The following is a 55,913-nucleotide window of genomic DNA, read 5'->3' on the forward strand; positions in this document are numbered from 1 at the left end:
GTGGGGCGGCGGCCGTTGAATTGGGCTTAAATATCGGTCGCCGCAGTCGACGGCATGGTCGGGCAGGGGACCGACAACCGCATTCGGGGCGCGACCGCCTTGCTCGTCGTGCTGGCGGTCGCGCTGCTGCTACCGCTCGCAGCGGCTGACGGCCCGACGTTCAAGTTCCTCCCGCGCGAGCGCGACTACCGCGGCATTGCCGTGGAAGAAGGCGTCTACCAGTATCACGCCCTGTCGGGCGGCGACGAGTACTGGGCCGAATTCACCTTCAGCATCAACGGCAGCGGCCGCGCCGACATCTTCCTGCTGCGTTACGACGTCTACTGGGGTGAACTGAGGGGTGACCTCGGCAACGCCAGCGAGGAATTCCAGCCCTACCGCGAATGGCTCGACGTCTCGACGCTCGCCATCAACATCACTTTCCCCAGCGATCAGGAAATGGTACTGGTCATCGACAACGCCGATGTACCGTGGAACGACACGGTCCCGAACGGCAGCCTCACCTACGACCTTTTCATCCTCGACTGGGAATTAGATTTGGCCGAACTGCTCTCCTGGATTGAGGATTTGGTGCAGCAGGGAATGCTCATCTGCGGCGGCATCTGCCTCGTGATAATCATCGCCATCGTCGCCATCGTCGTCGCCTCGCGACGCGGTCAGGGCGGCGGCGGCAGCGGGCCGCAGCTGGACATCGACGGCGACGACCGCGTCAGCGATACCGAATGGGCGGTCTACAAGTCGCGGCGCGACTCGGAAGAGCCGCGCTGACGAGTGCAATCCGCGACGTTCCTCCAGCGACTGCTCGCGTTCCTGGTCGATGCGACGCTGCTACTGCTGGCGCAAGCGCTGGTACTGTTCGTGGTGCTGCTGGTTTTCGGGCTGGATATTCCCGAAGCACACTTGCTGGCGATTGCCGAGGTGGCGGGGCTGGTGCTTGACTCGGGGCTGGCATGGCAGGAAGCCAGGAGTGGCGGTACGTTCGGCAAGCGGCTCCTGAAGATACGCGTCGTCCGGGCCGACGGCGGCAACGTGGGCTACCGTCAGGCGTTCATCCGAAACTTTGCCCGGCTGGGCTGGCAGGTCCCGACTTTCGGCCTGCTGTTCCTGCTCGCTGACACGCTCCTGCTGCTGGCCCAGCCGCGCCGGCAGCGCATCGGCGACCTGCTGGCCGAAACCAGAGTCGTGTGCGTTTAGTAGAAGACCGAGAGACAGGTGGGCGAGCCGTCGGCGGCGCGGATTTGCGACATCTCGAGCGGGTGCAGCTGGAAGCCGCGCTTCGCGAGCAGCGCATGCGTCGCCGGATAGCCATCCGGCAGCAGCAGCTTCTCGCCGAACGCGATGACGTTGCAGCCGTAGGCCTCGGCAGCGGGGACGCGCAGGACCTCGGCGCAGCGCTCGAGCTCCCCGTCGCGCAGCGCGTGGTCGGGCACCAGTAGCAATCCTTCCCCGGGCGACGTGCAGATAGATTTCAGGTGCAGCTGGTCGTCGGGAATCGCCACTTCGTGCACCGGTAGCGGCGCGACGAAATCGCGCAGCGCCTGCGCGCCGGCGCGGGTGGTGCGGGTCGAAATCCCGACAAGGTAGCAGTCGCCGACCCGCAGCACGTCGCCGCCGTCGAGCACGGCGGGTGGCTCCATCTCGACCAGTTCCAGCGCTGCACCCAGCGCCGCGGCGACCGGCGGCTGCTCGCCGCGGCGCGACGCCAGCCCGGAACGGGTCAGCAGCGCGCGGCCGTCATGGACCACCGCATGGTCCTCGACAAAGATGCAGTCTGGATATTCATCGTCGGCCGCCAGTTCGGTGACGGTAACGCCGAAGCCACGCAGCGCAGCGACGTACGCGGCGTGCTGCCGTCGCGCTTCCGCCACGTCGGTCGGGCCGCTGCCGAAATAGTGCGCAGTCGCCTGCTCGAAGGAGTCGGGAACCCCGCGGACGATAGCGCGCGCCATGCTTGGGGAGCGCGCCATGGCTTTAGTCTAGCGCCCCCGCCAGCAATGGCAGCAGCACTGTCGCGTCGCCCTCGACCGTGACGCGTCGCGCCTCTGGCTTCACCTTGCCCCACGAGACCGCTTCGCGGACGCGCGCGCCGGAGAGCGAGCCGTCCCACTCGGGGGCGGTGGTAATTTGCACGGCATAGTCGAGTCCGTCGCGGAACTGGTTCCACCAGATGACGTGGTGCTTCGAAATGCCGCCGCCAATCATCAGCGCGCCCGTGGCGGGCGCGTCGTGAACGATGTCTGAAAGCGCGTGCTCGTCCGCTAGCGTGTCGGGGGTGAAGTCGCGCTGCGACTGCCAGAACTGCCACAGTTGCGAACCGACCGCACCATCGCTGAAGCCGGGGACGAAGACCGGCACGCCGCGTGCCGCGCAGGCGGCCAGAAGCGACTCGCCCCCCCTCTCTTCCTGCGCCAGCCGCTCGCCCATTTCACGCCAGATTTCCCATGGTGTCCACCGTTTCTGTTTTTTATACAGGTCGTCGAGAAATGGTTGCATCCATTTCTCGATGGGAATTCCGTAAGAATCGTCAGGCACCAGCACGTTCCCGAGCCGGTTGACGCCGCGCTCACGGAGCGCGGCGTCGTCCAGCGCGAAATCGCCGTGGTAGTAGTCGGCGCGCGTGCGCGCGATGTCGTGGTCGAGCGTCCCGCAGGTGGTCACGACTACGTCTGCGAAGCCGTCGGCGACCAGCTGCCGCAGCACGCCGCGCGTCCCGGTCGCCATGATGTCGGCCGGGAAGCTCAGGAAGACGGTGCAATCGGCGTCGTGCATGCGGCGCATGATGCCGGCGGCAGTCGCCAGCTTGGCGGCGGTGAAGCCGCCTGTCGCGCCGAACCGCTCGAGCAGCTCCGCCAGCGTCGTTTCGGGGCTAGCGGTAAAGTCGCGGATCGGTTTTTCAGGCATCGATAATCAGCCCGCAGGTGCCGCAAATCAGCTTGTCGCCGTCCGGTTTCAGGCGGCCCGAGCGGCACTCGGGGCAGAGCCCGGACGGCACCTGCTCGTCCGCGGCGGCCGACTCCTCGTCGTCGCTCTCGACTTCGGTGTGCAGTGCCACCGCGACTACCTTTTCGCCCTTCTCGAGCGACATAACCTTGACGCCGCGGCCGATACGCTTGATTTCACGGATTGTCTCTATCTCGGTGCGGATGACCTTGCCGCTGCTGGTGGTTGCGAGCAGTTGTTGCGCGTCCCCTACTGGCAGGCAGGCGATGACATCCCCGCTCTTCGCGTCTGGCTTCAGGTTCAGGACGCCGCGTGCGCCGCGCTTCGTGAGCCGGTAGTTGGCGACGCTGGCGCGCTTGCCGTAGCCGAGTTCGGTAATTGTCAGGAGTGTTCCTTCATCGTCGACCAGCGCCATGCTGATGACCGAATCGCCCTCCTTGAGCCGGATGCCGATGACCCCCTGCCCTCCGCGGCCAACGACGCGGATTTCGCCTTCGCTGGCGCGGTTTGCCATCCCGTTGCGGGTGGCGAACATCACCTGGCTTGAGCCATCCGAGATGGCGACGTCAATCAGCTCGTCGCCCTCCTTGAGCGTGATGGCGCGGAAGCCCTGGTCGACCTTCCAGCCGCGCGCGATGCGCTGCGTGAATTCCTCGAGTCGCGTGCGCTTGACGATGCCGTTACGCGTCGCCAGCACCAGGTAGTGGCCTTCGGCCTCCAGATTGGCGACCGGCAGCATCCGCAGCACCTTCTCGTTCGATTCGTGCCGCTTCTCGTCCAGCTTCTCGAGCAGCTGTACCAGCGGAGTGCCCTTGGCGTAGCGCGAGACGTCGGGAACCTGCCACGCCTTCAGGAAGTACATCGAGCCGTCGCTGGTGAAGAACAGGACATGGTCGTGCGAGCCGAGCGAGTAGATTTCGACCGGCGTGTCACCCTCCTTGGCCTTGATGCCGATGCGCCCCTTGCCGCCACGCCGCTGCGCGCGGTACTCGTCCAGCTCGACGCGCTTGATGTAGCCCTCCTGCGTTCGCATTACGACTACCTGCGAGCGCGGTATCAAATCTTCAGTATCGATGTTGCCTTCCCAGTCGGAAATCTCGGTGCGCCGCTCGTCGCCGTATTTCTCCTTCAGCTCGAGCAGTTCGCCGCGGATGATTTCGCTCACCCGTTCGGTCCGCGCCAGCACGTCCTGCAGGTCGGTGATGGTCGCCTTGAGCTCCGCCAGTTCGTTGCGCCGGGCGTCGGCGTCCTGCCGCGAAAGCTGGTAGAGCCGCATCTCGGCAATCGCCTTCGCCTGCGGCTCGCTCAGGTTGAACTGCGTTTGCAGCCCCGCGACGACCGCGTCGCGCCCGTCAGCCTTGCGGATGAAATCGATAATCGCGTCGAGCTGCGAAATCGCGAGCAGCAGCCCCTCGACGATATGCGCCCGTTCCTGCGCTTTCCTGAGTCGGAAGCGGCTGCGCCGCTCGACCACTTCGCGCCGGTGCTCAAGGTAGACTGCGAGTAGCTGCGGCAGCGCCAGCCGCACCGGCTGCCCTTTCACCAGCGCTACGGCGTTTACGGCGAAGCTGCTCTCGAGCGCCGAGTGCTTGAAAAGCAGGTTCTCGACGATTTGCGGCGACGCATCCTGCTTCAGCTCGACCACGACGCGCATCCCGCGCCGGTCCGACTCGTCGCGCAGGTCGCGGATGCCGGCGACCTTCTTGTCGCGCACCAGCTTCGAGATTTCCTCGAGTAGCCGGTTCTTCTGTAGTCCGTAGGGAATTTCGCTGATAATCAGTCGCTGCTGCTTGCCCGCCTCTTCGTGGGCTACGCGACCGCGCAGCTTGATTTGCCCTTGCCCCTTCGAGAAAGCGTTGTAGATGCCCTGCCGCCCCATGATGGTTCCGCCGGTTGGGAAATCCGGTCCCGGTAGCACCTCCATGATGCGCGCCAGCGATACTCCGGGGTCGGCCAGTTGCAGTAGCAATGCCTCCACGACCTCCGCAAGGTTGTGCGGCGGCATGTTGGTCGCCATCCCGACCGCGATGCCGGCCGAGCCATTGACCAGCAGCCCCGGCAGGACTCCCGGCAGCACGGACGGCTCCTGTAGCGAACCGTCGTAGTTGTTGACAAAGTCGACCGTATCCTCGTCAATATCGCGCAATACGGTTTCCGCGATGGGCGCCAGCCGCGACTCGGTGTAGCGCATCGCTGCGGCGCGGTCGCCGTCGACCGAGCCGAAATTACCCTGCCCGTCAACCAGCGGGTAGCGCAACGAGAAATCCTGCGCCATGCGCACCATTGTGTCGTAGATGGCCTGGTCGCCGTGGGGATGGTATTTCCCCATCGTGTCGCCGACGATGCGCGCTGATTTCTTGTAGGGCGAGCGTGGCCCCGAGCCCATTTCGCGCATTGCGAAGAGCACCCGCCGGTGGACCGGCTTCAGCCCGTCCCGTGCATCGGGCAGGGCGCGGCCAACGATGACCGACATGGCGTATTCAAGGTACGACTTGCGCATCTCGGTCTCGATATTGCACTCCAGCACTGTACCGCTTTCAGTCTCTGCCAAAATAGCCTCTCCCGACGATGCCGGGGGGCCAGCGCAGGCCGGTTAAAAGGGGGACGGGCGGGCAGTGCTCCGCACTGCCCGCGCGCGTGCGAGCGAGGCCGTCCGGGATTTCGCCCTGAAAACGCTTCAGCCGGCGGCCGCAGCGCCTTCGTAGAGCACGGTGATGAACAGGTCGTAGCTGTTGGGTGCCGAGCCGAAGTTCGTCACCTCTGCCGTATAATCGCCGGTGCCGCAGGCGGCGAAGTCGCGGAAGGTCATGGTCACCTTCTCCTCGTCGCCCGGGTTGCCCGATGAGCCGCACTCCTGCCCTTCGGTGCCGTAAATCGCCAGGTCCAGGTCGCCCGTACCGTCGCCCTTAAGCTCGATGATTGCGCCGGTTGCGTACTGCTCGACGGGGAAGTCGTGGTTGTTGGTTGTCGCCGGCCCGCGATAAATGCCCCCGCCGGGAGCGTAGACGGTATCGGTGATGTGGTCCTCGAAGGGCGGCAGCACCGGCCAGCCGGCGAGTTCGCCGGCGTCGGGGACGTCGCCGGTCGGGCCGCCGTAGCTCAATTCGCCGTAGCCCATGCCGGTCAGCGTCAGCACCGCCACGCCCAGCGCTACGCGCTGCATCAGCCGGTCGAGCTCCGACGCCATCGGTGCGCGAATGCTCTCTGCATTATAAGTGTATCAGAAGAGTTGTAGCGCTTCTTCGAGTCGTCCCATCTCGATACCGGTGCTGGCGCGGCCGCAGACCGCCCCCGTCGCGGTGGCCACGACCCCGGCCCCGATGAGCGGCATCCCGAAGTTGGCGGTGCACTCCATGATTTCCACGCCGAGCCGCTGGCCGAGCGCCTGCCGCTCCTCGTCGGGGATTTCGGGATGGCAGACGCCGCCGTGCGGTGTAACACAGGCGAGCATCCCAACGTTCTCCATTTCGCCCAGCGTTTGCGGCCGCAGCTCGACCCCCAGCACCGCCCCGGCCGCTTCGCGTGCCGCCGGCGAGAGCCGCGGGCTGCAGACGCCGCCGGAGTTGCTGACAAGCAAGTTATTGCCGGCGGCGTTGGCGCGCTCCTCAAGCACACCGAATTTCAGTCCGTGCCTTTCAGCGGCGGCCGCGAGCGCATTGCGCTCGCGATCGGTCGCTAGGTTGGAGACCAGTAGCCCCTGCGAGTTCAGGGTTACGAGCGTCCCGAGCACGCGGCTACCGCCAACGGTCGCCTCGATGACCGGCGCGCCCAGCGCTTCCGAGATGGCTTCGCGGTCGTCGGCCGGGATGCCGGGCGGCAGTAGTGCCAGCGCATCAGAGACGGCGCAGAATACGCCGACGTAGGGGGAATTGAAAAGGTCCTGCCGTAGGAGCGTCATCTACTCGGCGAGATGCACGACGACGCTGCCGTCCTCGAACTTCAGCGCCCGTACCCGGATGCGTGACGGCGGCTTCTCGATACCGCGCGCCCAGATAGCCTCGTTGACCGGCGGGTCGATGAAGAGCGCCCGGTCCTCGGACTTGCCCTTGCGAGCTTCGGCGGCGGTGCGCACCGCGACGCCATCGCGCTCGGGCTTCATGTGCCGTACCAGAAAATCCTCGACTATACGCATCGCCACCGGCGCGCGGCGCGTGCGCGGCACGCGGTAGAGCTTGCGCAGCGGAATGGTGTAGATGCGCTCCAGCTGCAGCTCGTCGTCGGCCATTAGCGGTGGAGTCTCCCACGGCGCCAGAAGTGCCGCTTGGGATGCGAAGTGAAGCGGCGGTTGGTGCGCTGCATCACCCATGCGGGAACGCGTCGGTTGCGCTTCACCAGCTTGTTGAGCCGCAGCTTCTTTGCGTAGGGCTTGCGACTAGACATCGCGATACCCCCGGATTTCGACCGTCGTCTCGCGCTTGCGCGAAAACTGCGCCAGCATCTGCTGTAGTGTAGCGTCATCAATTGGTCCCGTCAGCTTCCCCTCGCTCGCCAGCTCCAGCAGCTGCTGCTCGACGGCGGCGGCGGTCCCGGGGCGGGCGACGCGCACCTGCGCCAGCCGCTCCTTCGCCTCGGCGCTCATCAGCTGTCGCAGTGCGCCCTGAACCTGTGCTTTGTGGGTGAGCTGCTCCTGCTCCCGCGCCAGTTGCTGTTCAGCCTGCGCCTGCATTTCCTGCAGCCGTCGCTGTCGCAGCTCCTCGAGTTCGCGGTCCTCCATCAGTAGCGCTCCAGCCGCTCGAAGGCGGCGTTAACCTCGGGGCGCAGCGCGTGTGCGGTGTTGTCAAGCAGCGACTGTCCGCGGGGCGCAACCCGGCGTCCCTTCGACGAGCGCTCGACCAGCTCCGCCGTCTCCAGCTGCTGCATCATCAGTCGCAGGACCTTGCGGCTGCCGGGGTGCGAGCGGTTGGGCTTGCTCCCGCGGTCAACTGGTCCCGAGTAGAGCCGCGCCAGCCGCTCGGTTCCGAGCGGGCCGCGCAAGTAGAGCTTGCGCAATACCGACGCCGCACGGTGATGCCACCAGTCCGGCTGCTCGGGCGCCTTCTCGCGGTGCGCCGCGGTCTTGGCGAAGGGCGCCCATTCGGGCGGCTGCAACGCCTTCTCGCCTTTCAGCGCCTGCGCCAGCTTGCTGACCAGCTTCTGTCCGGGGACGTCGTTGACGGTAGTCATCGGGAAGTGGGCGGCACCCAGCCTCCATTATAAGCCTTTTCAGACGAGAGCGTAGCTCTCGCAAACTTCGCCCGCCGAGCGCCTAGTCGGCGAAGACGTTCCAGCGGTTGAACAGGACGATGGCCAGCACGAAGGCGATAATCAGCAGTGTAATCAGCCCCAGCCCGATCGCCTGCGGCAGGTGCGGGAAGATGAAGAGCACGAAGAATCCCACAATCGCAGTCCACCCCAGCAGGTAAGCGAGATAGGCGTGCGGCGCCAGTTCGGGGTCGCGCGCCGCCTTGCCGGTCATGAACTTGCCGAGCGCACTGATGGTGCGCATGACCGACTGCTGCAGCTCCGTCGCGTCCGGACTCATGCGCCACCGATGCGCGCCGCGCTAATAACGCTCACTGTCCGCGCAGCGCCTCGAAGAATCCCTTTTTCAGGAGTTCGCGCCCGGTAAGGAAGTTGTAATTGGCAAGCAGCATCACGAACACCCCACTCAGCAGCACGATGAAGTGTGACACGAAGCCGATTGACCGCGGGTCGTCCACCAGAGGCCGGTCACCAGCGGTCAGGAAGAAATTGCTCGCGCCGTAGGCAATCGTGAAAGAAATGGCGATGAAGATTACGTTATGCCGGTTAATCATCCCCTCAGCCTCGCCAATGTAGTGGGACGTCTGGCTCAGGTGGCTGCGGCGTGACTCGGTCCGCAGGACCTGTACTGAAAGCGAGTAAATCGCGACGACGATTGTAACGAACATGAACACGAGGTCCAGGACGAAGCTAGGCTCTTGCGAACTCGAGTAGAGCAGCACCCCTGCATGGTAAGCGAGAAAGCCCCAGTAACCCACCGCGAACCACCCAGCGAAGGTATTCGCTTCGGCATCGCTGACATCACGCTGCAACCTCCGCAGGAAAAACAGGGTCAGGAGAGTCAGTGAAATCATCATTGCAAACCAGAAAAACTGGAACAGGATGTTGAAATCCTCCGCGAAAGGCTCATAGTTTCTGGCCATGAGATAGAATACCATGTAGCCAGCCAGCATCCAGAAAATCGGGGCGGCATAGACCAGCATTCCGCCTCGTCCCACATCACCATCTTTTCGTTCAACACGGCGCAACGCGTATTCCCGGAACGGCACGCGCATCCACCATGCCTGTGCAAACTGCCAGATGATGAAAATGATAATCAGCCCGAAGCGAAGCCCATTCCGGAGGTTATCGCCGTAGTCTGCATTGCCGATAATTGACCATAGAATTCCTGCAATGAGGATTGATAGTAGCACCGGTAGTAACAGGCTGGTGGGATGGTCACTGCGGGTCAGTTCCCTGACTCCTCCAAAGTGTGTCAGGATGCCAGTAAGCAGGTAACCGCCGGAAGCACCATAACCGAGCAGGAGCAGCAGGTCAACAGCCCAGTCACCGCTGGACAGGCTGAGGACGAAGAAGACACCCAGCAATGCGACCAGCAGGAAAAAATGCAGTTTGGTCTTGCGCGAAAACAGGATTGAAATCAGTTCAGTTTTGTTAATGCGATTCTGGGTGGAGACAGGTTCATCTTCGGTTTCGTCAGTTTCCTCAACATTCCCACCGAAATCAAAGTCTGCGATGGGCGCTTCGCCGCCGTCATCCTCCCCGGCTTCCGCCTCGCCGCCGTCGGTCTCCGTCTCCGCTTCCGTCGCCTCCGGCTCCTCGTCCTCGCCCGCCAGGATGCGGTCGATTTCGAGCAGCACGTCTTCGTCTTCGCCAGCCATGCGTCCCCGCACGGCCGCTCGCCGGATTAACCCTTGCGGTTCCTGCGACCTTCGCGCCGGACGTGGTCCCCGCCCCGCGCCAGCCGCCGACGCGCCTCGTTGCTGCGTTCAGCGTTGGTGCGCGGACGCCGCTGGCTCTCGCCGCGGCGTCCGCCCTTGCCGCGTCGCTCTTGCTTCCAGTGGCAGGTGACGCGCTTCAGGTCCCACGCGGCCGCCTTCGTGACGCGGCGGCCGCCGCGCAGGAGCAAAGCTTCGATGACCGCGGCGCGGCCGTCGAGTTGCAGCACCATCTCGACCGCGAGTTCGGTTTCGGGCGGCAGCTCCTGCTTCAGCGAGAGCGTCTCGTGGCCGGTATGCACCGCGAAGCGCACGCGCACCGTCGTGACCAGCCGCGCCCAGACTATCGGCTGTTCGCTGGCCTCCGCCTGCTCGACACGCCGCGTGCTGGCGGTCCCCCGGCGGGCGCCCAGCTCCAGAGCGGTAATTTCCAGCGGGCCGCGGGCGTGCGACAGCAGTTCGCCGACCTGTAGCCGGTCGCCCGGCTCGGCCAGCAGCTTCTCGCGCACCGTCTCGCCGCCTTCGGAGAGCCGCAGCTCCAGCTCGAGCGGTGGCGACTCCCGGATTTCGGCGTGGCGCGTCGCGCCACATTCAGCGCACCGCACGGTGCCCTGAAAGTGGAAGCCGCGCTTCTGCGAGGTCTGTGCCTTCAGCACGTCGTGTAGCGTCGGCTCGCCGCAGCCTTCGCATTCGAGCTCGAGTTGCTGCATCAGTGGCGGAAGTGGCGCATGCCGGTCAGCACCAGCGCCACCTCCTGCTCGTTGGCCGCCGCGATGACTTCGTCGTCGCGAATCGAGCCGCCCGGCTGGATAACTGCCGTGACACCGGCCGCCGCGGCAAGCTCGATACCGTCACGGAAAGGGAAGAAGGCGTCCGACGCCATCACGCTACCGCGCGCTGCGTCGCCTGCCTTCTCGATGGCGATGCGCACCGAATCGACGCGCGACATCTGGCCGGCGCCGACGCCGGTGGTGCGGCTGCTGCTCGCCAGAACGATGGCGTTGCTGCGAACATATTTCACGACGCGCCAGCCGAAACGCAGCGCTTTCCACTCGGCGTCGGTTGGTTCGCGGTCGCTGGCGACCTTTATATTTGCATCGTCGAGAGTTTTCGCGTCGCCTTCCTGCAGCAGCCAGCCGCCGGCGACCGACCGCAGCTGCGGCGCGGGGTGGTAATCATCCAGCGCGCCGGTCGCGAGCAGCCGCAGGTTCGGCTTCGCCCCCAGCACTTCGCGCGCCGCGTCGCTGAACGATGGCGCGATGACGCATTCCTTGAACGCGGCGGCGATGGCGGCCGCGGTTTCCGCGTCGACTTCGCGGTTCAGCCCGATGACGCCGCCGAAGGCCGAGACAGGGTCGCCCGCCAGCGCCGATTCGTAGGCGGCCGCCAGTTCCGGCGCGGTCGCGGCGCCGCACGGGTTGCCATGCTTGACGACCGCGGCCGCCGGTTCCGGGAAGTCGGCGGCAATCGCAAGCGCCGCGTCAAGGTCGAGCAGGTTGTTGTAGCTCAACTCCTTTCCCTGTAGCTGCTCCGCGCTCCCGAGCCCCGGCCCCGCCGCCAGCGGGTCGGCGTAGAACGCCGCTTGCTGGTGGGGATTCTCGCCGTAGCGCGGCCGTAGCGCCAGCTCGCCAGAAACGTGCAGCGACTCTGGTAGCGGCTGCGCCGCATCGCCAAAGCGGTCGCCGAGCGTGCGCTGGATGAGCGCGTCGTAGCTGGCGGTGTGGCGGAACGCCTTCAGTGCTAGCGCCTGCCGTTCCGCCGCGGAGAGCGCGTCGCCCACCAGCGCTCCGGCCACGCGCTCGTAGTCGGCCGGATCGACCAGCACTACGACGCGCGCGTGGTTCTTCGCGGCAGCGCGAATCAGCGACGGGCCGCCGATGTCGATTTGCTCAACCAGCTCCGGCAGCGGCGCGTCACGACGCGCCGCTGCCGCGAAGGGATAGAGATTGACGGCGACGACGCCGAAGAGTGGCATGTCGTGCTCCGCCGCCTCGGCGAAGTCCTGCTCGCGCGCCAGGATGCCGCCGAAGATGCGCGGGTGGAGCGTCTTGACGCGGCCGCCCATCATTTCGGGGAAGCCGGTGATTTCGGAAACGGGTGTCACCGCCAGCCCCGCATCGCGTAGCGCAGCGGCGGTGCCGCCGCTGGCGACCAGTTCCCACTCCGCTTCCGTGAGCGCACCGGCGAACTCGACCAGCCCGGTCTTGTCGCTGACGCTCAACAGCGCGCGGCGCGGTGTTTTATCGCTACTCATCGGAGGGGGCCTCGCGTCGCAAGTCGCGTCCGGTTTAAGCGCTGTCGGGGAGCTTGCGCAGGCAGCTTGCCAGCACTTCGCTGGTGACGTAGACCGTCGTGCCCGCCTTCATGATTGGCTTTCCAGCTTCCTCGGCAGCGCGCACGTCGACCAGCAATACGACGGGCTTGCCGATGATGTGGCGGCCTGCCTCGAGCGCGTTGAGTCGCGTTCCCGAAAGGTGGACCATCTGCCGGTCGAGCGGGTAGAGTCCCTGCTCGAGATATTCCTCGGAATCCTCCTGCGAACAGGCGAAGTAGAGGTGCTCGGGCACGCCGTCGGTCGGCAGGTCCAGATCCAGCTCGATTGAGTGCGCGTAAGTGGCGCGCAGCCGTCCGCTCTCGAGCTGGTACCGGCCTTTGGGGTCGGTCTCGACGACCGCCCGCAGGTGGTCCATCGTGAGCGAGCCCAGATTCTGTCGCTTGAATTTCACCGACGTGATGAATTCTTCCGCGCTAACCCACCCCTGCTGGTCCATATCCAGCTCGAAGCGGTCGGGGAAGTGGCGCAGCACGCCCGCCATGATGCGGCCGAACTGGTCGAGGTTACGAGGCGACAGTACGAGTTCGCCCGCTTCGCTGCAATACTGGCATTTTTCGCCGCGATAATAGCCGTGCTGATTCTTGGTGCACTCCTTGAGTGGCTCGTCCGGTTGCCGTCGCATGGCGGCGCCACGAGAGGGGGTGATTAAGCGGTTACGGCTCCCACTCGCGCTCGATGGCGTCGCGGATGGCGGTTGCCCTGAGCGCGCCGATGCCCTCCACCGCGCGCAGCGCCGCGGCATCTGCGGTGAAGACCGCCGCCACCGAGCGGAAGTGGTGCAGCAGCCGCTGCGCCAGCACCGCGCTCACGCCCGGCAGTCCTTCCAGAATGTGCCGCTGCTGCTCCTCGGGCGAGAGCTCCCCGGCGGCAGGCCGCAGCTGCGCCGGCCCCGGTTCGCGGCGCGACCGCTCGAGCAGCGCCATCAGCAGTTCGGCTGTCTCGGCGGTATCGGCCGACGGCAGGATGGGAACGCCGAAATCGCCGGTGATGGCGGCGAGCGCGCCGCGAATCGCCTTCGGCTCGACGCGGCGCGCGGTGTACAGATCGTCGCCCTCGAGAATCAGCAGCGGCCGGCGAAACTGCTGCTTCAAGGCCTTGATTTGCCGGAAGAGCGAGCCGTCGAGCATCGAGCCGACGAAGTCCGCGCCGGTCTTGCGCTCGACCCCGACGCGGCCGTCAATCAGGTAGTCGCCGACCGGCAGCTGTGTCGGCGCGACCGTGATCCCGCGCTGCGCAAGCTCGCGCGCGACTCCCGACGGGAACTCGCGGTGGTCCACTTGCAGCCGCACTTCCTCCGCTGGCGGCGCAGCAGCCGGCGCATCGCCTGCTGCGCCTGCTCCCTTCGGTCGCAGGCTTCGCAACGCAGCATTTCTGGCTCGCTTCTGCTCGCCAGCGGCTGCTTGCGGATTCCCCCGCGGCGCTTCCCCCAGCCGCGTCTGCCCGCGCGCGACCGAAGGCTGGTCCCTGCCAGGCGACCCGCCGCCGAGCTCCGCGCGCGACGGCAGCTCGATTTCCATGCGGCCGCCGCCGAAGAGCGACTGCATTTGCATTTCCTTGCTGCGGCTGCTCCAGTAGGCCGCCTCGTCGCGGGTGTCGGCGGTAATCAGCACAAACACCTTGCCGGGCCGGTCGCGACCGGTGCGCCCGCGACGCTGGATGAGCCGGATGGCCGACGGCACCGGCTCGTAGAAAATGACTGCCTCGGTGGCGGGAATGTCGAGCCCCTCCTCGCCGACCGACGTCGCGACCAGCACGTTGTAATCGCCAGCGCGGAACTGCTCGAGCGTCGCCTTCTGGACTTTCTGCGTCATCCCCGGGTCGCCTTCGCGAGAGCCCTGCCCGACGAAGCGCACCGGCCGCGCCGCCGGCAGCTTCGCGAGCCGTTCGACCATCAGGCTGGCGGTGTTGCGAATCTCCGCGAAGACGATGATGCGCTCCGCGCCCGCCGCCAGCTCCTGCGCGACCAGTTCGTCGAGCCGCTCCAGCTTGGGATGCTCATCGCTGCTGCGGGCGGCGTCGATGACCGCCTGCTTCCACTCGGGCTTCTGCAGCAGCCACTTCGTGGCGCGGCTCTTCGAGCTCTTGCGCATCCGTGCCGCGTAGTCCAGAAATTGCGTCGGCCCCTGCGTCTCGACCGTCAGCAGCGCGTGCGCTACCTTGAGCGCCATCGCCTGCACCGAGAGCAGGTTGTAGACTTGCCGCGGCACCTCCCGGCCGGCCGCGCGCAGCCGCACCTGTAGCTTGCGCCCCGCTTCGAGCAGCATCGTCGTCGAAACCTTGCGCGGCCGCTTCAGCAGCCCCGCCTGATGCAGCTGCCCGCAGAGCCGGTCCTGCAGCTTCTGCAAGTCCTTGCGAATCCGCGCCGCGGAAGCCGGCAGTGGCACCTTCACCCAGCGCGTCTGGACCGGCTGGATGTAGGGTGCGACGTCGGGGTCCCCGTCGTCGCGCTTCTCGATGGCGGTGATGCGCAGGTTGCTGCACACCTCGACCACCGCGGCGCGGGTCGAGCCGGGTGACGCGGTCATCCCCAGCACCAGCGGCTGCCGCGCCGTCTCGTCGTAGTGCTCGGCGATGAAGACGTAGGCGTAATTGCCGACAGCACGGTGCGCCTCGTCGAAGACCACCAGCGCGAAGTCAGCCAGCTTCACCGCGCCGCGAATCAGGTCCTTCTCGACCACCTGCGGCGTCGCCACTACCACCTGCGCAGCCTGCCAGAGCGGCTCGCGCTTTGCTGGCGAAACCGAGCCGGTCAGAAGCTCGACGCGCACCTCCAGGCTGCTCGCCAGGAAGTCGGCATGCTGCTCAGCCAGCGGGCGTGTGGGTGCCATCATCAGCACCCGCCCTCGCTCGAGCCGCTCGAGCATCACCTGCAGCGCAATCACCGTCTTGCCGAGCCCGGTCGGCAGCACTGCCAGGGTTGATTCGCGCAGGCAGGCGGCGGCGACGTTGCGCTGGTAGGCGCGCTCCTCCAGCGGCGGCCCGTACAGCAGCGGGTGGGCCAGTGACTTCATGCCTGGCGGCCGAGCCAGCCCCGACGCCAGAAGTAGTAGAGCATGCTACCCGCGAAAGCGCCCATCAGCACCAGGATGAGCCAGAATCCGTTGCCCTGCGCCAGCGGTAGCTGGTCGGTATTCATCCCGAAGATGCCGGCAATCAGCGTCAGTGGCAGCATGATAGTGGCGATAATCGTCAGCGTGGTCATCACCTCGGTCAGCTGCGCGTTTGACTCGCCGAGCCGCATCGAGACCTGCGACAGGTAGGCGTCGCGGGTCGACGAAACCCCGGCCGAGTAGTTCTCGACGCGGTTCACCAGCCCGTGAATCACGTCGGCCAGGTCGCGGAAGTATAGATAATTGGGCTCGGAAATGAACTCCTCGTCGGGCCGCAGCAGCCGCGCGACGGTCTCCTGCAGCGGCGTCACCGATTTGGACATTTCGCGCAGGTCCTGCTTCATTTCGTGCAGCGCCTCGAGCAGCCCGGGATACTCGGTCGCCGGGTCGAAGACGCGGTCCTCAAGGTCGTCGAGCCGCTGGCTGTAGCCCTCCAGCACGTGCAGCCAGTCGTCGGCCACCGCGTCGAGCAGCTCGTAGAGCAGGAACTCGGGGCCGCGTTGCAGCCGCCGCATGCGCCGGTGCGAGCGGTAGCGCTCGCGGAAGCGATTCATCGCCGGCAGCGCCGTATGGCGCACTGTCACCAGCAGGCTATCGGCCAGGAACGCCAGCAGGTATTCGGTGTCGAGCTCCGAGTCGGCGTCGCGGGCGCGCAGCACGACGAAGCGATGGTCTTCGTAATGCTCGGCGCGGTCGACCGGGTCGGCGAAGCAGTCCTCGACTGCCAGTGGGTGGAATCCCATCGTCTCGAGCAGGAATTCCTTCGCGTCATCGCCGGGTTGCAGGATGTCGAGCCAGCCGCTCTGCACTCCCTCAAGCTCGGCCGCCAGTTCGTCGAGCGGGAGCGTCTGCTCGCCAGCCTTGCCGCTGGCCGCTGTCAGGAGCCGGATGGTTGACACACTGAAGCGACCTGCTTCACCGTTAAACCGTTATCGCCCCGGCGCGCCCGTCGCCATCGATGTGGAACAGCGGCTCGTGGACCGCGCCGCTGCGACGCAACGTCGAGCGGAAGAGCGTCACGCGCGTGACGCTCCCGGAGCCGCAGTTGGCGTCGCTGTGGCACTGCACCAGTTCGCGCAGGTCGCGCGGCGGCCTGAAGCGCGCCAGCGTGACGTGGCCGACGAAGGGGCGGTCCTGTGAAGCGGTCGCTCCACGGAGTGCCAGCGCCAGCTCCGCCAGCCCTGCGCCGTGGACGCCGACCCACGCCACGCGCGCCTGCTGCGCGGAGTGGAACGCGCCGAGCCCGCGATACTCCAGCGCCAGCGGCAGCCGGCCGGCGCAGGCGGGCGCTGCCGCTTTCACGACAGCGGCGGCGTCAGGCCGTTCACCCAGGAACGCCAGCGTGACGTGATAGCTGCCGGCCGGCTGCGCCCCCAGCTCGTGCTCCAGCGGCCGCGCGTCGAAGCCGGGGCACTCCAGCGCCAGGAAGAGTCGCACGCCGGGCAATCGCCGTGCGGTTTAGCCTTTCTTCAGGTTTTGCTTTAGCGTCGAAATCAGCGCCAGGGCTGGCGGATTATTGTCTTCCACTTGTCCGGCGCGGCCCTGCGTATATCGCTCAAATATATCTCATGGTGGCGGCCGCAGGGCTCGCCACCTTCATCGGTGATGAATTCATGCACTCGCTCAATAGTGGGCACTTCCTCCGAGAACGGTCCCAGATGCAGGGTCTGGGCTACTTGCCCTTCAGCAAAGGATTCAAACTGCAGTTTCTCAAGTGCTGCAAGTGACTTTTTCTTCGCTACCTGCGTAGTTGCCTCTTCGAAGAGTAGCCGGTCGATGAACTCCGGCTGCATAATCATGGCACTCCAGCACCACTCATCTTTGCGCTCCTCGGCAAACGCTGTCGGGTCTTCAGCTGACCACAGCGCTTCCAGCGGCATTACGCCGTAGTCGATTTGTTGCGCTCCTTTCTTGACCATGAACTTAAGGGTATAGGAGACACTGAACAGCGCTTCCACCGCCGCCGCAAAAGCCTCCGAAGTGTTGGGGTCGCCTTCGCCGTCAATCATGATGAAATTGAATTCAGGAACATCTACCATTACGACTTTCCTTGCCGAAGGCCGGTAAAGGTGTGCGAGCTCCTTTTTCAGGTTAATCTTGCGCATGAGTTAATCTGAACTCAGTGACCTTTTATTAATCGTTTTTAGCCTTTCTTCAACTGCGTTTGCAGCGCGTTGATGAGTGCGCTGGCGGTGCCTTTGCGGCCGCCGGTGAGCGCCCCGAAGGAATCGGCGCCGACGAGCGCGCACGCCGCGGCTTCGTCGAGCTTGGCGCGCCCCGCAAGGCGCTTGATGAAGCCGACCTGCTTCGGCGAAGCGGCGCGCGGCTTCCCCGCGCTGCGCTCCTGCAGCGCGCTAATGAGCGCGCTGGCGCTCCCCTCTCGGCCGCCGGTGAGCGCCGCAAAGCTTTGGGCGTCAACGAGCGCGCACGCTGCCGGCTCGTCGAGCTCGGCGCGCTCCGCCAAGCGCTTGATAAATCCGACCTGCTTTTCGGAAGCGGGAACGTCCATTCCCGCGGTGAGCGGCTGCAGCTGCTCGATGAGTTCGCCGACCGCCTTGCCGTCCAGCTCGTCGATATCCTTGCCGGCGAGCAGCGGCTCCGCCGCCTCGCCCGCCTGTTGCGCGAGTGAGCGCAGGTACGCCAGCTGCCGCGGGGTTCCGCGCGACTTCTTGCTCTCGAGCGCGGCGGTGTGCAGCGTGCCGAAACGGTCGGCGAACTCGTGCCATGCCTGTGCCGCGGCGGTCTTGCCGCCCTCGACCTGGTCGAGTTGCACCTCCATTCCCGCCGTGAAGGCGGTCGAAAAAATTCCGTCGCTGGTGGTGCCGTAGCAGGGGGCGACCTGCTCCCACATCGTGCAGCCCGCGTCGGTCGCGTAGAGCCGCCCCTTTTCGTCGCGCGCATACTTGCGGTCGAGCAGCTTGCGGATGGTCTCGGCATAGGTCGACGGCCGGCCGATGCCCTCCACCTTCATCTTCGCCACCAGCCCGTGCTGCGTGTAGCGGCCGGGCGGCTTGGTCGCATCCTCGACCAGCTCGCTCCCGTCGAACGGCAGGCTGTCTCCGACCGCGGCGTCCGCCAGTGGCGACACCGGCGGGGCCGCTTTCAGCAGCCCGGCATACGCCGCTTCCCAACCGGCGAAAGTGCGCCATTCAGTCTTCCCCGCAGCAGTCCAGCCGCCCGCCTCGCCCACCAGCTTCAGTCGCTGCCATTGTGACGGCGACATCTGGCTGGCGGCGAAGCGCGCCCAGATGAGTGAGTAGAGCCGCGCCTGCTCTCGCTCGAGCCCTTGCGGCTCGCGCGCCTGCGGTCGCGTCGGCCGGATGGCTTCGTGAGCGTCCTGCACCCCCTTGCCGCTACCGCCACCCCCGACGCCGCGGCCGAGATGCGCCGCGTCCCACTCGTGCTCGATGTAGGCGCGCACCTCCTTCCGCGCGTCGGCGGAAGTGCGGGTCGAGTCGGTCCGCATGTAGGTGATGTGCCCCGCCTCGTAGAGCTGCTGCGCCAGTCGCATCACGCGCGCCGGCCGCCAGCTCAAACGCTGGCCCGCGGCTGCGAGCAGCGTGTCGGTCGTAAATGGCGGCCGCGGCCGCTTCTGGAAGCCATCAACGCTAGTGGCGGTCAGTACCAGGCTGCCGGCCGCTTCCATCGCGGCGTAAGCCGATTCGGCATTCTTGCTGTCGCCGGTGCGGTCGCTCCGCTTCTTGCCCTTCGAGTCGCGCCAGTCGTCGTCGAACTGCACCCGCAGTTCGACGCCGTTCGCGGTCAGGTGGACTTCCCAGTAGGGGATTGGCACGAACGCCTCGATTTCGCGCTCGCGCTCGACGACGAAGCCGAGCGTCGGCGTCTGCACGCGCCCCATCGACGCCAGGTTCCACGAGCGGCAGAAACGGGAGCCGCGGAAGCCAATCAGCCGGTCCATCAGCCGCCGAATCATCGCCGCTTCCACGAGTCCGATATCGACGTCGCCCGCCTCTTCGAGCGCGGCGGCAATCGCCGTCTTGGTAATTTCGTTGAAGGTCACCCGCTTCACGGCACCCAGGCTACCGAGCAATTCGGCCAGCCGCCAGGCAATGAACTCGCCCTCGCGGTCGGGGTCAGTCGCGACCAGCACTTCGTTGACGCCGCTCTTGCGACTGTCGGCGAGCAGTTTCCGGATGATGCTCTCCGCGCCCTTGGTAAAGCCCCATTCGGGCGCCGGCAGCTCGCCGTCGGCGGCCGCCCACATCGCCTTGCGGCCCTGCTTGCCCTCGGTCGGCAAATCCTGCACGTGACCGCGGCAGGCGCGGACCACGAACTCCTTGCCCAGGTAGCGCTGGATGGTGCGCGCCTTGGCGCCCGACTCGACAACCAGCAACCGGCTCACGCCGCCCCCGCGTTGCTCGCGGCTCATAAACGTTGCGACTCGCGCACGCGCACGGGGAGACTGTAAGTCTCCCTGCCCAAACCAGATTAACCGCCGGCCGCTGGCGAGCTATGGTGCTCGAAGCGTTGCAGCGGCCCGGCGTGCGCATCGCGCTGGTCGGCGCGTCGAACGACCCCGCCAAGTTCGGCAACCGCATCTTCCGCGACCTCGTCGCGAAAGGCTACGCCGTCTGGCCGGTCAATCCGCGCGAGCCGGAAATCGAAGGCGTCGCCGCACATGCCGACCTCGAGTCGCTCCCCGGGACGCCTGACATCGTCAACTTCGTCGTCCCGCCCAAGGTCGCGCTGGCGGTCGCCAAGCAGGCGCTCGCGCTCGGCATCCGCCGGCTCTGGTTCCAGCCCGGTTCTGAAAGCGACGAGCTGAAGGTGTGGCTCGCCGAGCAGGAAGACGTCAGCGCGCTGACCGATGCGTGCATCATGGTGCAGAGCGCAGGCTGATTCATTCCGCGAGCACCTTGCGGGCGGCCGCCGCGAGCGCCGCGAGCGCCTCGCCGGTGCGATCGGCCGGTACCGCGCCCTGCGCGTGCGTCGGTGCGCCGCCGCCGCCGCCGCCCGTGGCCTTGGCGGCGGCGCCAGCTAGCGCGCCGCAGTCCACTCCCACATTGCCGCCGCGCGCAGCCATGACGTAGCCCTTGCCGCCGGCGCGGGTCGCGAGCACTACCAGCGCGTCGCCCCCGGCGCTGAGCCGGCGCGCCAGCTCCTGCATTTCGGCGAGCGGCGCGTCGCCGCAGTCATTTATATATAAATCGACGGAACCGATGCGCTCTGCCGCGAGCTCCCCCGCCCGACTTTCAGCGCGCTCTTTCTCGAGCGCCGCAACGCGCGAGCGCAATTCTTTGCGCTCGTCCATCAGCTTGCCGGCGGCGTCCGCCACCTGCTCGAGCGGCACGCCCAGCGCCGCGGCCGCCTGCTCGAGCAGCTCGCGCTCCGCTTGCGCGGCGGCGACCGCTGCTGCGCCAGCCGAGAATTCGATGCGTTCCACGCCATCCTGAATGCGCTCGGTCCTCAAAACCTTGATGGCCTGCAGCGCGCCGGTGCGCGGGACGTGGGTTCCGGCGCACGCCTGCGCGTCGATACCGGGGATTTCGACCACGCGCACGTCGCGATAGTTGGGCGCGCCGCCCTGATAGAGCGTCGCCCCGTGTTGCGCGTCGGCCGCCTCGCGCGTCATGAATCCCGCTTCGACCGGGTGGTCGCCGCGGATGATGTTATTCGCCTCGCGCTCGAGTGCCGCGACCGCGGCGCGGTCGAGCCGCTGGTGGTGGGTAATATCGAGTCGCGCCGAGTCGGTCGCCTTGCGGGCGCCCGCCTGCCAGACGTGCGGCCCGAGCGTGCGCCGCGCCGCCGCGCCGATGACGTGCGTGGCAGTGTGGTGCTGCGAGAGCGCGTCGCGTCGGGTGCCGTCGACCGCCCCCTTTACGGCCGTCCCGACCGGCGGCACGTCGCCCTCGAGCGTGTGCAGCACCGCGTCGCCGCGCTTCACGGCGTCAACCACGCGCGCCTCGCCGCCCTCCCAGCGAAGCGTGCCGCTGTCGGCCGGCTGCCCGCCGCCTTCGGGGTAGAAGAGCGTGCGGTCCAGCGCGATGGCGTTGCCGTCAGCCCAGGTCACGCTCGCGTCGAATTCGCGTGCGCCCATATCATCGTAGAACACCATCTCGGTCGGCGGCAATTCCTCCTGCGCGGCCTTCGCGGCTGGTGCTTCCGCGGCTGAATGGCGCTCGGCGACGAGCGCCATGAAGCCGTCCGGTACTTCCACGCTGGCGCCCTGTTCGGCGGCGAACTCCGCCACCACCGCGGGCGGCAGCCCCTGCGAGTCGTAAAGCTCAACCAGCCGTTCACCGGTAATCTCGCCCGCGGCGAGCGTGCGTTGCACCGTGCGGCGTCCGCGCTCGAGCGTCGCGTCGAACCGTCCGCTCTCGAGCGCGACCAGCTCCAGGATGTGGTCGCGCTGCGTTGCCAGTTCGGGGTAGGTCGGCGCCAGCTCGTCGATATGCAGGCCGACGACCTGCGGTAACGCCTCGGGAATTCCCAGGTCGCGCAGCAGCAGCAGCGTCCGCCGCAACACCATGCGTGCCAGATAGCCGGCGCGCACATTGCTCGGCACCACCCCGTCGCCGAACATGAACGCCAGCGTGCGCGAGTGGTCGGCGACCGCGAACGCCTTCTCGAGCGGCTCGATGGTGTCGCGCAATTCCTCAAGCGTCAGCTTGTGGCCCGCGTCGCGCAGCCGACCGAGAACCTGTTCGCGCAGGCTGGTCAGGTCGGCGCCGTAATCTATCGAGAGCAGTCCGCAGACGCGGGCGTTCTCGGCAATCAGCGCGCCAGCCGCGCCGAGCTTCTCCGCAAGGCCCGCCTCGCGCGTCAGCAGCTCGACCGCAGTGGGGAATACGGCCTCGTAGATTGTCCCGGTTCCTTGCGACGCCCAGACCATCCGTTCCAGCCCGTAGCCAGTATCGACGATGGCGCGCGACATGCGGCGGAAGCGGCCGCCCTTCAGCTTGATATCGCCTTGCGGGTCATCAGCAAGGTCCATGAATACCAGCGTCGCCAGCTCCAGTCCACCCGCCAGGACTTCGAGCGCCTCGCCGCCGTTGCCGCCGCCGACCCATGGGTTTTCCTTGTAGGTCAGCGCCTCGGGGGGGACGCCCAGTCCGGTGTAGAGTTCGTGGCAGAGCTCGACCGTGCGGTCCTGCCAGTATATATCCTCGTCGTCGGTGTTGAAGGCATGGTGCGCCATCATCTCGAACGTCGTCAAATGGCGCCCGCTGCGGCCGACCGACTCAAGGTCGTTGAGCCGGATGCAGGGCTGCGAAATCGCGAGCGGGTTGGCGGGCGGCCGCGCCAGCCCCGAAGTCACGTGCGGCTGGAAGACTGCGATGGACGCAATCGTCAGGTAGAGGTCGTCGCGCCAGCGCGCCACCACCGGTGCGCGCTCGACCCGTTTATGGCCCCGCGTTTCAAAGAAGGCCAGAAACGCTTCGCGCATCTCCGCCAACCCCAGCGGCTGGTCGAAGAGCGGCGTGCCCAGGAACGAGTATTCGACGCAGGGCGCGTCGCCGCAGAGCGGCTGTTTCTCGAGCGCCCAGAAGTATGCCCGGCAGGCGCGGCAGCGCTGGCGCTGGAAGCCGTTCCCGGAGAAAAATTCCAGTTCCAGCGCGCCGCCCATGTTGCGCCATCCCGGACGGGGTAAAAAGCCCGGACCGGCGCTGCGCTGGCGGGTGCCTGCCGGACCGGCAATCGTTTATCACCTTGGGCCGTCGCGACGCTGATGGCCGCGGACCACGTGCCGTATGTGCCGGCGTCGCGCATTCTCCCGGAGATTACGCCGAAGGGCATCGCGCTGGCGGTAATCCTGGCGATGGTGCTGACGGCGGCCAACGTCTACCTCGGGCTCTACGTCGGGATGACCGTTTCCGCCTCGATTCCGGCGGCGGTGCTCTCGATGGGCATGCTGCGGGCGATTGCCGCCCTGCTACCGCGACAGGAGACCAACATCCTCGAGAACAACTGGGTCCAGACCGCAGTCTCGGCGGGCGAGTCGCTCGCGGCGGGCGTCATCTTCACGCTGCCGGCGCTGGTCGTGCTCGGGACGTGGGACGATTTCGCCTTTTTCCCGGTATTCGTCACCGCTGCCGTCGGCGGCACCATCGGGGTCCTCTTCTCAATCAGCCTGCGCCGTATCTTCATTATCCAGGAGCGGCTGCCCTACCCCGAAGGAGTGGCGTGCGCCGAAGTGCTCGTGGCGGGGGAGAAGGGCGGCACGCAAGTCATGCCGATTATCGCCGGCATCGCCTTCGGCGCGATTTACAAAATTGGCGCGGCGCTCGAAATCGTGGTTGACGGAGTTCTGCGCAAAGTCTCGCTCGGCCTCTGGCGCAACAGCTGGCACGACCACTTTACGCTACAGGGGCGGCTGCCGGAGTTCGGCACTATCACCCAGTCGCGCACCACCTTCTTCTTCGGTATCGAGCTCTCGCCGGCGCTGCTCGCGGTCGGGTATATCGTCGGCCCGCTAATCGGGAGCTTCGTCTTCCTCGGTGGCTTTCTCGGCGCGCTAGTAATCCTGCCGCTCACCTCGGGGCTGCTGCTGCCGCCCGAAGGGATGTCGATTGGCGACTTCGTCGGCTTCATCGAAATGCGCCGCCGCATGGTCGGGGTCGGGACGATGCTCGTCGGCGGGTTATACACGCTGGTGCTGATGCGCGGGCCGGTCATCAAGGGCATCCGCGACATGCTCGAGAAGGCCAACGTTTCTGAAGACCGCAGCGGCCTCTCGCGGACCGACCTCGACCTTGACCCGCAGGTGGTGAGCCGGCTCTCGCTGGCGATGGCGCTGCCGATGGCGCTGATGGTCTGGTGGGTCTCGGGACTCATCCTGCCGGCGCTGCTGGCGCTGCTGATAATCTTCAGCGCCGGCTATCTCTTCGCAGCGATAGCGGGCTACATGGCCGGGCTGCTCGGCAGCTCCAATAACCCGATTTCGGGCGTGACGATAATCGTCGTCATCTTCACCGCTTCGCTCTTCACGCTGCTCAACTGGCTGGTCTACGACGGCGCCCGCACGCAGGAGCTGGTCGTCGCCACCATCGGTGTCGCCGCCTTCGTCTGCTGCGCCGGCGCGATTTCGGGTGACAACCTGCAGGACCTGAAGACGGGCAACATCGTCGGGGCAACCCCGTGGCGGCAGCAGATTGCGCAGCTGGTCGGTGTCCTCGCCGGGGCGCTGGTGATTCCGCTGGTGCTGAACCTGCTGATTTCAACCTACGAACTTGGAAAAGATCTGGCGGCGCCGCAGGCGTTCCTGATGGCTGCGCTGGCGAGCGGCATCCTCGAAGGCACGATGGACTGGGCGATGGTGCTGCTCGGCTCCGGCATCGCCTTCTGCCTCATCGCGTTGCGTCACCACCGCGAAGAGTGGAACGGAGTGCCGCTGCACCTGCTCTTCCTGACCGTTGCGTACACCCTGTTCCTCGTCGGCGGGCTGGTCGAAGGGGCGTTGCCGGAGTTCGTCTTCATGGGTTCGCTCTTCGTCGCCGCGACACTGGCGTGGATGTTCGAACGGGGCGGCCTCGAGATTTCGGTGATGGCCGTGGCCGTCGGGATGTACCTGCCAATAATCATGTCCATCCCGATTTTCCTGGGAGGGATGATTCGGCTGGTGGTTGACCGCCGGCTGGGGCTGGGCGACGTGAGCGAGGCGGAGCGCGACAAGGCGCACGGCCCCGGCGTCCTGTTCGCCTCGGGGTTGATTGCGGGCGAAGCGATTATGGGCGTGCTGCTGGCGTTCTTCGCCGTTTCAGGTATTTACCTCGGGCTGCTCAACAACCCCCTCTTCTTCCCGGGGCTGATGCTCTTCGCCTTCGCCGGCTTCAGCGCTGGCTGGTTCACGCTGCGCGGCGCCGAGGACGACGTGATGGAAGCCGAGCTTGTCGACTGACTTGCGTGAGTTGCGGGTCATCCCGCTCGCGGAATTGCAGCGCGACGCGGCCGGCGCGTTTCTCGAGCGCGAGCGCGGCCGCTCGCGCCTCGGCCGGCTGCTCGAGCGCTGGCTGCGCGTGCCCTCGACGGTGCGCGTCGAGCTCGACGACTTCGGCGCCGCCGCCTGGAAAGCGATGCGCGGCGGCGTTCCCGTGCGGCAGGTGGGCGAAGCGCTGCGGCGCGAGTTCGGCGACGAGGCGGAGCCGTTGTGGGAGCGGCTGGCCGAGTTCCTCGCCATGGCCGAGCGCGGTGGGCTGCTGCGGCTCGACGATTTCGACGCGTGATAAGCGCTAAAGCGGGCGGCGGCGTCGCGCCGCCGCCGCGGGCGTAGTGTAGCCTGGTATCACCGGGGCTTCCCAAGCCCCTAACCCGGGTTCGAATCCCGGCGCCCGCAGCGTGTCCGCGCTGCGGGCGCGGTCACAGCCTAGGTTCTGGCCTCGCTTTGCTCGTCCATCACCGGCTGCGGCGCCCGCACCAGCGGCTACAGCGCATCCGCAGCGTGATTTTGCGGCGCGCCGCATAATTTAAGCCCCCGTGCGTGGCGAGGGGTGGACCGGGAACAGGAGCGGCTGCTGCGCAACTTCCTGCTGGTGCGCAACTCGTCGCGGCCTTCGCACCAGCAACTGGTGCAGCGCCACTTCGGCCAGCACGACAAGCTGATTGACGCGGGCGAACATGAATTTCCGCTCGAGTTCGTCAAGTACCTGCACCTGCTGCTGCCCGACACGCTGCTGCAGCGGATTGCGCGGGAAGTCACGCGCTCGCGTGAGGAAGGGCTCGAGCGGGCGGGGCTGCTCTCGGCGGAGCTGGAATACCGCACTCCCGAGCTGGGTGAGCTGGTCTACGACGTGTGGGTCAGCCATGACGAGCTGGAGGCGGAAATCGGCAAGCTGGAGCGCAGCGAGCACGGGCTGAATGCGTCGCCGCTCCACCGCTACTGCCGCGAGCACTCGGGCGATGGACGCGTCTGGTCGCACCTGCATACCCATCTCGACCCGGACGACATCCGTATCTCGCGCGCCGACAAGGCGGCGCACCGGCTGGGGCCGCCGGCGTTCATCGCCGCCGCCAGCGAGAAGGGGGCGCTGGCGCTGGTGCCATACCGCATGGACTCGCGCGCTTACGACTCTGACGAGGATTTCGACTACCGCCATTTCGCGAACATCACGCTGGCGGTGCTGTGCGACCACCCCGACGCGCATGACTACTCGGTGCTGAACCAGTTCCAGAAGTCAATCGAGGAGGGGCTGGCGCGTGGCGGCTGACCGCAATTTCCTGATTCTGGGCCACCGCGCGCGCACCGCGCCCGACTGGAAGCTGGACGACCTGTGCGGCGGCGGAGGCCGGCTGGATGTGCTGGTGCGCTGCGTCACCGCGGCGCTGTGGGTCTCGCACGGGCTGCGGCGCGACACCGATGCGTGGCTGCTGCTGTCGGGGCCGCCGACGCCGCCGGTCGCGGTCCACTTCTGCGGCGCGACCGTTCGCTACCTGAATCCCGACGAGCGTTCGACCGCGGCGCTGGTGCGCAATGGGCTGGTGAAGCTGCGCAACCGCGATTCCGTAGAAGCGAGCCCCGGCGTGACGCTGCATCGCATCGGCCTGCCGGAGGTGCTGGCGCGGCTGCCGCCCGCCGTGCTGCTCGACGAGGCGGGCGACACCACAGAGTTTCCGGAACCGCCGTTGACAATCGTGCTGGGCGACGACCGGGACCCGACCGAAGCGGAGCGCGGCGCGGGGCCCCGCGCGCCGCGCGTCCGGCTCGGCGACCGCAGCCTGCTCTCGTCGGCGTGCATCACGCTCGCCCATCACGCCTTGGACGCGCAATGAGCGCCCCCGTCGCTTCCGTCATCACCGCGCAGCGCCAGCTCGAGGGCGGCGGCTTTCCGGTGCGGCGCCCGCCCCGCTCCCCCGCTATGCACCCGCTGCTCCGCAGCGCGCCCTTGCGTCAGCCCGGCACAGCCGGTCCGACGCGGCCGCTGCTCCGCAGCGCGCCTTTGCGTCGCCCCGACAAGGCCGGCCCGACGCGGCCGCTACTCCGCGCGCTGCCGTTCAACCTGCTCTTGGTTGCGGGCTGCGGCGCTATCGCGTGGGCTGCCGTGCAGGCCGATGCGCAGCTGGGGCTGCCGGCGCTGGCGCACCCGGCGGGGATGGTGGTCGGCGCACTGCTGGTCGCGATGGGACTGCGGCTGCGGCTGCTGGCGACGATGGCCTACTACCAGCACCGGCTGGCGGTCGTGCGATTGCGCCCGCAGCAGCGGCTGGTGACCAGCGGCGTCTTCGCGCACCTGCGCAACCCGCTGCTGCAGGGGTGGTGGCTGTTGCAGGCCGGCTGGGGGCTGGCGTTCGGCACCCCGTCCGGGCTGCTGCTGGCGCTGGCGCTCGGGCTGGCGCTCGATTTCTGGGTCAAGTGGGAGGAGCTGACGCTGGCGGCCGAGTTCGGCGACGAGTACGTCGCCTACCGTGCGCGGACTCCGCGCTGGGGCTGGCGCCGCTAACCGGCCGCCATTGCTGCCTTAAACAGCGCGACGCCTGCCGGCCCGTGCAGCGCATCATCGCCACCCGCTACGGCCCGCCCGAGGTGATGCAATTCGAGGAGGCGCAGACGCCCGCACCGGGCGAGGGCGAGGTGCTGGTGCGGGTCGCGCGCGCCGGCATCAATTTTGCGGATTTGCTGGCACGTATGGGGCTCTACCCCGGCGTCCCGAAGCCGCCGTTCGTCCCCGGCCACGAAGTCGCCGGCACCGTCGCGGCGCTCGGCCCGGCGGTCGCTGGCCTGACGGTGGGCGACCGCGTCGTCGCCGGCCGCTCGTTCGGGGGCTACGCGACGCACACGATTGCGCCGCGGGCGACGGTCACGCGGCTGCCCGACTCGGTCAGTTTCGACGCGGCGGCCGCGCTGCCGGTCAACTACCTGACGGCGTGGCTTGCCGTGGTGCATCCCGGCGCGCTGCAGCCGGGCGAGACGCTGCTCATCCACGGCGCCGCCGGCGGAGTGGGGGTCGCGGCGACGCAGCTGGCGCGCATCCGCGGCGCGGCGCGCATCTTCGGCACCGCGTCGCCGGCGAAGCACGACTGGCTGCGCGAGCAGGAGGTCGAGCCGGTCCCGCGCGACGATTTCCGCGCCGCCATCCGCGAGGCGACCGACGGGCGCGGGGTCGACCTGGTGCTCGACCCGGTCGGCGGTGACCACCTGCTCCAGGGCTATCGCTGTCTCGCCGCGGGCGGTCGCATCGTCACCTACGGCATCTCGGCGATGGCGCCCGGCCGCAGGCGCAGCCGGCTGGCGCAGCTGCGCGAGTGGTGGCGCACGCCACGCTTCAATCCGCTCTGGATGATGGGCGCCAACCGCGCGGTCATCGGCGTCCATCTCGGCCGCTACCGCGATGCCGAGCGGCTGCAACGGGCGCAGGCGCAGCTCTTCGGCTGGCTGGAGTCGGGCGAAATCGCGCCGCACATCGACTCGGTCTTCCCCGGCGCGGAAGCCGCGCAGGCGCACCAGCACATCCACGACCGCAAGAACATCGGCAAGGTGCTGCTGGACTTCGCGTAACCCTATAACCGGCCGACCGCTCGCGCCCCATGGCGGAGTCGGACAGCGACGCTGCGGGCGAGGTGGAGCTGCACCGTCGCACCAGCGCCGACGAGGCGGACAAGCTCTTTCGCATCCTGTTCGCCGCGGTCCAGCTCGGGGCGCCCGCTTCCAAGCGGCAGATTGCCGAGCAGGCGGGGCTCTCGTCGCAGCTCGTGGATTACCACGTCCCGAAGCTGGTCGCGAGCGGGCAGCTGCTGCTGCAGGGCGGCCGCTACCGCCCGCAGGCGTGCCTTACCGACCGCAACCTGTTCCGGCTGATGAAGTCGTCGCTCATCCGCCAGCAGCTCATCGAGCAGGTCGCGGCGGGGCTCGACTTCTCGCAGGCGGAGAAGGACGAGGGCGCAGTCATTGAGGAGAATATTTTGAGCTTGCTGCGGCTCTTCACGGTCGAGCTGAAAAAAGGGCGCTGAAATCGCTCGTTGCGCACCGCTCCGGGGCCGTGGCGCGGCTGCCGCGGCAGCCGCGCCAAGCACGAAACAAAAAAATTTTTTTGGCGCCGCTTTATATACCGCGAGCACCGCCGGAGAGTTATGCGCCGACGCCATATGCTGGGCAACCACCGCCTTACCATCTGCGGCTATCCGACCACTCAACAGGAGCGCCGCGTGATGCGCAAGACCCATTGGGAACAGGTTTCATGCAAGCACTGCCTTGCGATGCACGACAGCCATCCGGCTCTCGGGGTGGAGGTTCCGGCATGAGCGACCGACTCACGGTTTTCGGGACGCCGCTGCAGCGACCGCGTGCGATGAATCCGCCGCCGGTTCCCGGTAGCGGGCCGTCGCCGCTGCTCGCGGTCGGCGTCGTACTGACGCTGGTCGTCGCAGCGCTAATGGTCTACCAGCCGGCGACCGATGAGCCGACCGGGCTGACGACGGCCCAGAGCGACTTCCTGCAGGGACTGGTCGCGGACCAGGGCCGCAGCTCGCCGCAGCTGGCGGCGTACGACTCGTGCGACGCGCTCGAGGGCGACCTGAAGGAGCATCTCAAGGACGAGATGCGCGCGACGCTCGCGTCCAACCAGGGCAGCTACTACCGTGGCGGCTGGGGCGGCGGCTGGATGGAGGGTGACATTGCTATTGCTGAATCCAATATGGCGATGGACGACGGTGCCGTGGCGACGCCCGGCGCTGCCGATTCCTCTAATGGCGCATCGCAGGGCGCGACCGGGGGCAGTGGCGCTGCCGGCGGCGAACGCGACTTCTCTGGTACCAACAACCAGGAGGGTGGCGTCGACGAGGCAGACTTCGTCAAGACCGACGGCGACTACCTCTACGTGCTGTTCGGCGACCAGTACTACTACTATTCACCCCACTACGGCGGGCATCTGGACGGCGGGCGGCTGCATATCCTCGCCGTGCCCGAAGTCGGGCAGGTGGAGTACCTCTCCAACGCGACCGTGGAGGGCTGGCCGCGCGAGATGCTCCTTTCGGGAGACCGCATGGCGGTCTACTCCGACCTCTCGGTCTGGGATCTGATGTACACCGAGGAGCAGCATCCGCTGCTCCCCTACCTGCTGCGCGACAGCGCGGACGATAACGGCGGTAGCGCGACCCCCGGCTCTGCCCCCGACCCGTCGGGCATCGTCGCGGACAGCGCCAGCTACAGCTACGACTCATTCCGCGTCAACTCGCTCTCCAAGCTGACCATATTCGGGCTGGGCGACCGCACTGCGCCGCAGGTGGAGCGCGAGCTCTACATGGAAGGCTGGTACCAGACCGCGCGCGAGGTCGACGGCACCGTACGCATGGTGAGTCAGGGCTACCTCGATATCCCCGGTATCGTTTACTGGCCCGAATTTCCGGCCGAATACGTTAATGACTATTTGGACGGCGACAATGAGAAGACGCTGACAGCTCGGGCCTTAAACCTCTGGAAGGAAGCTATAAACGATACCATCGTGCAGAACGAAGCGATTATCGACGCGACCAACCTTGACGAGCTGATTCCCCGCATCTATGAATTGCAGGACGGTAACGTCACGGTCCACAGCTTCACTGACGCCGCCGACTGCCAGGACTTCGTGATTGCCGAGGACGGCACCGCCAGCAGCGTCACCAGCATCATGACGCTCGACCTGAACGACAGCGAACTGTCATTCGAAGCAGACCACGTCATGAGCAACTGGGCCACAATTTACGCTTCGGCCGACATGCTCGTAATCGCCGAGATGGCTAACGACTGGTGGTGGTTCTGCTGCGGCGAAGAAGATGAGGGCTCGAGCAACATCGAGTACTATGAGGCGACCAACCTGCACGCCTTCGACATTTCGCAGCCCGGCCAGACCAGCTACATCGGCAGCGGCCGTGTCAACGGCACCATCCTGGACCAGTTCTCGCTCTCCGAGCACAACGGCTACCTGCGCGTCGCGACGACGACCGGCCAGTGGGGCCGCTGGTGGCTCTCCGCGGAGGAGCAGTCCGGGCCGGAGAACCACGTCTTCGTACTCGAGCAGCTGATGCACGCCGCCGGCTCGGCCGAGCAATCGACCGAGCTGAATGTAGTGGGCCACGTCGGCGGCATCGCCGTCGGCGAGCGCATCTGGTCGTCCCGCTTTGTCGGCGACCGCGGCTACCTTGTCACGTTCCGCAACATCGACCCGCTCTGGACGCTCGACCTGAGCGACCCGGCCAACCCGCAAGTGATTGGCGAACTCGAGGTTCCCGGGGTTTCGACCTACATCCACCCGCTCGACGAGGACCACCTGCTGACCATCGGCATCGGCGGCGACGAGAATGGCCTCGACTGGGGCAGCACGCAGCTTTCGCTCTTCGACGTCACCGATTTCGCCGACCCGCAACTGGCTTCCAAGCTGGAGCTCTCACCAGTCGCCAAGGACGATATGCACGAGTGGAACTGGGCCTGGTCGGAGGCGACCTACGAGCACAAGGCGTTCCAGTACTGGAACGGCCAGCTCGCCATTCCCCTGAGCACCTACCGCCACACCTGGGACCAGGCTGGCGGCAACTACCACTACGAGTACGTCTCGAAGCTGGTGCTGGTTGACGTCTCGACCACGGACGGTCTCTCAATCTACGACGGCACCAGCATCGACCACTCGATGTTCTACAACGGCAACGACGAGTGGTATTGGGACCGCCCCGACATCCGCCGTACGGTCTTCATCGACGACTACGTCTACGCCATCTCGCAGCAGGGCGTCACCGCCCACCAGCTCGACACGATGGCGCTCTCCGACTACGCTGGCCTGCCGGTCAGCAACCCCGACCCCGAGCCTTACTACAAGGAGCGGGAAAACGAAAGCGACCCGAACGACCCCGATGGCGATGAGACGGCCAGCTCCGACGGCTCCGGCTGAAGAAGCTTATATCTAGCGCAATCAGCGGCACAGCGCTGACAAAACCCTAAACCCACCCGGTACTGCAACCGCGATGCGCCCACGGCCGTTCCTGCTGCTGATTGCTGGTTTTGTACTGGTGATGCTGGCGGCGGGGGAAGCGGATGCAGCACCCACTGCCAATATTGATTCAATCTCTCCATCACCAGTCAGACTTGATGAAGAGGTCACTTTCAATGGTACCGGCTCGGACAGCGACGGCACAATTGTGGCCTATCAGTGGAACTCATCTATTGACGGGTTCCTGAGCGATGAGGAGAATTTCAGCATCAGCAACCTCAGCGTCGGTAACCATACAATTTCCTTCCGGGTACAGGATAATGACGGGAATTGGAGTGACGCCGCTTCAGAATTACTGATAGTCAAGCCGCTTGAACTGGAGGAGGTATGCCTGAACGAACATGCCAACCTGACATTGCACATACATGTCATGCTTCTCATATTAGACAATGGCACACCGCTGACGATACCGACTAGCACAGGTATTGATACTGAGACCTGCCCGGGCGGCATGCATGCCATACACACACACGACACCAGTGGGAAACTGCACATCGAAACGCCTTACGTGACTCCGGTGTACTTAGGGACATTCTTCAACATCTGGGCGCAGCCTTTCTCGGCAGAGCAAGTCATGCATATGGTTGCTGATGCCAATCACACATTGACTATGAAAGTGGATGGTGTGGCATACGATAGCTGGGAATTGACCCTTCTCGCAGACCAGCAAGTCATTGTTGTCGAATACCAAGCAGCTGGTGAGAATGGGACAGTTTCCCCTCCTCCTGTCGACGACACTAGCAACCCCCCCGCCAACGACACCTCCGAGCAGACATACGATGCAGACGACGATACCAGACTTCCTGCAACATCCTTGCTCACTACTTTAGTCGCTGTGGCTACAATCGCGCTGAAAAGGCGCCGAAGCGACTAAACTCCCCTAGCAAAATTGCAGTTTCAAGAAACCATACAGATGTATTCCAGAATCAAGAACTTTCTCCACCTGCACGTTCTGATGCGCTCCTACATCGTTCGGAACTGGTTCACTGGGAACGGAGCTATCTGGCGCTATCTCGATAACGCCGATCTAGAAGGGATGGCGGCCAAGACGGTGGAGGTCACATCTCTGGAATTGTCAGGAAAGAACGTTCTGGACCTCGGTTGTGGTTCCGGGACCATGCTGGCATATCTTGCAGAAAAGGAACTGGCAGTGCCGCATGGTGTGGATATCAGCAGGCTCAATATCCGAGAGTGTCGCAAGAAAATGGGATCCGGTAACTTTCACAGGATGGACATCATGAAATACCTCGCGGACTCACCTCCGGAGCAATTTGACCTCGTAATCATGTACGGGGTTTCTGCCAGCTTTACTGTTGAACGGCAGAAGGAGATTATCAGGCGGATAATCCCCATCCTGAGGCCGGGTGGCTACCTGTGGGTAGGCGCTAACATCTATGATGATGCGAAATACAGGTACCAGACCTACCCGGTACCCAGGAACTTCTACGAGCAACTGAAATCCCGCCATGGAGACCAAGTAGATTTCGAGGAGCATCTGGAGCTGGAGCTCTTCGGCAACGACAAGTATGAGAAGGAACAGACCACGGTCCTGATACGGAAATTATAGAACTTTTCCGCCGTTTCTTCTGGTTTTGCCGCTAAACTATTCCGTAGCGGTCGTAGTACTTATGTCCGAAGCTGAACCATCCCCCGCGGCGGGCGCACCGCTTCAATAGCCCCCGCATTGCGCCAGCGTGGACGACCTGCAGCTGCTGTCACTGACAGTGCTCTTCGCCGGGCTGGTGACGCTGGCGCTGCCGCTGCTGGCGCGACTAGTCGAGTTTGCCACTGAGCGGCAGTCGGGTGACTGGCTGCTGCTGGGGCTGCTGCTGCTCTTTGGTGCGGCGCTGGTGGCGGCGCTCTGGGCGGTCTGGGCTGCTTCAACGCAGAGCTGGCTGCTCTGGCCGGTGGGGGGCTTCACGCTGCTCTTCCGGCTCGCGTCACCCCCCATCCTGCTGCGCGCGCTCTCGCAGCGCCTTGGCCCGCCCGCGGATGGTGTGGCCAGCACGGCGATGCTCGAGCAGTCGGTGACTGGCCTGGCGGTGGTGCTCGGCAGCTTTGCGCTGCTGGCGCCGTGGCTCGAGCCGGCGCACGGGACTGCGATGGCGGCGGCCGAGACCGGCCTCGCGACCGCCGTGGCAGTCTTCTCGTTCAGCCAGTTCTACCTGCTGCTCTTCATGGAGCGCATGCGCGAAGGGCAGGCGCACTTTGCGTGGGTCGCAGGGCTACTGCTCGGCGTCGGGTTCATGGTGCTGACGCCCGCCTACCTGCCGGGCTTCCAGGCGGCGTTCCGTACCACCTCGGCGCTGGGCTGGTTTGGTGCGGCGGCGCTGTTCCACTACGGCCGGCAGCCGGACCCGCCGCCGCTATTGCGGAAGCTGCGGTGGAACGGTTAAATCCCCTTCGTGAATGCGCTGCGCATGTCCAGTGAAACGTTGCAAACTCTCGGCATAATCCTGCTGCTGAACGCGGTCGCGTGGGGCGGCTACGTCGCGCTGCAGGACGAGCCCGACATGGTCTACCGCTACCGCGAAACCCCCGCAGCGAGCGCCAACGTCACCGTCTCGCTCGACTTCGGCGACGCCGGAGCCAATGCGACGACCTTCGCCAACGCGACCACGGTAAGCTTCGCCGGCATCGTCGTCACCAACGACACTTCGGCCTACGCGGCGACCATCGCGGCCGCACGCGCCAACGGCTTCGCGGTCGGCGTGACCATGTATTCATTCGGGCCTTACGTCCACACCCTCGACGGTGTCGCGGGCGACAGCGGCCACTACTGGGAGCTCAACCACAACGGCGCGTACTCGATGGTCGGCGCCGGCGACCTGCAGTTGCACGACGGCGACACTATCGCGTGGAAATACGTCGTCGCCGACTGGTAGTTCAGTCGAAACTGAGCGCCGCGTATTCGGCGAGCGACTCGGGGTTGGCGAGCGCATCGCGGTTCTTGACCGGCCGTCCAGTGATGGCGGCGAGCACCGCTTTCTCGACCTTCTTGCCCGAGATGGTGTAGGGGATTTCGGCGACCGGGACCACGTGGTGCGGAACGTGCCGTGGCGTCGTCGCGCTGCGGATGGCCTTGCGGATTTCCGTCGCGAGGGCGTCGCTGAAGGCGATGCCCTCCGCCAGTTTGACGCAGAGCACCACCTCGACGTCGCCCGCGACCGGCCGGCCGACGACGATGGCGTCCGCCACTTCGGGGCGGTTCTCGACCGCGCGGTAGATTTCGGCGGTGCCGATGCGCACGCCGCCCGGGTTGAGCGTCGTATCGCTGCGGCCGTAGATGATGGCGCCGCCCTCCGCGGTCATTTCGACGAAGTCGCCGTGGGTCCAGACTCCCGGGAATTCCTCGAAGTAGGCAGCGCGATATTTCGTTCCATCCGCATCGTTCCAGAAGCCGGTCGGCATCGACGGGAACGGGCGCGTGCAGACTAGCTCGCCGCACTCCCCCGTCAGGCGCTCGCCGTTCGGCGACCACGCCTGCACATCCATCCCTAGCTGCGCGCACTGTAGCTCGCCGCGCCGCACCGGGTCGAGCGGGTTGCCGCCGAGGAAGCAGCCGACGATGTCTGTCCCGCCTGAAATCGAGGCGAGCTGGAGGTCGTCGTGGACGTCCCGGTAAACCCAGTCGAACTGCTCCTCCACCAGCGGCGCGCCGGTCGAGAGCAGCATGCGGAGCTGCCGCAGGTCGGTCGCGTTGCGCGGCACCAGTCCGGCGCCGGCGCACGCTGACAGGAATTTCGGGCTGGTGCCGAAGTGGGTAGTGCCGGTGCGCTCCGCCAGCCGCCACAGCGCGCCGAGGTCAGGATGCCCCGGGCTGCCGTCGTAGAGCACGATGGTCGCCCGCGAGGCGAGCGCCGAGACCAGCCAGTTCCACATCATCCAGCCGCAGGTGGTGAACCAGAACAGCCGTTGCCCGGGCTGCAGGTCGCACTGCAGCTGCTGTTCCTTCAGGTGTTGCAGCAGCGTCCCGCCGGCGCCATGCACAATCGACTTGGGCGGGCCGGTCGTCCCCGACGAATACATAATGCAGAGCGGGTGGTCGAACTCGACCGGCACGAACTCCGGCTCCGCGGCAGCGTTGTCGAGCAGGTCGGGGTATTCGACGACCGAGCCGTGCGCCAGCTCGCCCTTCGCGCCGGAGAACGGAATGCGGATGACCTGCTCGATGCCCGGAATCTGCTCGAGCACGCCATTGACCTTCGCGTCGAGCGCGAAGCGCTTGCCGTTGTAGTGGTAGCCATCAGCGACAATCAGCAGCTGCGGCTGCACCTGCCCGAAGCGGTCCACCACGCCTTGTGCGCCGAAGTCAGGCGAGCAGGAAGTCCAGACGCCGCCCGACGCGGTTGTCGCCAGCATCAGCACCAGCGTCTCGACGCAGTTCGGGACGAACGCCGCGACCCGCGTTCCCTTGCGCAGCCCGAGCGCGCGCAGGCCGGCCTGCGCGCGCGCCACTCGCTGGCGCAGCTCGCCCCGCGTCAAACGCTCGTCGTCGCGCCCCTCGGCGCAGCCGATGACTGCCAAGCGGTCCGCGTCGCCCGCCAGCAAATTCTCCGCGTAGTTGAGGCGCGCGCCGGTAAACCAGCGCGCGCCCGGCATCGCCGGCTCGGCCAGCACCGTGTCGTAGCCGCAGCTGGCGCGCACGCCCGAAAAATCCCAGAAGTGCGCCCAGAACGCTTCCATCTGCTCAAGCGACCAGCGGTGGACGTCGGCGTAAGTTTCGAGCTTCGCCGGCGCCGACTGCATGAACTTCCAGAGGAGGCTCGCCTCACGTCGCTCCTGCGACGGCTCCCACAGCACGGGATTCACGGCGTGGCAGCGCCCGCGACTGAAAAAGCTACAGCATCCCGGCTTTCTGGATAATCATTAGCTGTTCGGTCGAGAGTTTTTCGCCGGCGAGGAACTTGCCGAACAGCTCCTCGGCGTTCGCGACGCTCTCGATGGCGCTGGCGCCAGTGCCGCCCTTACGCCGCTCGGCGACCACCTTGTCGATGGCGGAGAGCTGCCGCAGCTGCTCGATATAATCTGCGTGGACTTCGTCCGCCTGCTCCTTGGAATTGACGAAAGCGCGTTGCGCGGCGTCCGCCTTGCGGCGTGCGATGCGGTTCGCCTTGAGCGCCTCGCGCATCAGATCGTGCGCATTCTGCGCATCATCGCGGACGCGCTTCATCTCGTGCGTGAGGTCCTTGCGCTTCTTCTCGGCAGCGCGGAACAGGTCGCGCGCTGTAGCGACCTCTTCGTCGCCATCCATCATCTGGTCCTGCTCGGTAATCTGAGATTGCAGCGCGCCGATTTTCTCGACGAGCTCGCGCTCTTTCTTGATGCTCATCGAGCTGGTCATCTGCTTGATTTCCAGCTCCTGGATTTGCCGCCGTAGCTTCGGGACGGGTGGCAAGTGGGTGCCGGAGAAACGGGCGCGCTTCAGCGACAGGAACTGCTCGCGCAGCTGGTCAACCTCGTCGAGCACTTCACGCCGTTCGTCGCGCACCTGGCTCACGTCGAAGTTGAGGCCGTTGCGCAGGGTGCGCTGGTACTGCACCTGCTCCATCTGCACCTTCGCCTCATTGTTCAGCCCGTTGCGTTCTGAGGCGTGCGACTGCGATTCGAGATTCATCTCGTCGCGCTTGATGCGCAGCACTTCGGCAGCCTCGTTGATTTCCTTGCGGTGCGCCTTGAGCTCCTTCTGCGAGAGCTCGGAATAGTTAATTGCGGCTTCCGCGGTTTCCCCACCGCTGGTACCGGCTTCTTCCAGCCGCGCCAGCAGCTCAGCCTTGGTGCCGGAGACCGGGAGTTCCTGCTCGCGCAGTTTCTCCTTCAGGTCGGCGACCTTCAGGCCAGCGTATTCGCTGGGTGCAGGCGCGTTGCCTGCCGGGGCGTCGGGGGCGGGTTCCTCGGTTTCGGTCTCCATCGCTTCTCCCGGGGCAGGGCCCCGCTGGCGGGCCTAACCGAAGAGGGCACCGAGTCCTTCGACTGCTTCCTCTTCACTGACTTCTTCTTCCTCGGCTTCTGCTTCCTCTGCGGGGGCTTCCTTGCCGCCATCGTTGTCACCAGACGCGGCCGGAGCCGCTGCGGCTGCCGGAGCAGCTACTGCGGCGGTCGCCATGGCTTCCTCGATGTCCACGCCGTCAAGCGCGGCCACGAGGGCCTCGGCCCGTGCCTTGTCGGTCTTCAGGCCTGCGGCCTTGAGGACCTTGGTGACGCTCTTGGCGTCAATCTCGGCGCCCGCCGAGTTGAGCAGCATTGCCGAATAGATGTATTCCATTTTTTGTTTCCTCCTATCCGAATAGTGCTCCTAATCCTGATACGGCGTCTTCCTCGGACGCCTCGTCTTCTTCTTCCTCGTCGTCTTCCGACTCCGTTGCGGCTTCCGCCGACGCGGGTGGCGCTGCGGCGGCCGGCGCCGCAGCGCCCTGCAGCGCCTTCAGCTCATCGTCGGCACCGTCGCCGGCGTGGCCCGCGACGCCCAGCATTTGCAGGTGGGCTTCGGCGAGCAGTGCGGCGATGGTTGCTTCCGACGGCCACGCCGCGGCGTGCGCCACGGCGAGTGCGTCGCGGCGCGCCTTCGAGAGCAGCGGCACCGTCGTGGTGTCGCTGAACCAGCGCGCGTGCATCGCGAGGTTGAACGCTCCGGCGGTAGCTGATTGCAGTTGGCCGCGGAACTCGTCATAGTCAATATCCAGTACTTCGGGCGGGTAAAAGTTCTCGCCGTCATAGGCGCCGAGCAGCTCCATCCCCATCGTAATCGGGAAGATTTCCAGCTTCGCAAGAGCTCCAGCCACCTGCGCCGAGATAGTATCGCCCTCCGCGACGGCAACGTGCCGCTTGCGAATCACGATTTTCCCCTTCTCGATGGCGGCCGGGAAGCCCGCCTGCTGGAATTCGCCCACGATGGGACCTGCCGGGAACGGCGTTGGCCCTTTCTCGATGACGATATCTGCGCTGGCGGTCTCGCCGCCCTTCGCGGGCGCTTGTGTCTGCGCCTCGCTGAGCATGCGGAAAATCGTGAACGGGCTCCCCTCGCCGGTCAGCAGCGACAGCTGCTCCTTGCGGAACGCGTTGGCCAGCTTCTCCAGCCCGGGGCGCTTCGCGGCGACGGAATCGATGGCGCGGCGCAGCAGCCGGTTGCGGCTCATGCGCACGCGCACACCGCGCTCGCGCAGTGACTTGCGCATCTCCATCATCTGCCGCGCGGGGATGCCGCTGACGTCGACCAGCGCCACGACCGGCGCCGCGAGGTACTCCTCGAGCTGCGCAACCTCGTCGTGCTTCCACTGCGTGGCGACCGCCTGCATCAGACCCTCACCGCCTTGCCCATGGTGGTCTTGACCCACACCGACGCAATATTCTGGTCGCCGCGGTCGAGGTGCGACTCGACCCGCTTCAGGACCGTCTCGAGGTTCTCGGCCAGCTTTTCCTGCTCCATCGCCACGTTGCCAATCGAGACGTGGAAGGTGGGGCGGTCACGCGACCGCAGCACCACCAGGTTATGCAGTCCGTCGATGACGCGCGCGATGTCGGCGGTCGGCGGCACCGGCCGCGGCATCTTGCCGCGCGGCCCCAGCACGACCCCCAGCGACTTGCCGATGTCGGCCATCATACTGATTTCGGCGACGAAGTAGTCGATGCCGTCGACGACCTTGCGCGCGCGGCGCTTGTTGTCGGCGAGGTCGCCCAGCTCTTCGGGGGTAATCATCAGGTCGGCGTGCGCCTTCGCCTTCTCGGCCAGCTCCTTGCGCGCGAAGACGCCGACTTTCGCCGGACGCCCGCGGCCGTGCGGCAGCGCCAGCTCGTCGTTGATACGCTTCTGCGGGTTCTGCAGGTCGACATCGCGCAGGTTAATCGCTACGTCCACCGTCTCGGTGAACTTGCGCTCCTTGCGCGTCTCGAGCGCGTCTGCGATAGCCTGCTTCATGTCGCCTGCGATGGTTTCACCCCCGTAGTGTGCGGGGCAGCGCCCCTCCTACGGACTTCGCGCCGCACCCGGGGACGTATTTAAGGATTCAGCGCGCAGTCTTCAGCCACTCCAGGTCGGACTGGTAGAGCATGCGGATATCATCGAGGCCGAGCCGCAGCATCGCCAGCCGCTCGAGCCCCAGCCCCCACGCCAGCACCGGCGTATCGATGCCGAAGGGCGCGGTGACCTCGGGGCGGAAGATGCCGGAGCCGCCCAGCTCGAGCCAGCGGTCGCCGAATTTTACTTCGATTTCCATCGACGGCTCGGTGTAGGGGAAGTAGGCGGGGCGCACGCGGACGTCGGGGAAGCCCATGCGGCGGTAGAATTCTTTCAGCACGCCAATCAGCATCCCGAAGCTCGCCTCCTCCTCCATGATGATGCCCTCGACCTGCGTGAATTCCGGCAGGTGCGTCGCGTCGACCGCCTCGCGCCGGAAGACGCGCCCCACGGCGAAGACCCGCACCGGCGGGTCGGGGTGCTCCGACAGGTAGCGGATGGTGCTGACCGTTGTGTGCGTCCGCAGTAGCGCCTGCTGGGCGACCTCGCGCGACCAGTCGTAGCGCCAGCCGGTCGAGCCGGTGTCGCCGCCAGTCTCGTGGACCGCCTTGACCGCCGCGACCGCCTCTTCGTCATCGAGCAGGAATGACTTCGGGTCGTCCAGATACAGAGTGTCCTGCAGCTCGCGCGCCGGGTGGTCCTGCGGGATAAAGAGCGCGTCCATGTTCCAGAACGCCGACTCGACATAGTCGCCCTCGATTTCAGTAAAGCCCATCTGCAGGAAGATGCCGCGAATCTCCTCGGTGAAGCGCGTCAGCGGGTGCAGCGTCGCCTGCTGCGCCGACTCGGTCTGCGTCTCGAGGCCGTAGCGCTGGAAGCGCCCCTCGCGCCAGCCGCCTGACTGCAGCATCTCGGGCGTCACCTCGCCCAGCAGCTCCTCGCCGCTCAACTCGTCGAGCGCCATGCGCCCCGCCTCGGTGATGCGCAGCGTCCGCGCAACCTGCTGGCTGCGCTCGAGAATCTGTCTCCCCTGCAGCAGCTTCAGTCCCTGCGGGTCGAGGCTGTCGACCGGCTGCGCGCCGTCTGCCAGCTGCTGCAGCAGCGGCTCGTCCGCCCCTTCCGGTGCGTCGTCCCGTGCGGGGGTCAGCATCACGCCGTCGTCGCTCTTCTCGAGCCACGCCCACTGCTTGCGCTTGAGCCACCCAATCACGATGCGCGCCTCGTCGGCGGTGAGCGGGCCGTCGGCGAGCTTGCTGGCGGTCGCGGCGCCGTGCTCGTTGAGCCACTCAATCGCGCGCCGTTCGGGCAAGCCCTCAGCCGCGTAGCGCCGTCCTTCCTCGTTCAGCCCGACCAGCTCGGTCGCCACTTCCTCGATTTCGGCCAGCTCCTTGGTGCGCAGCCATGAGGCGGCCGAGACCGCTTCCTGCTCGCCGAGGCCGGCCGCCTCGGCCGCCGCCGCTGGCGACAGCTCGCCAGCGGCGAGCGCCCGGAGCACTTTCTGTTCGTTGGAGGAGAGGTCCACGATGCGCAGTTACCCCGGGTTTATAGATTTGCGACCGCCATCAGCGGTCGCAAATCCCCCAGTCACAGCGTTGCCCAGAGCGGAGCCAGCTGCGCCAGCCGCTGCAGGATTTCGTCGCGCACGTCGGGAGGCTGCTTGCCGTCGGTGTCGACGATGAGGTCGTAGCCGGCCGGGTCGCGGTAGTCGAAACCGTAAAGCTCGAGGTAGCGCTGCCGGTCGTCCTCGTCGCGGCGCGTGTTGTCGCGCAGCTGCGCCGCCGCGTCGGTCGCCCCTTCGAGCTTCAGCGCCGCGACCGCCTCGGCCAGCGCCGCAAGCGACTCCGGCTCGCCCGGCGGCAGTGTGTCGCGCGCCAGCCGACCGGCGTCCTCGCCCAGCTCGCGCTTCAGGAACCGCACCGCCTGTTCGCGCCGTGAGCAGCGGAAGTAGAGCCGCGCCATGTTCTCCTTACCCAAAGAGGACATGAAGCCGCCGAGCCAGCCCGGCTGCCGCCCCTCGATGACCGCCATGCTTCCCTCGAGCCCTGCGCCGCCAATCCACTCGCAGGTGGCGTAGTCAATTTCGACATCAATCCCGCGCCCGGTCAGCAGCCGCCGCGCTTGCTCGGCGACCGAGATTCCGCGGCGGGCAGCCGCCTCGCGGAAGAGCCCGCCGACCGAGCGGCAGACGCCGCTGTAGTGGCCGGCCAGCATCCGCGCCTGCGTCGACTTTCCGGTCAGCTGGTCGCCGGCAATCAGGATGACCGGCAGCGGCGTGACGGTCGCCATCAGCCGCTCGACCGCGTCCGGCCCGACGTGGGTCGTGAAGGTGCGCTCGATGCCCTTGAGCGGGTCCACGACGGCGCACCGCCAGCCGCCGGTTAAGACGGTTGCGCGTTCTTCAACAACTGAATTCCGGCTCCAGATGCCCTGTAATGGGGTCGCCGAAGTCCATCACGCGACCGGGGTAGTCCTCCTCGCAGACGAGCGCAATCAGGCTGTTCGGCGCCTCGTCGATGACCTGCCACCCCAGCTCGCCCGCCAGCTCCTGCGCAAACGCCCTGATTTCAGGCCACTCGAGCATGTTGTGCTGCCCGAGTCGCTTGCGCGCCGGGCCGAGATGCATGTATGATTTCACTTCGACCATCGTCCGCGCGCCGGTGCGGCGCGCGAGGGCCGCATAGCCGGGAACGTCGAAATCATTCCAGTCGCGGACGACGATCATCCGCAGCACCTTACGCGTCTCCAGCCCGTCGAGCAGGTCGAGCGTGCGGGTGACCCGCTCCCAGTAGTCGGGCAGCAGCGGGACGTCAATCTTCTTCCACGTCTTTGCGTCGGGCGCGTCGAGCGAAACGTAGAGCTGCGTCGGCAGTGCATCCTCGTCGCGCAGCCGTTCAATCATCTCCGGGTGCAGGCCGTTGGTGACGAGGAACGACGAGATGCTGCGCGCGCGCAGCTCGCGCAGCATCTCCGGTAGCTGTTCGTAGAGCGTCGGCTCGCCGGTCAGCGAAATCGCGAAGTGGCGCACCGTCAACGACTCCTCGAATTTGCGCCGGTCGATGTCAGGGTTGCCGCCGAAGCCGGAGAGCTTCTGCAGGTGCGCCTCAATCGACCCCTGCACGATATCGGCCGGCTCGTCGTGCGCCTGCTTCATCAAGTCCTGCTGGCCCGAGAACATCTCGTTGACCCGCCAGCAGTAGACGCACTTCTGGTCGCACGCGACCGCCGCGGGGGTCATCTGCGTGCACTGGTGCGAGCGGACGCCGTAGAACTTCTGCTTGTAGCAGCCTGCCGAGTCCTCCTGCATTCCCTTGCGGGTCCAGCCGCAGATTTCGACGGCTGAGTGGTTGCCGACTATCCCGTACGATGCCTTCTCGAGTGCGCGCTTGTACTCGTCGGTGAAGAGCAGGTTGCCACTGTCCGCCGCCGACTGCATCAGAGGTCCGAGACTTCGCGGATGTTCTGCAGCTCCCAGTTGACGAGCGTGCAGGTCAGCGTGTAGTCGAGCGGTTCGTCCTTGATGGGACTCGGGTTGGCGTCGTCTTCGTAGGTGATTACGCCCGAAACCGGTGGCCCCGCCGCCTCGAAAGAGGCGATGAATTCCTCCACCGAATCCGCCGAGCCGGAAACGGTCTCACCCAGCACGGTCACGGGGATGGTAATGGTCACCGAGCCGTCGAAGCCGGTGCCCTGTGCGGTTTCAGAAAAATTGCCGGTAGTGACCTGCAGCGACACAGTGGGCTGTCCGATATCGCCAATCGAGGCCGCCGTGGTCCAGATGACGGTTACGTCGACCGAGGCGAGCCGCATTTCGCCCGCGAAGTCCCACTCGCCCTCCCCGGCGTCGACCCCGAACGGCACGCTGTCACCCTCGTCGTTGAGCGTTCCGCTCTTGCTGGGACCGGAGGTGTTGTTGGTCGCGACGTCCGCCTCGAAGCCAGTCGAGCCGCCGCCGATGCCGGAAACCGCGACCGAGTTGGCCGCCGACTGGAACGAAATCGCGAGGATGATGATGATGACCGCGAAGCCGATGGCGCCCGAGACCAGCCGGCCGGTAACCGCGAACGGGAAGCCGCCCGGCAGCTCCATGCGGCGCAGCTCGCTGTTGTTGTAGCGCTCGAACTGCTTCAGCTTCTCACCCACGGTGTCGGACAGCGCCATTGAGGCGGCAGTAGTGGTGCGTTATTAGGTTTAAGCCGTTCTACGAGCAGCCCGTAGTGGCTCCACACCCAGTGCACTTGAAGCAGTTGCCGTTGGGGACCAGCATGAACTGGCCGCAGTCGGGGCACGGGTCGCCCGAGAAGCCCATACGAACCGCCTCCGTGACACTCGCCTGCCGCAGGTCACCGGTCGCGCCGGGGGTTAGCGGGCCGGGGTCGAGGCTCGGGTCGGGCGGGTTGCCCATGTCGTCGAGCGTCATCTGGATTTCGTGCTGGTCGCCCGACGCTTCGCCGTGCGGGGAGCGCTCGCTGGCGGCATCTTCGAGGTCGTCTTCAGCGACCGACCGGAGGGCATCGGGGCGCAGGTCATCCTCGGTGACGCCGTGTGCGAGGTCGTAGCGGCCGAGGTAGTTGATGGCCAGCTCGCGGAAGAGGTAGTCGATAATCGAGGTCGCCATCTTGATGCGTTCGTTGCCCTGCACCGGGCCGAGCGGCTCAAAGCGCGAGAAGACGAAGGCATCAACGAATTCCTCGAGCGGGACGCCATGCTGTAGCCCGAGGCTGATGGCGACCGCGAAGCAGTTCATCAGGCTGCGGAAGGCTGCTCCTTCTTTGGCCATGTCAATGAAAATTTCGCCGAGGCTGCCATCCTCGTACTGGCCAGTGTGGAGGTAGACCGTGTGCCCCCCAATCTTGGCCTTCTGGATGTACCCCGTACGGCGCTCGGGGAGCCGCCGCCGCTGCGCGATGTAGCGCGTCACTACCTTGCGCGCAATCTGGTGCGCGTCGGGCGTCGGCAGCGCGTCGGCCATGATTTCGACCGCTTTCTCGGCCGAGACGAGGCCTTCTGCCAGTAGCTCCTCGTCCTCAGCCAGCGCGACCGTCAGGCTGGTGCCCGACATCAGTGGCTGGCTCAGCTTGGAGCCGTCGCGGTAGAGTGCGATGGATTTGTTCATCGTGCGCCATGATTCCTCGTAGGCCTGACTGATTTCGGCGACTGTCGCCTTATGTGGCATGTTGATAGTCTTCGAGATGGCGCCCGAGATGAACGGCTGCGCGGCCGCCATGATGCGGACGTGCGCGTGCCACGAAATAGAGCGGGTGCCGTAGCGTCCGCAGCGGTTGGCGCAGTCGAAGACGGCGAGGTGCGCTTCCTTGAAGTGTGGCGCGCCTTCGACCGTCAGTCGCCCGAAGACGTAGTCGTCGGCCGCCTGCACTTCATCAGTCTCGTAGCCCAGGTGTTCGAGCAGGTCGAAGGCGGGACTGGTGACCTGCTCCTGCGTAACGTCGAGCTTCTCGAGGCAGTATTCTTCGCCGATGTGCAGCGGCGTCACCAGCATCTTCAGCGAAGTCGTGGTGGGAATCGCCTGCTCGAGCTGGTCGATGACCTCGCCCGAGAGCCCCTTGCGTTTGAGCGATTCGCGGTTGACGTCCGGTGCTTCCACCAGCGTGCCGTTCCCGAGCATATAGCGGATGATGTCGTCGCGCTGCGCCTCGTCGTAGCCGAGCCGTTCCACCGCGAGCGGCACCGACTGGTTGATGATGCGCAGCATTCCGCCGCCCGCCAGTGTCTTGAGTTTCACCAGCGCGAAGTCGGGCTCGATACCGGTGGTATCGCAGTCCATCTGCATGCCGATGGTGCCGGTCGGCGCAATCACCGTGACTTGCGCGTTGCGGTAGCCGTGCCGTTCGCCCAGCGCCACCGCCTCGTCCCACGCTGAGCGGGCGCTGTTGAGCAGGTATTCCGGGCAGTAAGCGGGGTCAATCGCGAGCGGCTTCACGGTCAGTCCTTCGTATTCGTCGGCCGGGGCGTTGCACGCCGCACGGCGGTGGTTTCGCATCACCCGCAGCATGCAGTCGCGGTTCTGCTCGTAGCGCGGGAACGGCCCCTTCACGCGTGCCATCTCGGCCGAGGTGGCGTAGCTCGCCCCCCCGAGAATGGCGGTCAGCGAGCCGCAAATCGCGAGCGCGCGCTCGTCATCGTAGGGAATCCCCATGCGCATTAGCAGCGAGCCGATATTGGCGTAGCCGAGGCCGAGGGTGCGGTAGTCGTAGCTGCGCTTTGCAATCGCCTCGGACGGGAATTGCGCCATCAGCACCGAAATTTCGAGCACGACCGTCCAGAGCCGGATGGCGTGCCGGTAATCGTCCAGTCGCAGCATTCCCTCGCGCTCGTCGTAAAACGCGCCGAGGTTGAGCGACGCAAGGTTGCACGCCGTGTCATCAAGGAACATATATTCCGAGCAGGGGTTCGACCCGCGAATCGGCCCGTCGGGCGCGCAGGTGTGCCACTCGTTGATGGTGGTGTCGAACTGGATGCCGGGGTCGGCGCAGGACCAGGCGGCCTGCGAAATCTGGTCCCAGAGGTCGCGCGCCGGCAGGTTACGGCACGCCTCTGGCTCGCGCCCTTCGGCCGCCGCCGCCTCAAGCTCGGTGCGCCAGTAGAGCTGCCACTCCCCATCGGAGAGCGCTGCTTCCATGAAGGTGTTGGAGGCGCGGACCGAGTTGTTGCTGTTCTGCCCTGAGACAGTCTGGTAGGCATCGCCCTCCCAGTCCGTATCGAACGTGGTGACCTCGAGGTGGGACCAGCCCTGCTCGCCCAGCTCGAGCACGCGTGCGACCAGCGTCTCGGGGACGTAGTCGCGCAGTGCCGAGCGCACCGCGCGCGCCAGCGCCCGGTTCAGTTTCTGGTCCAGCTTATCTCCCTCTTCGGGGTGCGCCACGATAGCAGCCAGAATTTCGTTGGCGTGGTCCTGTAATTGCCGCGAACCGGCAACCAGTGCGGCCACTTTCTCTTCCTCTGAGACCTTCCAGTTGATGAACTCTTCAATGTCGGGATGGTCCATGTCAAGGCAGACCATCTTGGCGGCCCGACGAGTTGTGCCGCCCGACTTGATGGCGCCCGCAGCGCGGTCACCAATCTTCAGGAATGACATCAGTCCTGATGAGCGGCCGCCGCCCGAGAGCGGCTCCTCGCCGCTGCGGATGGAGGAGAAGTTGGAGCCGGTACCCGAGCCGAACTTGAAGAGCCGCGCCTCGCGCGTCCAGAGGTCCATGATGCCTCCTTCGTTGACGAGGTCGTCGCTCACCGACTGGATGAAACAGGCGTGCGGCTGCGGGTGCTCGTAAGCGCTGGTCGAGCGCTCCAGCTCGCCGGTTCTGGCGTTGACGAAGTGGTGCCCCTGCGGGGGTCCGTCAATCCCGTAGGCCCAGTTGAGGCCGGTGTTGAACCACTGCGGCGAATTGGGCGACGCCATCTGCGCCGCCAGCATGTAACAGAGTTCGTCGTAGAACGCGCGCGCATCCTTCTCGGACGCGAAGTAGTCATGTTTCCAGCCCCACCAGGTCCAGGTCCCTGCCAGGCGACGGAACAGCTGCCGGCCGTCCTTTTCGCCGCGGTGGCGCTTGCTGACGCTCAGCTTCGCCAGTGCCTTTTCGTCAGGCGCGGAACGGCGCAGCCACTTCGGAACGTCCTTTTCGACTACCGCTTTCAGCTTGCGCGGGATGCCTGCCTTGCGGAAGTATTTCTGCGCCAGCACGTTGGCTGCGGTCTGGCTGTAATTGACAGGAAGGTTGACACCGCGCATCTCGAAAGCGGTCGTGCCGTCGAAGTTACGAATCAGCGTGTCGCGCTTCTTCCATTCCAGCGCGTCGAATGCGTCGGCACCTGCCTCAGTAAAACGCCTTTCAATTCCAAGTCCTTCTGGATTGGCTGGCATCAGGCCACCCCCCAGGGTGGCTGAGATATAGCATCGTATTTTGCCATTACAATCATGGGTTCGGGGCATTCTGGCTACCTGATATAAGCGTTGCAGGGGAGGCTAATTTTGTAGAATACTACGAAATTCGGGTGATGTTCCACTCTTTTTTGCAACAAAAACAGGTGGAACCTGCTGAAAACAGGGTAAAGGTTCCACGATTTATGCCGGTAAAGGGGTAGTTATTTTATCTTCGTCGAAATATGTTATAAGTCGGTTTTACGGGTCAGTGCCGGACCCCCGTGGTCTCGCGCCAGTCAATGCCGACCGTGCGGCGCCCCAATTTGCAAACCGGGGGAAAAATTCGCTTGTGGATTGAGCGCTGTACCAGTGCCGCAACGCGCGCCGCATCCGCCTCCGGAACGCCGCGCGCCGCCATTTCCGTCGGCGAGTCATGCCGCTCCAGCGCCGCCAGCAGCCGGTCCAGCTGCGCGTACGGCAGCCCCAGCTCGCCCTCGTCAGTCTGCCCCTCCCACAGCTCGGCCGTCGGGGGCCGTTCGCGGATGGCTGCGGGCACGCCAAGGGCGGCAGCGAACAGTCGTACCTGGCTTTTATAGAGATCGCCGAGAGGAAGCAGGTCTGCGCCCCCGTCGCCCCACTTGGTGTAGTAGCCGGTCAGCAGCTCCGACTTGTTCGAGGTGCCGAGCACCAGCGCCCCGCGTTCGGCCGCCGCGCCGTAGAGCAGCGCCATGCGCAGGCGGGCGCGCAGGTTGCCCTGCTGCTCTCGCGTTTTGAAGAAGTCCGCCGCGTCGTCGAAAGCACTTGCCAGCGGCGCGATGTCCACCTCGCGCGTCTCGACCGCCAGCGCGGCGGCGTGCGCCGCCGCCATTCCGGTCGAAACAGTCTCGCCGTGCGGGAGCAGCAGCCCGTGGACCGCTTCGGCACCGAGCGCCTCAACCGCCGTGGCCAAGGCGGTCGCCGAGTCGATGCCGCCCGAAAGCCCGAGCACGACGCCCGCAGCCCCGGCGTCGGCGACGCGGTGCCGGATGAAGCCGGTGATGATGGCGCGACAGTCGGCGGGCAACCGCATCGCGCGCCGAACGGCGGCAGGATATGAGGCCGTGGCCCAGCCCTTTTACCACACGGCAACTGCGCGCGCATGCAGCTGGCGGTGGCGCAGGCGCCCGTGGAACTTGGCGATGTCGAGGCGAATCTCGCGACGGCACGCAAGCTGCTGGAGCAGGCGCAGGCGGCGTGCGACGGCGGGCTCGACCTGCTGGTGCTGCCCGAGCTGTTCCTGACGGGATACCTGCTGCGCGACGACTACGCGCGCGTCGCCGAGACGGTCCCGGGCGACGGCCCGGCGCAGGTGGGCCTCGCGGCGCTCGCGGCCGACAGCGGCGTCCATATCGCCGCCGGGCTGGTCGAGCGCGGGCGCGAGAGCCTCTACAACGTCGCGCTGCTGGTCGGGCCCGACGGCTACATCGGCCACTACCGCAAGCGCTACCTCCCCAATTTCGGGCCGTTCGAGGAGAAGCTGCACTTCGGCGCCGGCGACGCGACGCCGGTCTTCGAGACGCCGCTGGGGCGCATCGGGATGCAGGTCTGCTACGACATATTCTTCCCGGTGCAATCGCTGGCGCTGGCGCACGGCGGGGCCGAGCTTATCCTGAACATCTCGGCCAGCCCGACGACGTCGCGTCCGCTGTTCCATCGCATGCTCCCCGCGCGCGCCATCGAGACCACCTGCTTCTGGGTTTTCGCCAACAACGTCGGCGTGCAGGGCTCGCTCACCTTTGGCGGCGAGTCGTGCATCGTCGACCCGCGCGGGCGCTTCGTCGGCGAAGCGCCCGCGCTCGAAGCAGGCATTGCGGTGGCGGAGATTGACCTCACCACGCTGCCGTCGTTCCGCGAAGCGCGGCCGGTGCTGCGCGACTCTCAGTAGGCGGCCTGGAACTGCGACAGGTCGGCGTTGCACTTCCCGCACTGGAACATGGGCGAGATGCAGGCGGAGTGGAACTTGATGTTGCAGTGGTTGCAGGTCGCGACGTAGCTGCCGGTGCGCAGCTCCATATCGCAATCGGCGCAGGCGGCCGACGCGAACTCGACTCCCGTTTTCTGCTGCTTGAGCTGCTTGCCAGTGCGCGTTGCGCCGCCCTTGACCAGCCCGGCCGCCAGGACTCTCCTGTGCGCCTTCTCGACTTCGGGTTTCAGGTGCTGTAGCGCCTCAATCAGTTTCTTCTGCCGCAGCGCAACGATTTTCTCGATGTGCCCCACCGCATCCGATTCGCGCTGGAGTGGCGGCATCTTGCCCAGTTCCTCGGCGATGCGGTGCAGGCTGCCCCGCTCCTGCTCGACCCACTTCAGTAGTGCCTTCATCAGGTTGTAGCCGCGAGTCGCCTCCTTCTTGGTCAGGTGGAGCGGGTCGCGGGTCATGCGACCGCCCCCGGGAGGTCTTCAGGAAGTGAGTTGAGTCCGGACACGGAGCCGGGGCACGCCTGTCGGCCCTAAAAAGAATTCCCTCCTCGAGTGCATGGGAACTGGTTCAAGCTTTGACAATCAGCTTTTAACCGTAGCAGCCTGCCGCCAGCCGATGCATGACGTGGCGGTGGTAGGGCAGGGGCCGGCCGGCGGAATGGCGGCGCTGCGGCTGGCCGAAGCGGGCCACTCAGTAATCTCTTTCGAGCGCAAGCAGCGGGTCGGCGACCCGATTCACTGCGGCGAAGGCCTCGGGCGCATCGCGCTCGAGCACACGAACTACCCGGTCGGCGACTGGGCTATCCGTGAAGTGAAGGGCAACCGCATCCGGATGCCCAACGGCAAGTCGGTGGGGCTGATGTCGCCCGGCTACTCAATCCACCGCTGGGGGCTCGACCGCGCCATCTCCGACGACGCGGTCAAGGCGGGCGCCGAGCGGCACGAAGGCGTGCGCGTCACGAAGGTACTTCGCGAGAACGGCCACTGGAACCTCGCCTCGAAGGACGGCCCGGTCGCGCAGGCGCGGCAGCTGGTGATAGCCGAAGGGCGGGTGCCGGTGCTGGTACCGCAAGTTGGCCTCAAAGGTAATGACAAGCTGCGGCTATTGCCGGGGCTGCAGTACAAGTTCCGCACCAGCGACGTCAATTTTCCAGATACGGACTATTTCGACTTCTACATCCACCCGCGCTATGCCGATGGCTACGTCTGGGTCTTCCCGCGCGACGACGTCTTCAACGTCGGCATCGTTGCGACTAACGGCGCCAAGGCGGGCCTCGAGCAGTTCTGCCGAGACGAGATGCAGGTCGACCCCGACCAGCGCATCCCCAACGACCTGGGCGACCTGCAGAACGGGGGGCTGATTCCGCGCGACGGCCCCATCCCGCAGTTCGCGACGCGCGGCGCCTACGTCGTTGGCGATTCGGCCGGGCTCACGAACCCGATAACCAAAGGGGGCGTCCATGTCGGGATGCTCTCGGGAGAATACGCCGCCATCGCCATCCGCAACGCGCTCGGCAGCGGCGAGTTGGTGCCGCCGTCGCACGCGGTCAACACCCACGAACTACGCGGCCTGCACTGGGAACGCACCGGCCGGGCGCTGCACCCACAGCTGGCGCCGCACCTGTGGTACGACCGCATCCTGAAGCGGCAGCCGTGGACGCAGCAGCAGTTCGTCGACGAGTCGAAGCTGATTTACGCGCTGGACGAGCGCATCCTGAACCTGATTGGCGAAATCTACGACGGGCGCAACTACTCCGACCTGCCGTGGCTGAAGATGCTGGGCATCCTGATACGCAACCCGGATCTGGCTCCGCTGGCGCGCAAGCTGCTCAAAATCAAGGCCAGCCTGAAGATAACCGAGAAATACGGGTGGTAACATTCCGCGTCTTTACGCGTTATTACGTAGCTAAAACCGGCTAAACCGCCTGCGGGTTTTTATCCCACCCCGGCCAACTGCCCGCCGTGAGCGACTGGATTGACTGCGAGAATTGTGGCGACCAGTTCGAAATCAGGCGGGTTTTCCAGCGCAGCCATGGTTACTGCTCGCGTTGCCGCCAGCACATGAAGCCGCTCGACCTGGAACTGCTCTGCGCCGCCGAAGGCGCGGTGGCGGGGCACGGCGACGGCCGCGTCTCGCGCGGCGACTTGCAGGAAATCATGGCCATCATCCGTGGGACCGGCTGGTTCAGCCCGGTCGAGAGGGCGACGCTCGACCTGATTCACCGCAACTACCGTTTCACCAGCGCCGCCGAGAAACTCTACCGCACCGAGCTCGGCAACTGGCCCAAGGGCTAAATCGAAAAGGTCTGCCCTTCCCGTCCCGTTTCCCAGCCGCTGCGCGCCAGCTTCGCCGACTCCGCGGATTCGGGATTGCAGAGCGGGTTGGTGTGGTTCAGGTGGATGAAGACGATGCGCGGGTCGCCCTTCCGCCGCGTGCCGAGCCGCTCAAGGCTTTCGCGCACCGGCGGGTGCGGCACTGCGTCCTGCCGCGGCAGCTCGTCCGCGGACCAGAAGGTGCCGTCGAGCAGCACGATGTCGGCGCCCAGTTGCCGGAACCAGTCGCGCGGGCTGGCGGCGCCGACCGCCGCCAGCGTCGCGCCCCAGTCATCATGGTCGGGTAGGAACAGCAGTTTTCGTTTCGCGCTGACCAGCAGCGCGTGCATGTCGCTCCGCTCGTCGCGGTGTGGCACCGGCAGCGGCGTGACGCTGAAACCCCGGCACTCGACCGGTTCGCCGCTGCGCCACTCGCGCAGCTCCAGGTGGCAGCCATCGAGGAGCGCACGCCAGCCGGGCGTCGCGCGCAGTTGCTCCGCGACCGCTCGCGAGCAGTGGAATGGGACGCCCCGCGCGTCCATCACTTCGGTGCCGAACTGCCCCAGCCCGTCGATATGCCCGAGATGCGCGTGCGTCAGCCAGACCGCGGCCGGTGTTCCGCCGCCAGCCAGTGCGAGCTGGTGCGCCAGCTCGCGCGTCGCTTCGAAGAGCTGCACCCCGTCGGGTCCCCGCAGGGCGAGCGAGGCCGGCAGCCGCTCGAACTCGCGGTCGGCCAGCGCGGCGGCGCAATGCGCGCAGCGGCAGCCCGCTTGCGGGACTCCGCCGTCCTGCGCCGAGCCGAGCAGCGTCGCGGTCAGCATTGCGACCGCAGCCATTCCTGCATCAGGCTGCGCCCCGCGCCCGCGGCGGTGCGCTCGGGATGCCACTGCACCCCCAGCCACGGCAGTTTGCGGTGCCGCAGCGCCTCAACCATCCCGTCCTCCGCGCGCGAGATGACCTCGAGGTCGCTCCCAAGGTCGCGCACGCCTTCGTGGTGGTGGCTGGTGACCTCGAACTCGGCCCCGGACATCGTAACTGGATGGTAGACGTCGTCGGTGTCGCGCGTCCCTCCGGTATGCGCCGCGGTCTCGAAACCGCCGTCGCTGATGTCAGGCCACAGCGTCCCGCCGCACGCCACGTTCAGGACTTGCAGCCCGCGGCAGATGCCGAGGATCGGCATCTGCCGCTCGCGGGCCACCGCCAGCAGCGCCAGCTCCAGCGCGTCGCGCTCCGGCTTCGGATTGCGTAGCCGCGACTCGTCCACGTCGCCGCGGAAGGCGCCGCTGCCGGGCGCCATGTCGCCACCGCCCGAGAGCACCAGCAGCGAATAGCGCTCAAGCTCCGCGACGCTGTCGATGCGCTCGGCGGCGAAGCCCGCTTCCGCCAGCCAGTCGGCATATTTTTTTAAATACTTGTCGTCGGAAAGTGTAATCGCGACCGGTTGCATGCTTCAGCTCCCCTTCGGCGCTAAGTGTCCTCGCCGTCGCCAGCGGCGCAGGCGGGGCAGGTCACCGTCGCCTGCTCCTGCGGTGCCCAGAGTTCGGCTGCGCATTGCGAGCAGTTGGCCAGCTTGACCGGCTCGCCCTTGATAATCGCCTTGAAGTCTGCCATTGGCGCCGGCAGCCCGAGGTGGGATATACCGGCTGCGCTCGCTGGTTAGCAGACATGGAATGCCAGCTCTGCGCGCTGCCACCGGGCGATTCCGCCTGGCGCATCACCGACTGCCCCGGTTGCGGGCTGCCGCTGCTGCTCTGGCTCGCGCACGATTCGGAGCCGGTGCGGGCGGAGCGGCGCGAGATGCGCGCTGCGCTGCGCGAGCACGGCAATATGCGCTACGGCCGCGGCAATTACCTGATTGACCGCTTTCCCGCCGAGTTTCCCGACCACTTCCACTGGCACTGCCGCCCCAACCTGAGCCCGCAGCTGGTCGAGGAGCTGGCGCTGGCGCGCGGACGGCCGCCGCCGCACGATGGCTCATAAGCAGCCGCGGGCTCGCCACGCCGTGCTTATCGACCTGGAGGGAATCGACGGCTGCGGCAAGTCGACGCAGGCGCGGCTGCTGGCAGAGCGGCTGCGCGGTGCGGGCCATACGGTGGTCGTGCTGAAGGAGCCGACCGACGGCCCGAATGGCAGCCGACTGAAGCAGGTGCTGCGCGGCGAGTGCATCGCAGACGCCGAGGAAATCCTGTCGCTCTTCGCCGCCGACCGGCGCGAGCATGTCGCCGACCGCATCGCGCCGGCGCTCGAGCGGGGCGAAATCGTGCTGATGGACCGCTACTACTACTCGGGGCTCGCCTACCAGTGCGCTGCCGGGATTCCTGCCGACCGCATCCGTGCGCTCAACTCCTTCGCACCCGCGCCGGTGCTCGTGCTGGTCTTCGACCTGCCCGTGGAGCAGGCGCTCGAGCGAGTCCATTCGCACTCGGTCGCCGATACCTTCGAGCGCGCCGACCACCTCGAGCGCGTCCGCGCCGCCTATCTCGCGCTGCGTGACGACCCGCTGGTGCGTATCCTCGACGCGACGCGGCCGCCGGAAGCGGTGGCGGCCGACGTCTGGGCGCTGGTGCAGGAGGCCATGGCGTGACTGACTGGTTGCTGTTGCTCAAGCTCTCCCTTGGTGGAGTGCTGTTGTTCGACCTGCTGCTATTGCAGCGCAAGCCAGCTGCTGATGCAATTATCCAGCGACTGGACTGGCAGGCGGAGCTGACGCGCAAGGGCGCTTACGGCTGGCTGATGCCGACTGCGGCGCTGCTGGTGTTGCTGCTCGACCGCGCACAGGGCAACGACCCGCGTCCCGCGCTGGCGTTGCTGGCGCTCGTTGTCGGCTATCTGGCGCTGCCGCGTTCGCTGGCGCTCGAGCCCGAAGCGCTGCTGCTCGACGGCTGGCGCATCCCGCTTGCGCGCGTGCTTTCGGCCAAGCCCGCTGAAGATGGCGTTGCCGTCTCGCTCGAGCGGTTCGGCTGGCTCACTGAGCAGCACCTCCCGGCTGGCACGGTTGCAGACGCGCTACAGGAACGGCTGGCCGCAAGGGAGCCGTAGCGCTACAGGCTCATGGCCAGAATCTGGACTATGTCCGTTAACAGACTCAACCCTGAAGCAGTGCCTGCCACACCCTTGGCCACTCCCTTTCCGTCCGTTTTCTGCAATGCCTCCAGTTCATCCTTGTCGAACCAGATGCCATGGCAGCCGCCGCAGATGTCGAGTTGCACCTCTGGTTCAGGGATGCTGGTGAGGTGCATCTGGCCGGTGCAGTGGGGGCACGCAATGTCGTGTTTGCCGGCTTCCGGCTCGCGTGATAGTTGGCTGGCGAGCTCCTCGACCGATGCGCTATCGGGTGCCAGCCGGGCCAGTTCCCCCCGGTCCAAGAAGAGCCCTCCGCAATCCTTGCAGTCGTCCACGGTTATCGCGAACGTATCATTGGTGACGCTGCGCGGTTCAAGGCTAGTGCTACAGCGGGGACACGTGCGCGCCATGCTTCGCGAGCTCCGGCCGTTGGTTTAAGCCGTTGGCGCTCCCCGGCGCTACGGCTCCGCCATGAACGCGACAAATTCCTCGAGCGA

General features: G+C 66.2%; 59 protein-coding genes and 1 tRNA gene (1 of these 60 running past the window's edge). 23 read left to right on the forward strand and 37 right to left on the reverse strand.

Features of this window, described 5'->3' with window-relative positions; genetic code table 11:
* Positions 1-54 precede the first annotated feature (54 nt).
* Positions 55-768: a hypothetical protein gene (locus QGG57_04785; protein ID MDP7007483.1), complete on the forward strand. Its 714-nt coding sequence runs from the start codon at positions 55-57 to the stop codon at positions 766-768.
* 3 nt (positions 769-771) lie between these two features.
* Positions 772-1,194 (forward strand): RDD family protein, encoded by a 423-nt coding sequence (locus QGG57_04790; GenBank protein MDP7007484.1) that lies wholly within the window; start codon positions 772-774, stop codon positions 1,192-1,194.
* Here the strand turns inward: QGG57_04790 and QGG57_04795 are convergent.
* The 19 genes from QGG57_04795 to QGG57_04885 all read right to left on the reverse strand — a co-directional run bounded on the left by QGG57_04795 (position 1,191) and on the right by QGG57_04885 (position 19,707).
* Entirely contained in the window at positions 1,191-1,967 is a 777-nt protein-coding gene (locus QGG57_04795; protein ID MDP7007485.1) for a hypothetical protein, read from the reverse strand. The genes QGG57_04790 and QGG57_04795 overlap by 4 nt on opposite strands.
* Positions 1,968-1,971: 4 nt before the next feature.
* Complete coding sequence (locus tag QGG57_04800) at positions 1,972-2,901, reverse strand: deoxyhypusine synthase (protein MDP7007486.1); 930 nt, start codon at positions 2,899-2,901, stop codon at positions 1,972-1,974.
* A complete protein-coding gene (gene gyrA / locus QGG57_04805; protein MDP7007487.1) occupies positions 2,894-5,491 on the reverse strand; it encodes a DNA gyrase subunit A in 2,598 nt (865 codons plus the stop codon). Before gyrA ends, QGG57_04800 begins: the two co-directional genes overlap by 8 nt.
* Before the next feature lie 126 nt (positions 5,492-5,617).
* Positions 5,618-6,127, reverse strand: a complete 510-nt coding sequence (locus tag QGG57_04810; protein MDP7007488.1) for a hypothetical protein — start codon at positions 6,125-6,127, stop codon at positions 5,618-5,620.
* Between the two features lie 33 nt (positions 6,128-6,160).
* Positions 6,161-6,838: a translation initiation factor IF-6 gene (locus tag QGG57_04815; protein ID MDP7007489.1), complete on the reverse strand. Its 678-nt coding sequence runs from the start codon at positions 6,836-6,838 to the stop codon at positions 6,161-6,163.
* Positions 6,839-7,165: a 50S ribosomal protein L31e gene (locus QGG57_04820; GenBank protein MDP7007490.1), complete on the reverse strand. Its 327-nt coding sequence runs from the start codon at positions 7,163-7,165 to the stop codon at positions 6,839-6,841. It lies immediately after the preceding gene.
* Entirely contained in the window at positions 7,165-7,320 is a 156-nt protein-coding gene (locus tag QGG57_04825) for a 50S ribosomal protein L39e (protein ID MDP7007491.1), read from the reverse strand. Before QGG57_04825 ends, QGG57_04820 begins: the two co-directional genes overlap by 1 nt.
* On the reverse strand, positions 7,313-7,654 hold the full coding sequence (locus QGG57_04830) for a DNA-binding protein (GenBank protein MDP7007492.1): 342 nt from the start codon (positions 7,652-7,654) through the stop codon (positions 7,313-7,315). The genes QGG57_04825 and QGG57_04830 overlap by 8 nt, the downstream gene beginning before the upstream one ends.
* Positions 7,654-8,103 carry a 30S ribosomal protein S19e gene (locus QGG57_04835; protein MDP7007493.1) on the reverse strand — a complete coding sequence of 150 codons (450 nt, stop codon included), beginning with the start codon at positions 8,101-8,103 and terminating at the stop codon, positions 7,654-7,656. The genes QGG57_04830 and QGG57_04835 overlap by 1 nt, the downstream gene beginning before the upstream one ends.
* Before the next feature lie 82 nt (positions 8,104-8,185).
* Complete coding sequence (locus QGG57_04840) at positions 8,186-8,461, reverse strand: hypothetical protein (protein MDP7007494.1); 276 nt, start codon at positions 8,459-8,461, stop codon at positions 8,186-8,188.
* A gap of 31 nt (positions 8,462-8,492) precedes the next feature.
* Positions 8,493-9,842, reverse strand: coding sequence for a hypothetical protein (locus QGG57_04845; GenBank protein MDP7007495.1), 1,350 nt, complete (start codon positions 9,840-9,842; stop codon positions 8,493-8,495).
* 26 nt (positions 9,843-9,868) lie between these two features.
* Complete coding sequence (locus tag QGG57_04850) at positions 9,869-10,609, reverse strand: HVO_0476 family zinc finger protein (protein ID MDP7007496.1); 741 nt, start codon at positions 10,607-10,609, stop codon at positions 9,869-9,871.
* On the reverse strand, positions 10,609-12,153 hold the full coding sequence (gene purH, locus QGG57_04855) for a bifunctional phosphoribosylaminoimidazolecarboxamide formyltransferase/IMP cyclohydrolase (GenBank protein MDP7007497.1): 1,545 nt from the start codon (positions 12,151-12,153) through the stop codon (positions 10,609-10,611). The genes QGG57_04850 and purH overlap by 1 nt, the downstream gene beginning before the upstream one ends.
* Positions 12,154-12,187: 34 nt before the next feature.
* Positions 12,188-12,856, reverse strand: coding sequence for an RNA 2'-phosphotransferase (locus tag QGG57_04860; protein MDP7007498.1), 669 nt, complete (start codon positions 12,854-12,856; stop codon positions 12,188-12,190).
* A 31-nt stretch (positions 12,857-12,887) separates the two neighbouring features.
* The gene (locus QGG57_04865; protein MDP7007499.1) at positions 12,888-15,245 is read right to left on the reverse strand and encodes a DEAD/DEAH box helicase; all 2,358 of its coding nucleotides are present in this window, start codon (positions 15,243-15,245) and stop codon (positions 12,888-12,890) included.
* On the reverse strand, positions 15,242-16,243 hold the full coding sequence (corA, locus tag QGG57_04870; protein MDP7007500.1) for a magnesium/cobalt transporter CorA: 1,002 nt from the start codon (positions 16,241-16,243) through the stop codon (positions 15,242-15,244). Before corA ends, QGG57_04865 begins: the two co-directional genes overlap by 4 nt.
* Before the next feature lie 22 nt (positions 16,244-16,265).
* Positions 16,266-16,781, reverse strand: a complete 516-nt coding sequence (gene thpR / locus QGG57_04875; protein MDP7007501.1) for an RNA 2',3'-cyclic phosphodiesterase — start codon at positions 16,779-16,781, stop codon at positions 16,266-16,268.
* 56 nt (positions 16,782-16,837) lie between these two features.
* Entirely contained in the window at positions 16,838-17,449 is a 612-nt protein-coding gene (locus QGG57_04880) for a GyrI-like domain-containing protein (GenBank protein ID MDP7007502.1), read from the reverse strand.
* Between the two features lie 38 nt (positions 17,450-17,487).
* Positions 17,488-19,707: a type IA DNA topoisomerase gene (locus QGG57_04885; protein ID MDP7007503.1), complete on the reverse strand. Its 2,220-nt coding sequence runs from the start codon at positions 19,705-19,707 to the stop codon at positions 17,488-17,490.
* Between the two features lie 113 nt (positions 19,708-19,820).
* Between QGG57_04885 and QGG57_04890 the strand changes: the two genes are divergently transcribed.
* Complete coding sequence (locus tag QGG57_04890; protein MDP7007504.1) at positions 19,821-20,204, forward strand: CoA-binding protein; 384 nt, start codon at positions 19,821-19,823, stop codon at positions 20,202-20,204.
* Between the two features lies 1 nt (position 20,205).
* Here QGG57_04890 and alaS read toward each other — a convergent pair whose 3' ends face one another.
* On the reverse strand, positions 20,206-22,932 hold the full coding sequence (alaS, locus tag QGG57_04895; GenBank protein MDP7007505.1) for an alanine--tRNA ligase: 2,727 nt from the start codon (positions 22,930-22,932) through the stop codon (positions 20,206-20,208).
* A gap of 102 nt (positions 22,933-23,034) precedes the next feature.
* On the opposite strand from alaS, the gene QGG57_04900 reads away from it, so the two are divergent.
* From QGG57_04900 to QGG57_04965, 14 genes are all read left to right on the forward strand, one after another.
* A complete protein-coding gene (locus QGG57_04900) occupies positions 23,035-25,203 on the forward strand; it encodes an oligopeptide transporter, OPT family (GenBank protein MDP7007506.1) in 2,169 nt (722 codons plus the stop codon).
* Between the two features lies 1 nt (position 25,204).
* Positions 25,205-25,528 carry a PqqD family protein gene (locus tag QGG57_04905; GenBank protein MDP7007507.1) on the forward strand — a complete coding sequence of 108 codons (324 nt, stop codon included), beginning with the start codon at positions 25,205-25,207 and terminating at the stop codon, positions 25,526-25,528.
* A gap of 37 nt (positions 25,529-25,565) precedes the next feature.
* A tRNA-Gly gene (locus QGG57_04910) sits at positions 25,566-25,638 on the forward strand.
* A gap of 154 nt (positions 25,639-25,792) precedes the next feature.
* The gene (locus QGG57_04915) at positions 25,793-26,509 is read left to right on the forward strand and encodes a hypothetical protein (protein ID MDP7007508.1); all 717 of its coding nucleotides are present in this window, start codon (positions 25,793-25,795) and stop codon (positions 26,507-26,509) included.
* A complete protein-coding gene (gene trmY, locus QGG57_04920) occupies positions 26,499-27,071 on the forward strand; it encodes a tRNA (pseudouridine(54)-N(1))-methyltransferase TrmY (protein ID MDP7007509.1) in 573 nt (190 codons plus the stop codon). Before QGG57_04915 ends, trmY begins: the two co-directional genes overlap by 11 nt.
* Positions 27,068-27,739: an isoprenylcysteine carboxylmethyltransferase family protein gene (locus QGG57_04925; protein ID MDP7007510.1), complete on the forward strand. Its 672-nt coding sequence runs from the start codon at positions 27,068-27,070 to the stop codon at positions 27,737-27,739. Before trmY ends, QGG57_04925 begins: the two co-directional genes overlap by 4 nt.
* A gap of 44 nt (positions 27,740-27,783) precedes the next feature.
* Entirely contained in the window at positions 27,784-28,794 is a 1,011-nt protein-coding gene (locus QGG57_04930) for a zinc-binding dehydrogenase (GenBank protein ID MDP7007511.1), read from the forward strand.
* Positions 28,795-28,823: 29 nt separating this feature from the next.
* Complete coding sequence (locus QGG57_04935; GenBank protein ID MDP7007512.1) at positions 28,824-29,246, forward strand: hypothetical protein; 423 nt, start codon at positions 28,824-28,826, stop codon at positions 29,244-29,246.
* Between the two features lie 120 nt (positions 29,247-29,366).
* Positions 29,367-29,537 carry a hypothetical protein gene (locus QGG57_04940; protein ID MDP7007513.1) on the forward strand — a complete coding sequence of 57 codons (171 nt, stop codon included), beginning with the start codon at positions 29,367-29,369 and terminating at the stop codon, positions 29,535-29,537.
* Entirely contained in the window at positions 29,534-32,155 is a 2,622-nt protein-coding gene (locus QGG57_04945; GenBank protein MDP7007514.1) for a beta-propeller domain-containing protein, read from the forward strand. Before QGG57_04940 ends, QGG57_04945 begins: the two co-directional genes overlap by 4 nt.
* Before the next feature lie 73 nt (positions 32,156-32,228).
* Positions 32,229-33,128, forward strand: a complete 900-nt coding sequence (locus QGG57_04950) for a PKD domain-containing protein (protein ID MDP7007515.1) — start codon at positions 32,229-32,231, stop codon at positions 33,126-33,128.
* An 81-nt stretch (positions 33,129-33,209) separates the two neighbouring features.
* Positions 33,210-33,821 carry a class I SAM-dependent methyltransferase gene (locus QGG57_04955; GenBank protein ID MDP7007516.1) on the forward strand — a complete coding sequence of 204 codons (612 nt, stop codon included), beginning with the start codon at positions 33,210-33,212 and terminating at the stop codon, positions 33,819-33,821.
* A gap of 127 nt (positions 33,822-33,948) precedes the next feature.
* Complete coding sequence (locus tag QGG57_04960) at positions 33,949-34,650, forward strand: hypothetical protein (GenBank protein MDP7007517.1); 702 nt, start codon at positions 33,949-33,951, stop codon at positions 34,648-34,650.
* A gap of 24 nt (positions 34,651-34,674) precedes the next feature.
* The gene (locus QGG57_04965; GenBank protein ID MDP7007518.1) at positions 34,675-35,139 is read left to right on the forward strand and encodes a DUF4430 domain-containing protein; all 465 of its coding nucleotides are present in this window, start codon (positions 34,675-34,677) and stop codon (positions 35,137-35,139) included.
* A 1-nt stretch (position 35,140) separates the two neighbouring features.
* Here QGG57_04965 and QGG57_04970 read toward each other — a convergent pair whose 3' ends face one another.
* The 11 genes from QGG57_04970 to QGG57_05020 all read right to left on the reverse strand — a co-directional run bounded on the left by QGG57_04970 (position 35,141) and on the right by QGG57_05020 (position 49,153).
* Positions 35,141-37,066: an acetoacetate--CoA ligase gene (locus QGG57_04970; GenBank protein MDP7007519.1), complete on the reverse strand. Its 1,926-nt coding sequence runs from the start codon at positions 37,064-37,066 to the stop codon at positions 35,141-35,143.
* A gap of 28 nt (positions 37,067-37,094) precedes the next feature.
* Positions 37,095-38,165, reverse strand: coding sequence for an SAP domain-containing protein (locus QGG57_04975; protein ID MDP7007520.1), 1,071 nt, complete (start codon positions 38,163-38,165; stop codon positions 37,095-37,097).
* 33 nt (positions 38,166-38,198) lie between these two features.
* Positions 38,199-38,519: a 50S ribosomal protein P1 gene (rpl12p, locus tag QGG57_04980; GenBank protein ID MDP7007521.1), complete on the reverse strand. Its 321-nt coding sequence runs from the start codon at positions 38,517-38,519 to the stop codon at positions 38,199-38,201.
* Between the two features lie 13 nt (positions 38,520-38,532).
* Positions 38,533-39,549, reverse strand: a complete 1,017-nt coding sequence (rplJ, locus tag QGG57_04985; GenBank protein ID MDP7007522.1) for a 50S ribosomal protein L10 — start codon at positions 39,547-39,549, stop codon at positions 38,533-38,535.
* The gene (locus tag QGG57_04990) at positions 39,549-40,169 is read right to left on the reverse strand and encodes a 50S ribosomal protein L1 (GenBank protein MDP7007523.1); all 621 of its coding nucleotides are present in this window, start codon (positions 40,167-40,169) and stop codon (positions 39,549-39,551) included. Before QGG57_04990 ends, rplJ begins: the two co-directional genes overlap by 1 nt.
* Positions 40,170-40,257: 88 nt before the next feature.
* Positions 40,258-41,730, reverse strand: coding sequence for a phenylalanine--tRNA ligase subunit alpha (locus QGG57_04995; GenBank protein ID MDP7007524.1), 1,473 nt, complete (start codon positions 41,728-41,730; stop codon positions 40,258-40,260).
* A 62-nt stretch (positions 41,731-41,792) separates the two neighbouring features.
* The gene (locus QGG57_05000) at positions 41,793-42,563 is read right to left on the reverse strand and encodes a hypothetical protein (GenBank protein MDP7007525.1); all 771 of its coding nucleotides are present in this window, start codon (positions 42,561-42,563) and stop codon (positions 41,793-41,795) included.
* 43 nt (positions 42,564-42,606) lie between these two features.
* The gene (twy1, locus tag QGG57_05005) at positions 42,607-43,641 is read right to left on the reverse strand and encodes a 4-demethylwyosine synthase TYW1 (protein MDP7007526.1); all 1,035 of its coding nucleotides are present in this window, start codon (positions 43,639-43,641) and stop codon (positions 42,607-42,609) included.
* Positions 43,641-44,366, reverse strand: a complete 726-nt coding sequence (locus QGG57_05010) for a hypothetical protein (protein ID MDP7007527.1) — start codon at positions 44,364-44,366, stop codon at positions 43,641-43,643. The genes twy1 and QGG57_05010 overlap by 1 nt, the downstream gene beginning before the upstream one ends.
* A gap of 40 nt (positions 44,367-44,406) precedes the next feature.
* The gene (locus QGG57_05015) at positions 44,407-48,084 is read right to left on the reverse strand and encodes a vitamin B12-dependent ribonucleotide reductase (GenBank protein MDP7007528.1); all 3,678 of its coding nucleotides are present in this window, start codon (positions 48,082-48,084) and stop codon (positions 44,407-44,409) included.
* Between the two features lie 265 nt (positions 48,085-48,349).
* A complete protein-coding gene (locus QGG57_05020; GenBank protein ID MDP7007529.1) occupies positions 48,350-49,153 on the reverse strand; it encodes an NAD+ synthase in 804 nt (267 codons plus the stop codon).
* 69 nt (positions 49,154-49,222) lie between these two features.
* Here QGG57_05020 and QGG57_05025 point away from each other — a divergent pair, with 69 nt between their 5' ends.
* Positions 49,223-50,008: a carbon-nitrogen hydrolase family protein gene (locus QGG57_05025; protein MDP7007530.1), complete on the forward strand. Its 786-nt coding sequence runs from the start codon at positions 49,223-49,225 to the stop codon at positions 50,006-50,008.
* On the opposite strand, the gene QGG57_05030 is transcribed toward QGG57_05025, so the two are convergent.
* Positions 50,002-50,499: a hypothetical protein gene (locus QGG57_05030; protein MDP7007531.1), complete on the reverse strand. Its 498-nt coding sequence runs from the start codon at positions 50,497-50,499 to the stop codon at positions 50,002-50,004. The genes QGG57_05025 and QGG57_05030 overlap by 7 nt on opposite strands.
* 157 nt (positions 50,500-50,656) lie before the next feature.
* On the opposite strand from QGG57_05030, the gene QGG57_05035 reads away from it, so the two are divergent.
* On the forward strand, positions 50,657-51,916 hold the full coding sequence (locus tag QGG57_05035) for an NAD(P)/FAD-dependent oxidoreductase (GenBank protein ID MDP7007532.1): 1,260 nt from the start codon (positions 50,657-50,659) through the stop codon (positions 51,914-51,916).
* 86 nt (positions 51,917-52,002) lie between these two features.
* Positions 52,003-52,335: a hypothetical protein gene (locus tag QGG57_05040; protein ID MDP7007533.1), complete on the forward strand. Its 333-nt coding sequence runs from the start codon at positions 52,003-52,005 to the stop codon at positions 52,333-52,335.
* On the opposite strand, the gene QGG57_05045 is transcribed toward QGG57_05040, so the two are convergent.
* From QGG57_05045 to QGG57_05055, 3 genes are read right to left on the reverse strand one after another with little or no spacing between them, the layout of a single operon-like run.
* The gene (locus QGG57_05045; GenBank protein ID MDP7007534.1) at positions 52,332-53,189 is read right to left on the reverse strand and encodes an MBL fold metallo-hydrolase; all 858 of its coding nucleotides are present in this window, start codon (positions 53,187-53,189) and stop codon (positions 52,332-52,334) included. The two genes, QGG57_05040 and QGG57_05045, sit on opposite strands and share 4 nt — an antisense overlap.
* Positions 53,168-53,800, reverse strand: coding sequence for a gamma-glutamyl-gamma-aminobutyrate hydrolase family protein (locus QGG57_05050; GenBank protein ID MDP7007535.1), 633 nt, complete (start codon positions 53,798-53,800; stop codon positions 53,168-53,170). Before QGG57_05050 ends, QGG57_05045 begins: the two co-directional genes overlap by 22 nt.
* A 20-nt stretch (positions 53,801-53,820) precedes the next feature.
* Entirely contained in the window at positions 53,821-53,964 is a 144-nt protein-coding gene (locus tag QGG57_05055) for a hypothetical protein (protein ID MDP7007536.1), read from the reverse strand.
* Positions 53,965-54,018: 54 nt separating this feature from the next.
* Between QGG57_05055 and QGG57_05060 the strand changes: the two genes are divergently transcribed.
* From QGG57_05060 to QGG57_05070, 3 genes are read left to right on the forward strand one after another with little or no spacing between them, the layout of a single operon-like run.
* The gene (locus QGG57_05060; GenBank protein MDP7007537.1) at positions 54,019-54,333 is read left to right on the forward strand and encodes a hypothetical protein; all 315 of its coding nucleotides are present in this window, start codon (positions 54,019-54,021) and stop codon (positions 54,331-54,333) included.
* A 22-nt stretch (positions 54,334-54,355) separates the two neighbouring features.
* On the forward strand, positions 54,356-54,937 hold the full coding sequence (gene tmk / locus QGG57_05065) for a dTMP kinase (protein MDP7007538.1): 582 nt from the start codon (positions 54,356-54,358) through the stop codon (positions 54,935-54,937).
* A complete protein-coding gene (locus tag QGG57_05070) occupies positions 54,934-55,392 on the forward strand; it encodes a hypothetical protein (protein MDP7007539.1) in 459 nt (152 codons plus the stop codon). Before tmk ends, QGG57_05070 begins: the two co-directional genes overlap by 4 nt.
* Before the next feature lie 2 nt (positions 55,393-55,394).
* Here the strand turns inward: QGG57_05070 and QGG57_05075 are convergent, their stop codons facing one another.
* Positions 55,395-55,826 carry a zf-TFIIB domain-containing protein gene (locus QGG57_05075; protein ID MDP7007540.1) on the reverse strand — a complete coding sequence of 144 codons (432 nt, stop codon included), beginning with the start codon at positions 55,824-55,826 and terminating at the stop codon, positions 55,395-55,397.
* 48 nt (positions 55,827-55,874) lie between these two features.
* Positions 55,875-55,913 carry the end of an MBL fold metallo-hydrolase gene (locus QGG57_05080; GenBank protein ID MDP7007541.1) on the reverse strand. The gene runs 579 nt beyond the window's last position, so the window shows 39 of its 618 coding nt (coding positions 580-618); its start codon lies beyond the right edge, outside the window; its stop codon occupies positions 55,875-55,877.

It is taken from the genome of Candidatus Poseidoniia archaeon, from assembly GCA_030748895.1.
Classification (GTDB): domain Archaea; phylum Thermoplasmatota; class Poseidoniia; order MGIII; family CG-Epi1; genus UBA8886.

Bases quoted from the DNA above. Each gene is read 5' to 3' on its own strand.
- QGG57_04785 (MDP7007483.1), top strand. From the start codon at position 55: ATGGTCGGGCAGGGGACCGACAACCGCATTCGGGGCGCGACCGCCTTG.
- QGG57_04795 (MDP7007485.1), bottom strand. From the start codon at position 1,967: ATGGCGCGCTCCCCAAGCATGGCGCGCGCTATCGTCCGCGGGGTTCCC.
- QGG57_04800 (MDP7007486.1), bottom strand. From the start codon at position 2,901: ATGCCTGAAAAACCGATCCGCGACTTTACCGCTAGCCCCGAAACGACG.
- QGG57_04810 (MDP7007488.1), bottom strand. From the start codon at position 6,127: ATGGCGTCGGAGCTCGACCGGCTGATGCAGCGCGTAGCGCTGGGCGTG.
- QGG57_04815 (MDP7007489.1), bottom strand. From the start codon at position 6,838: ATGACGCTCCTACGGCAGGACCTTTTCAATTCCCCCTACGTCGGCGTA.
- QGG57_04820 (MDP7007490.1), bottom strand. From the start codon at position 7,165: ATGGCCGACGACGAGCTGCAGCTGGAGCGCATCTACACCATTCCGCTG.
- QGG57_04825 (MDP7007491.1), bottom strand. From the start codon at position 7,320: ATGTCTAGTCGCAAGCCCTACGCAAAGAAGCTGCGGCTCAACAAGCTG.
- QGG57_04830 (MDP7007492.1), bottom strand. From the start codon at position 7,654: ATGGAGGACCGCGAACTCGAGGAGCTGCGACAGCGACGGCTGCAGGAA.
- QGG57_04835 (MDP7007493.1), bottom strand. From the start codon at position 8,103: ATGACTACCGTCAACGACGTCCCCGGACAGAAGCTGGTCAGCAAGCTG.
- QGG57_04840 (MDP7007494.1), bottom strand. From the start codon at position 8,461: ATGAGTCCGGACGCGACGGAGCTGCAGCAGTCGGTCATGCGCACCATC.
- QGG57_04845 (MDP7007495.1), bottom strand. From the start codon at position 9,842: ATGGCTGGCGAAGACGAAGACGTGCTGCTCGAAATCGACCGCATCCTG.
- QGG57_04850 (MDP7007496.1), bottom strand. From the start codon at position 10,609: ATGCAGCAACTCGAGCTCGAATGCGAAGGCTGCGGCGAGCCGACGCTA.
- purH (MDP7007497.1), bottom strand. From the start codon at position 12,153: ATGAGTAGCGATAAAACACCGCGCCGCGCGCTGTTGAGCGTCAGCGAC.
- QGG57_04860 (MDP7007498.1), bottom strand. From the start codon at position 12,856: ATGCGACGGCAACCGGACGAGCCACTCAAGGAGTGCACCAAGAATCAG.
- QGG57_04865 (MDP7007499.1), bottom strand. From the start codon at position 15,245: ATGAAGTCACTGGCCCACCCGCTGCTGTACGGGCCGCCGCTGGAGGAG.
- QGG57_04880 (MDP7007502.1), bottom strand. From the start codon at position 17,449: ATGCGCAAGATTAACCTGAAAAAGGAGCTCGCACACCTTTACCGGCCT.
- alaS (MDP7007505.1), bottom strand. From the start codon at position 22,932: ATGGGCGGCGCGCTGGAACTGGAATTTTTCTCCGGGAACGGCTTCCAG.
- QGG57_04900 (MDP7007506.1), top strand. From the start codon at position 23,035: ATGGCCGCGGACCACGTGCCGTATGTGCCGGCGTCGCGCATTCTCCCG.
- QGG57_04925 (MDP7007510.1), top strand. From the start codon at position 27,068: ATGAGCGCCCCCGTCGCTTCCGTCATCACCGCGCAGCGCCAGCTCGAG.
- QGG57_04935 (MDP7007512.1), top strand. From the start codon at position 28,824: ATGGCGGAGTCGGACAGCGACGCTGCGGGCGAGGTGGAGCTGCACCGT.
- QGG57_04940 (MDP7007513.1), top strand. From the start codon at position 29,367: ATGCGCCGACGCCATATGCTGGGCAACCACCGCCTTACCATCTGCGGC.
- QGG57_04945 (MDP7007514.1), top strand. From the start codon at position 29,534: ATGAGCGACCGACTCACGGTTTTCGGGACGCCGCTGCAGCGACCGCGT.
- QGG57_04950 (MDP7007515.1), top strand. From the start codon at position 32,229: ATGCGCCCACGGCCGTTCCTGCTGCTGATTGCTGGTTTTGTACTGGTG.
- QGG57_04955 (MDP7007516.1), top strand. From the start codon at position 33,210: ATGCGCTCCTACATCGTTCGGAACTGGTTCACTGGGAACGGAGCTATC.
- QGG57_04965 (MDP7007518.1), top strand. From the start codon at position 34,675: ATGTCCAGTGAAACGTTGCAAACTCTCGGCATAATCCTGCTGCTGAAC.
- QGG57_04975 (MDP7007520.1), bottom strand. From the start codon at position 38,165: ATGGAGACCGAAACCGAGGAACCCGCCCCCGACGCCCCGGCAGGCAAC.
- rpl12p (MDP7007521.1), bottom strand. From the start codon at position 38,519: ATGGAATACATCTATTCGGCAATGCTGCTCAACTCGGCGGGCGCCGAG.
- rplJ (MDP7007522.1), bottom strand. From the start codon at position 39,549: ATGCAGGCGGTCGCCACGCAGTGGAAGCACGACGAGGTTGCGCAGCTC.
- QGG57_04990 (MDP7007523.1), bottom strand. From the start codon at position 40,169: ATGAAGCAGGCTATCGCAGACGCGCTCGAGACGCGCAAGGAGCGCAAG.
- twy1 (MDP7007526.1), bottom strand. From the start codon at position 43,641: ATGCAGTCGGCGGCGGACAGTGGCAACCTGCTCTTCACCGACGAGTAC.
- QGG57_05010 (MDP7007527.1), bottom strand. From the start codon at position 44,366: ATGGCGCTGTCCGACACCGTGGGTGAGAAGCTGAAGCAGTTCGAGCGC.
- QGG57_05015 (MDP7007528.1), bottom strand. From the start codon at position 48,084: ATGCCAGCCAATCCAGAAGGACTTGGAATTGAAAGGCGTTTTACTGAG.
- QGG57_05020 (MDP7007529.1), bottom strand. From the start codon at position 49,153: ATGCGGTTGCCCGCCGACTGTCGCGCCATCATCACCGGCTTCATCCGG.
- QGG57_05025 (MDP7007530.1), top strand. From the start codon at position 49,223: ATGCAGCTGGCGGTGGCGCAGGCGCCCGTGGAACTTGGCGATGTCGAG.
- QGG57_05030 (MDP7007531.1), bottom strand. From the start codon at position 50,499: ATGACCCGCGACCCGCTCCACCTGACCAAGAAGGAGGCGACTCGCGGC.
- QGG57_05035 (MDP7007532.1), top strand. From the start codon at position 50,657: ATGCATGACGTGGCGGTGGTAGGGCAGGGGCCGGCCGGCGGAATGGCG.
- QGG57_05045 (MDP7007534.1), bottom strand. From the start codon at position 53,189: ATGGCTGCGGTCGCAATGCTGACCGCGACGCTGCTCGGCTCGGCGCAG.
- QGG57_05050 (MDP7007535.1), bottom strand. From the start codon at position 53,800: ATGCAACCGGTCGCGATTACACTTTCCGACGACAAGTATTTAAAAAAA.
- QGG57_05055 (MDP7007536.1), bottom strand. From the start codon at position 53,964: ATGGCAGACTTCAAGGCGATTATCAAGGGCGAGCCGGTCAAGCTGGCC.
- QGG57_05060 (MDP7007537.1), top strand. From the start codon at position 54,019: ATGGAATGCCAGCTCTGCGCGCTGCCACCGGGCGATTCCGCCTGGCGC.
- QGG57_05075 (MDP7007540.1), bottom strand. From the start codon at position 55,826: ATGGCGCGCACGTGTCCCCGCTGTAGCACTAGCCTTGAACCGCGCAGC.